General features: G+C 60.9%; 44 protein-coding genes, 1 tRNA gene and 1 pseudogene. 24 read left to right on the top strand and 22 right to left on the bottom strand.

Annotated features, from left to right (window positions below; translation table 11 throughout):
• Both tgt and queA read right to left on the bottom strand, forming a co-directional pair.
• Window positions 1-879 (bottom strand): tRNA guanosine(34) transglycosylase Tgt (gene tgt, locus ACQKP2_RS17545; protein ID WP_427578184.1); only part of this gene is annotated, 879 nt, incomplete at its 3' end.
• Window positions 880-893: 14 nt separating this feature from the next.
• Entirely contained in the window at window positions 894-1943 is a 1050-nt protein-coding gene (queA, locus tag ACQKP2_RS17540; protein WP_427578182.1) for a tRNA preQ1(34) S-adenosylmethionine ribosyltransferase-isomerase QueA, read from the bottom strand.
• 105 nt (window positions 1944-2048) lie between these two features.
• Here queA and ACQKP2_RS17535 point away from each other — a divergent pair.
• The 8 genes from ACQKP2_RS17535 (at window position 2049) to ACQKP2_RS17500 (ending at window position 10389) form a co-directional block, all read left to right on the top strand.
• Window positions 2049-2133: transfer RNA gene (locus ACQKP2_RS17535), tRNA-Leu, on the top strand.
• Between the two features lie 178 nt (window positions 2134-2311).
• Window positions 2312-2641, top strand: a complete 330-nt coding sequence (locus ACQKP2_RS17530; RefSeq protein ID WP_427578181.1) for a hypothetical protein — start codon at window positions 2312-2314, stop codon at window positions 2639-2641.
• 591 nt (window positions 2642-3232) lie between these two features.
• Window positions 3233-3715, top strand: a complete 483-nt coding sequence (locus ACQKP2_RS17525; RefSeq protein WP_427578179.1) for a hypothetical protein — start codon at window positions 3233-3235, stop codon at window positions 3713-3715.
• Window positions 3708-4919: an MFS transporter gene (locus ACQKP2_RS17520; RefSeq protein ID WP_427578178.1), complete on the top strand. Its 1212-nt coding sequence runs from the start codon at window positions 3708-3710 to the stop codon at window positions 4917-4919. The genes ACQKP2_RS17525 and ACQKP2_RS17520 overlap by 8 nt, the downstream gene beginning before the upstream one ends.
• Before the next feature lie 337 nt (window positions 4920-5256).
• Window positions 5257-5733 (top strand): formate dehydrogenase subunit gamma, encoded by a 477-nt coding sequence (locus tag ACQKP2_RS17515; protein ID WP_427578177.1) that lies wholly within the window; start codon window positions 5257-5259, stop codon window positions 5731-5733.
• Complete coding sequence (locus ACQKP2_RS17510) at window positions 5733-7292, top strand: formate dehydrogenase beta subunit (RefSeq protein ID WP_427578176.1); 1560 nt, start codon at window positions 5733-5735, stop codon at window positions 7290-7292. The genes ACQKP2_RS17515 and ACQKP2_RS17510 overlap by 1 nt, the downstream gene beginning before the upstream one ends.
• Complete coding sequence (fdhF, locus tag ACQKP2_RS17505) at window positions 7289-10171, top strand: formate dehydrogenase subunit alpha (RefSeq protein WP_427578174.1); 2883 nt, start codon at window positions 7289-7291, stop codon at window positions 10169-10171. The genes ACQKP2_RS17510 and fdhF overlap by 4 nt, the downstream gene beginning before the upstream one ends.
• Entirely contained in the window at window positions 10168-10389 is a 222-nt protein-coding gene (locus ACQKP2_RS17500) for a formate dehydrogenase subunit delta (protein ID WP_427578173.1), read from the top strand. Before fdhF ends, ACQKP2_RS17500 begins: the two co-directional genes overlap by 4 nt.
• A 390-nt stretch (window positions 10390-10779) precedes the next feature.
• On the opposite strand, the gene ACQKP2_RS17495 is transcribed toward ACQKP2_RS17500, so the two are convergent.
• Window positions 10780-11121, bottom strand: a complete 342-nt coding sequence (locus ACQKP2_RS17495; protein ID WP_427578171.1) for a potassium channel family protein — start codon at window positions 11119-11121, stop codon at window positions 10780-10782.
• Window positions 11122-11288: 167 nt separating this feature from the next.
• Here ACQKP2_RS17495 and ACQKP2_RS17490 point away from each other — a divergent pair, with 167 nt between their 5' ends.
• The 3 genes from ACQKP2_RS17490 to ACQKP2_RS17480 all read left to right on the top strand — a co-directional run bounded on the left by ACQKP2_RS17490 (window position 11289) and on the right by ACQKP2_RS17480 (window position 14140).
• Complete coding sequence (locus ACQKP2_RS17490) at window positions 11289-13208, top strand: alkaline phosphatase D family protein (protein WP_427578170.1); 1920 nt, start codon at window positions 11289-11291, stop codon at window positions 13206-13208.
• 111 nt (window positions 13209-13319) lie between these two features.
• Window positions 13320-13823, top strand: a complete 504-nt coding sequence (locus ACQKP2_RS17485; protein ID WP_427578169.1) for an adenylate kinase — start codon at window positions 13320-13322, stop codon at window positions 13821-13823.
• Window positions 13824-13936: 113 nt separating this feature from the next.
• Complete coding sequence (locus tag ACQKP2_RS17480; RefSeq protein ID WP_427578168.1) at window positions 13937-14140, top strand: hypothetical protein; 204 nt, start codon at window positions 13937-13939, stop codon at window positions 14138-14140.
• 38 nt (window positions 14141-14178) lie between these two features.
• On the opposite strand, the gene ACQKP2_RS17475 is transcribed toward ACQKP2_RS17480, so the two are convergent.
• On the bottom strand, window positions 14179-15354 hold the full coding sequence (locus ACQKP2_RS17475; RefSeq protein WP_427578167.1) for an aspartate aminotransferase family protein: 1176 nt from the start codon (window positions 15352-15354) through the stop codon (window positions 14179-14181).
• Between the two features lie 102 nt (window positions 15355-15456).
• Between ACQKP2_RS17475 and ACQKP2_RS17470 the strand changes: the two genes are divergently transcribed.
• A complete protein-coding gene (locus ACQKP2_RS17470) occupies window positions 15457-16362 on the top strand; it encodes a LysR family transcriptional regulator (RefSeq protein WP_427578166.1) in 906 nt (301 codons plus the stop codon).
• Between the two features lie 66 nt (window positions 16363-16428).
• Complete coding sequence (locus tag ACQKP2_RS17465; RefSeq protein WP_427578164.1) at window positions 16429-17442, top strand: sensor domain-containing diguanylate cyclase; 1014 nt, start codon at window positions 16429-16431, stop codon at window positions 17440-17442.
• 5 nt (window positions 17443-17447) lie between these two features.
• Here ACQKP2_RS17465 and msrA read toward each other — a convergent pair whose 3' ends face one another.
• Genes msrA through msrB form a run of 3 tightly spaced genes read right to left on the bottom strand, consistent with a single transcriptional unit; the run spans window position 17448 to window position 20508 of the window.
• Window positions 17448-18152 (bottom strand): peptide-methionine (S)-S-oxide reductase MsrA, encoded by a 705-nt coding sequence (gene msrA / locus ACQKP2_RS17460; RefSeq protein WP_427578163.1) that lies wholly within the window; start codon window positions 18150-18152, stop codon window positions 17448-17450.
• Between the two features lie 31 nt (window positions 18153-18183).
• Window positions 18184-19956, bottom strand: a complete 1773-nt coding sequence (locus ACQKP2_RS17455) for a cytochrome c biogenesis protein DipZ (RefSeq protein ID WP_427578161.1) — start codon at window positions 19954-19956, stop codon at window positions 18184-18186.
• Between the two features lie 39 nt (window positions 19957-19995).
• Window positions 19996-20508 carry a peptide-methionine (R)-S-oxide reductase MsrB gene (msrB, locus tag ACQKP2_RS17450; protein ID WP_427578160.1) on the bottom strand — a complete coding sequence of 171 codons (513 nt, stop codon included), beginning with the start codon at window positions 20506-20508 and terminating at the stop codon, window positions 19996-19998.
• A 151-nt stretch (window positions 20509-20659) separates the two neighbouring features.
• Between msrB and ACQKP2_RS17445 the strand changes: the two genes are divergently transcribed.
• Together ACQKP2_RS17445 and ACQKP2_RS17440 are read left to right on the top strand one after the other, a co-directional pair.
• Window positions 20660-21379: a response regulator transcription factor gene (locus tag ACQKP2_RS17445; protein ID WP_427578158.1), complete on the top strand. Its 720-nt coding sequence runs from the start codon at window positions 20660-20662 to the stop codon at window positions 21377-21379.
• Window positions 21376-22896 (top strand): HAMP domain-containing sensor histidine kinase, encoded by a 1521-nt coding sequence (locus ACQKP2_RS17440; protein ID WP_427578157.1) that lies wholly within the window; start codon window positions 21376-21378, stop codon window positions 22894-22896. The genes ACQKP2_RS17445 and ACQKP2_RS17440 overlap by 4 nt, the downstream gene beginning before the upstream one ends.
• Before the next feature lie 433 nt (window positions 22897-23329).
• Here the strand turns inward: ACQKP2_RS17440 and ACQKP2_RS17435 are convergent, their stop codons facing one another.
• From ACQKP2_RS17435 to ACQKP2_RS17420, 4 genes are all read right to left on the bottom strand, one after another.
• Window positions 23330-24085, bottom strand: coding sequence for a class II aldolase/adducin family protein (locus tag ACQKP2_RS17435; RefSeq protein ID WP_427578156.1), 756 nt, complete (start codon window positions 24083-24085; stop codon window positions 23330-23332).
• A complete protein-coding gene (locus ACQKP2_RS17430) occupies window positions 24082-25032 on the bottom strand; it encodes a CobW family GTP-binding protein (RefSeq protein WP_427578154.1) in 951 nt (316 codons plus the stop codon). The genes ACQKP2_RS17435 and ACQKP2_RS17430 overlap by 4 nt, the downstream gene beginning before the upstream one ends.
• Entirely contained in the window at window positions 25029-26777 is a 1749-nt protein-coding gene (locus ACQKP2_RS17425) for an amidohydrolase (RefSeq protein ID WP_427578153.1), read from the bottom strand. Before ACQKP2_RS17425 ends, ACQKP2_RS17430 begins: the two co-directional genes overlap by 4 nt.
• 81 nt (window positions 26778-26858) lie before the next feature.
• Window positions 26859-28463 carry a 5-guanidino-2-oxopentanoate decarboxylase gene (locus ACQKP2_RS17420; protein ID WP_427578152.1) on the bottom strand — a complete coding sequence of 535 codons (1605 nt, stop codon included), beginning with the start codon at window positions 28461-28463 and terminating at the stop codon, window positions 26859-26861.
• 154 nt (window positions 28464-28617) lie between these two features.
• On the opposite strand from ACQKP2_RS17420, the gene ACQKP2_RS17415 reads away from it, so the two are divergent.
• The 8 genes from ACQKP2_RS17415 to ACQKP2_RS17380 all read left to right on the top strand — a co-directional run bounded on the left by ACQKP2_RS17415 (window position 28618) and on the right by ACQKP2_RS17380 (window position 37180).
• The gene (locus tag ACQKP2_RS17415) at window positions 28618-29523 is read left to right on the top strand and encodes a LysR substrate-binding domain-containing protein (protein ID WP_427578151.1); all 906 of its coding nucleotides are present in this window, start codon (window positions 28618-28620) and stop codon (window positions 29521-29523) included.
• A 526-nt stretch (window positions 29524-30049) separates the two neighbouring features.
• Window positions 30050-31141, top strand: coding sequence for an ABC transporter ATP-binding protein (locus tag ACQKP2_RS17410; RefSeq protein ID WP_427578150.1), 1092 nt, complete (start codon window positions 30050-30052; stop codon window positions 31139-31141).
• 89 nt (window positions 31142-31230) lie between these two features.
• Window positions 31231-32343 carry an ABC transporter substrate-binding protein gene (locus ACQKP2_RS17405; protein WP_427578149.1) on the top strand — a complete coding sequence of 371 codons (1113 nt, stop codon included), beginning with the start codon at window positions 31231-31233 and terminating at the stop codon, window positions 32341-32343.
• Window positions 32344-32353: 10 nt separating this feature from the next.
• Entirely contained in the window at window positions 32354-33226 is an 873-nt protein-coding gene (locus ACQKP2_RS17400; RefSeq protein ID WP_427578148.1) for an ABC transporter permease, read from the top strand.
• 7 nt (window positions 33227-33233) lie between these two features.
• Complete coding sequence (locus tag ACQKP2_RS17395) at window positions 33234-34061, top strand: ABC transporter permease (protein ID WP_427578146.1); 828 nt, start codon at window positions 33234-33236, stop codon at window positions 34059-34061.
• Window positions 34062-34190: 129 nt separating this feature from the next.
• Window positions 34191-34745 (top strand): hypothetical protein, encoded by a 555-nt coding sequence (locus ACQKP2_RS17390; protein ID WP_427578145.1) that lies wholly within the window; start codon window positions 34191-34193, stop codon window positions 34743-34745.
• A gap of 69 nt (window positions 34746-34814) precedes the next feature.
• Window positions 34815-35519 carry a hypothetical protein gene (locus ACQKP2_RS17385; RefSeq protein WP_427578143.1) on the top strand — a complete coding sequence of 235 codons (705 nt, stop codon included), beginning with the start codon at window positions 34815-34817 and terminating at the stop codon, window positions 35517-35519.
• Between the two features lie 215 nt (window positions 35520-35734).
• Window positions 35735-37180, top strand: coding sequence for a PLP-dependent aminotransferase family protein (locus tag ACQKP2_RS17380; protein WP_427578142.1), 1446 nt, complete (start codon window positions 35735-35737; stop codon window positions 37178-37180).
• Window positions 37181-37291: 111 nt separating this feature from the next.
• Here the strand turns inward: ACQKP2_RS17380 and ACQKP2_RS17375 are convergent, their stop codons facing one another.
• The 10 genes from ACQKP2_RS17375 to ACQKP2_RS17330 form a co-directional block, all read right to left on the bottom strand.
• Window positions 37292-38092 (bottom strand): N-acyl homoserine lactonase family protein, encoded by an 801-nt coding sequence (locus ACQKP2_RS17375; RefSeq protein ID WP_427578140.1) that lies wholly within the window; start codon window positions 38090-38092, stop codon window positions 37292-37294.
• Between the two features lie 14 nt (window positions 38093-38106).
• Complete coding sequence (locus tag ACQKP2_RS17370) at window positions 38107-39066, bottom strand: diiron oxygenase (protein WP_427578139.1); 960 nt, start codon at window positions 39064-39066, stop codon at window positions 38107-38109.
• Window positions 39067-39133: 67 nt separating this feature from the next.
• Window positions 39134-39892, bottom strand: coding sequence for a TauD/TfdA family dioxygenase (locus tag ACQKP2_RS17365; RefSeq protein WP_427578138.1), 759 nt, complete (start codon window positions 39890-39892; stop codon window positions 39134-39136).
• 21 nt (window positions 39893-39913) lie between these two features.
• Window positions 39914-40786: a branched-chain amino acid aminotransferase gene (locus ACQKP2_RS17360; protein ID WP_427578136.1), complete on the bottom strand. Its 873-nt coding sequence runs from the start codon at window positions 40784-40786 to the stop codon at window positions 39914-39916.
• 31 nt (window positions 40787-40817) lie between these two features.
• Window positions 40818-42170, bottom strand: a complete 1353-nt coding sequence (locus tag ACQKP2_RS17355; RefSeq protein WP_427578134.1) for a KamA family radical SAM protein — start codon at window positions 42168-42170, stop codon at window positions 40818-40820.
• Between the two features lie 30 nt (window positions 42171-42200).
• The gene (yfcF, locus tag ACQKP2_RS17350; RefSeq protein ID WP_427578133.1) at window positions 42201-42845 is read right to left on the bottom strand and encodes a glutathione transferase; all 645 of its coding nucleotides are present in this window, start codon (window positions 42843-42845) and stop codon (window positions 42201-42203) included.
• Between the two features lie 210 nt (window positions 42846-43055).
• Complete coding sequence (locus ACQKP2_RS17345) at window positions 43056-43541, bottom strand: cupin domain-containing protein (RefSeq protein ID WP_427578131.1); 486 nt, start codon at window positions 43539-43541, stop codon at window positions 43056-43058.
• Window positions 43542-43624: 83 nt separating this feature from the next.
• Complete coding sequence (locus ACQKP2_RS17340; protein ID WP_427578130.1) at window positions 43625-44119, bottom strand: RidA family protein; 495 nt, start codon at window positions 44117-44119, stop codon at window positions 43625-43627.
• A gap of 48 nt (window positions 44120-44167) precedes the next feature.
• Window positions 44168-45448: a biotin carboxylase gene (locus ACQKP2_RS17335; protein ID WP_427578128.1), complete on the bottom strand. Its 1281-nt coding sequence runs from the start codon at window positions 45446-45448 to the stop codon at window positions 44168-44170.
• 42 nt (window positions 45449-45490) lie between these two features.
• Complete coding sequence (locus ACQKP2_RS17330; RefSeq protein WP_427578127.1) at window positions 45491-46591, bottom strand: hypothetical protein; 1101 nt, start codon at window positions 46589-46591, stop codon at window positions 45491-45493.
• 149 nt (window positions 46592-46740) lie between these two features.
• Here ACQKP2_RS17330 and ACQKP2_RS17325 point away from each other — a divergent pair, with 149 nt between their 5' ends.
• Entirely contained in the window at window positions 46741-48159 is a 1419-nt protein-coding gene (locus ACQKP2_RS17325; protein ID WP_427578126.1) for a PLP-dependent aminotransferase family protein, read from the top strand.
• A gap of 530 nt (window positions 48160-48689) precedes the next feature.
• Here ACQKP2_RS17325 and ACQKP2_RS17320 read toward each other — a convergent pair.
• Window positions 48690-48861, bottom strand: a pseudogene (locus tag ACQKP2_RS17320) (heme o synthase); the annotation flags it as partial.

Genomic DNA, 48861 nt, shown 5'->3' with positions numbered 1-48861 from the left:
CGGATTGGGGAACAGATCGAACAGGGCCCAGGCCAGCGTCAGGCCAATTGCAGTGCCGACCCCATTGCGGGCATTGCGGGTTGGCATCACGCAATCGAACATGTCCACACCGCGGCGCACACCCTCAACCAGATCTTCCGGTTTGCCAACGCCCATAAGGTAACGAGGTTTGTCAGCCGGCATCTGGCCCGGCAGATAATCCAGCACCTTGATCATTTCATGCTTGGGCTCGCCCACCGACAGGCCGCCGATGGCCAGGCCGTCGAAACCGATCTTCTCAAGGCCTTCCAGGGAGCGCATGCGCAGGTCCTGGTGCATGCCGCCCTGAACGATACCGAACAGCGCCGCGGTGTTGTCGCCATGGGCGTTTTTCGAGCGCTGGGCCCAACGCAGCGACAACTCCATGGACACGCGGGCGACGTCTTCGTCGGCCGGGTACGGCGTGCATTCGTCGAAAATCATCACGATGTCGGAGCCCAGGTCGCGCTGGACCTGCATCGACTCTTCCGGACCCATGAACACCTTGGAACCGTCGACCGGCGAGGCGAAGGTCACGCCCTCTTCCTTGATCTTGCGCATGGCGCCCAGGCTGAACACCTGGAAGCCACCAGAGTCGGTCAGGATCGGGCCTTTCCACTTCATGAAGTCATGCAGGTCGCCGTGGGCCTTGATCACTTCTGTGCCGGGACGCAGCCACAGGTGGAAGGTGTTGCCCAGAATGATTTCGGCGCCAATCGCCTCGATATCCCGTGGCAGCATGCCCTTGACCGTGCCGTAGGTGCCCACCGGCATGAAGGCCGGGGTCTCGACGGTGCCACGGGGGAAGGTCAGGCGACCACGACGAGCCTTGCCATCGGTGGCCAGCAGCTCAAAAGACATGCGACATTCGCGACTCATACAGATTCCTCGGGGCCACGTGGTGCGGGATTACGGGTAATGAACATCGCATCACCGTAGCTGAAAAAGCGGTACCCGTTATCGACCGCGGCTTTGTAGGCGGCCATGGTTTCGGGATAACCGGCGAACGCCGAAACCAGCATCAACAGCGTGGATTCGGGCAAATGGAAGTTGGTGACCAGGGCATCGACCACATGGAACGGCCGGCCCGGGTAGATGAAGATGTCCGTATCGCCGCTGAACGGCTTGAGCACGCCATCGCGGGCGGCGCTTTCCAGGGAACGCACGCTGGTGGTGCCCACTGCGATCACTCGACCGCCACGCGCACGGCACGCAGCGACCGCATCCACCACGTCCTGGCCGACTTCCAGCCATTCGCTGTGCATGTGGTGGTCTTCGATCTTCTCGACCCGCACTGGCTGGAACGTGCCGGCGCCAACGTGCAAGGTCACGAACGCAGTCTCGACGCCTTTGGCGGCAATCGCCTCCAGCAGCACCTGATCGAAATGCAGCCCCGCCGTCGGCGCCGCCACCGCGCCCAGACGCTGCGCATACACGGTCTGATAACGCTCGCGGTCGGCGCCCTCATCCGGGCGATCTATATAAGGAGGCAACGGCATATGGCCGACGCGGTCGAGCAGCGGCAACACCTCTTCGGCAAACCCCAGTTCGAACAACGCGTCGTGACGCGCCAGCATCTCGGCCTCGCCACCGCCGTCGATCAGGATCTTCGACCCAGGCTTGGGCGACTTGCTGGAACGCACATGGGCCAGCACGCGATGACTGTCGAGCACCCGCTCCACCAGGATTTCCAGCTTGCCGCCGGAAGCCTTCTGGCCAAACAGCCGCGCCGGAATCACCCGGGTATTGTTGAACACCATCAAATCGCCCGGGCGCAAATGCTCGAGCAAATCAGTGAATTGACGGTGTGCCAGGGCGCCGCTCACCCCATCCAGGGTCAACAGGCGACTGCCGCGACGCTCGGCCAAGGGATGGCGAGCGATCAGCGAATCAGGGAGTTCGAAAGTAAAGTCAGCAACGCGCATGATGGGGTTCGTCTAGCAGGGCCGGGAAGTCTAGCGGAAATATCAAAAATTCTCCATGTACCTGATTGACCAGCGGTTATCACCTCTCTATACTCCGCGGCCATTGCCCTGATGGCGGAATTGGTAGACGCGGCGGATTCAAAATCCGTTTTCGAAAGGAGTGGGAGTTCGAGTCTCCCTCGGGGCACCAAAATTGAAAAAGGTCTTGCTTAGCAAGACCTTTTTTTTCGCCCGCAGAAAAGCCCCTGACACCCCACCTCCCCCGTAGGAGCCAGGCTTGCCGGCGAACAAACCCCACGCCATCCTCCCCCCTCAAAAACGCCTCCACCAACAAACCGACACCCAAAGCGCCCCAAAGGACCCACCCCATGGAACACTCACTGGAAACCGTCGCCCTCTACTCCCTCAAACTGGCCTACGAAACGGAAGACCAAAGCCCGATCCTGCGTGACGACCTGGTGATGGGTGATTACCAGCGGGATGTGTTCGAGTTGCTGGTGCGGCGGGGGGATGTTGCGGGGATTCAGGTGAAGGTGGGTGAGTGCGTGGGGTTGGCGTTGGAGGCGGTTGGGGGTGTGGATAAGCCGTTGGGGCGGGAGTTGGGGAGGTTGGTGGGGGAGTTTGCCGGGGTTCAGGTGATGGAGCAGCTTGATGTGCCGCTCGTTGCGCTCAAGGATTATCTGAAAGATATTCAATGAATGTGGCTGCCTAAAAGGTGAAGCGCCCGACGGACAGACCGGAGTTGGTCGCCACGTCTCATCCAATAATAAATCAGTCCCCTTTTCTCCGGTCTGGCGCTATTGACAAAGAGGACAGATCTATTTCTCTTGGCCAAAAAATAAAACAGCCCCCTTTTAGTCCGTTACTTCCAAACAATTGACTGTCTGGCATAGAAACAGGAGGCGAAAGCCCCGCTTCCATTTCTATTCACTTTAAACAGTGCCTATCGACGTTACTCGTGAGACTAGAGCTTACGCCAATGAGAATATTGTCGGACAAACCTTACAGACTCACGAATACGTAGGAGCTACCCTACAAGATTTCCAGAATCACCCTACATAATATTTTATTGAATAACGCAAACCAATAGCTACTATCTAACTATCACCACGAGGTGGCGATTTTCAAATACTACAAGGAGTTCAAAAGATGAAAGCAATCACTCTGAAATCTTCCAACATCGCCAACCTGGCCTTTTTGGTTACTCCAAAAGCACGATAAGTAAATGAAGCACTGGGGAGTACCGGCAACCCTGTGCTTTCTATAGACTTATCCAGAGAATCACTCCGATGCAAGTGAATCCTAATTTATTTGTAATTCCGCGCACACCTTGTCAGATAGTCTGGAATTATAAAAATCACAAGCAATTTGAACTTAACCTAAAGTATTCGCTTCGGCTTGCCGAACCAATCGACGCCCTCGAAAAATTTGACCATTCGAACTCAATTGATTCCGATTTTTTAACGCCGGAATTCTTACAAGACCAAAAAACACTCACATTGAATGGGGTTGGGACGCTCTATCAAAAATATTTCATGTTGGCACTAAAAAGTTCCCTTCCGCCTATACCCCTCAAGATGTTCATACGCGTGGTTGGTCTGGATAAACTAACTATTGCACAAATCCTCTGTGACATGACGGATGCCAATTCGTACCTACTTCGTGCTCGTTCAGGAGCAGGCTCGACTCTACAGGCATTAAAGATGGCGGGAGTTTTTGATCTGCCCGCCCATCGAAAACTATTCTCGAAGGCAGGACTTCTCGATGAATAGTGACAAAAATTTCGTCGGCACACGCAAAAAGCGGACAGCTTTCCTCCTCCTGATAACAATGGTGTTGCTCGGTGTCTTCCCCCTCGATGTCCTCCTTCCCTCCTTCCCGGCTTTGGCCAATCACTTCCAGACCACACCATCAGACATTGCGCTTTCAATCAGCCTGTTCGCCATCGGTATCTCCCTTTCTCAACTCTTGATCGGTCCACTATCGGATGCTGTGGGGCGCAAAGTCTTGCTACTTGGAGGGATGGCGATTGCAATCATGGGCGCAACAGGTTGTGTGCTCTCGACCGAGTACAAGTGGTTCCTTATATTCCGCATGGTGCAGGCGATCGGTTGCGGCTGTTTCGTACTGTCACAGGCGCTGGTGCAGGATTTGTTTGAAGGCCATGAGCGGGATCGCCTGCGAATTCTGATGGTCACTGCCAGCGGGGTTTTCATTTCCGTTTCCCCGTTATTGGGCAGTGTGCTGCAACAGGCGCTGAACTGGCCTGGCAGCTTTTTCCTGTTCATTGCATTGGCCGCCGCTGTTTTTGTGAAGGCGTGTTTCTTTCTGGAGGACCAACGTCCCGCCGTGATGCCACGACGAGGCATTTTTCAGTCTTATCGACAGATCTGTGGCAATGCGTACTTCATGGGTTACTGGGTGATTGCGGCCATCGCTTTCAGCTGCCACTTTTCCTTCATTGTGATCTCGCCGCTGATTTTCATGGATCAACTGCAACTCTCGGCTTACGCCTTCTCCCTTACGTTGTTGCTCTATGGTGCGGCTTACATCATCGGTGGCATCGTTGCGCAAACTCTGGTCAGGCGAATCGCGGCCAATACGCAAATCATCGTCGGCCTTGGGCTGATCTTTTTCTCGGGGTTGGCGATGCTTTTGCTTTCGAGCCTGTTAGGTGTTTCGACCCTGGCAGTGTTGCTGCCGATGGTCGTCTGCACTGCTGGCACGACCATTGCCCGTCCCATCGCCACATCCCAGGCCATGGATGTGTTTCCGGACAACGCCGGTACATCGGCATCAGCCGGCAACACACTGGTTTTCATCTGTGGTGGGCTGATTAGCGCCCTGGTCAACCTGAGCGGCGCGAATCTGCAAACAACTCTGGCAATGGCCTTTTTATTACTAAGCACCGCAGGTCTTGCCATCAATCACCAGCTCTCCTGTAGGAGCGAGCGCGCTCGCGATAGTCGTCAATGATTTCGCTGACTACCTGATACCCCGTGGCGCTCTCTGGTACTTCGCGAGCAGGCTCGCTCCCACAGGTGCAGCGCTCATCTAGACTCAATAGATAGTCGTAGACAGAACCAAATACGTCGCTTTGGTGCGATTAATTCAAAAGCCGCGTGGCAATCTGCTTTTTATGCCCATAGGAGGCGCGGCGAAGACCGTGCCGGGCACGACAAGATGCCCGTTCAGGGTGCCCTGGCCAACGGCCTGATAAGCCACGATACCGTGACGTGGTGTGAGTGCCGCAGCCGACACTTTCGGACTACCGACAACCGCCTAGTGTGTCCGTGACCGTGAGGATTGCTGAATGCCTGATGAGATGTTGCACCTGCCTGTGGTCAACAGTCTGCTGGAGCGCCACAAGGGCACTCCGGGTGCGTTGTTGCCCATTCTTCATGAAGTCCAGGAACGCATCGGTTACGTCCCCGATGTCGCCGTCCCCGAGATTGCCCATGCCCTGAACCTGAGCCAGGCCGAGGTGCGTGGGGTGATCAGTTTTTACCATGACTTCCGTACCGCGCCGCCGGCCCGCCATATTTTGCGCTTGTGCCGCGCCGAGTCGTGCCAGAGCCGCGGGGCCGAGCAGTTGGCGGCGCAGTTGCGCGAGCGCTTGCAGCTGGATGATCACGGCAGCAGCGCCGATGGCAGCATCAGTTTGCGCCCCGTTTATTGCCTGGGGGCCTGCGCCTGTTCGCCGGCGCTGGAGCTGGATGGCCGGGTGCATGCGCGGCTTAGCGCCGAGCGTCTGGATGCCCTGCTCGACGCTTGCCGGGAGGACGCGTGATGCCGACGCTTTATTTGCCGACTGACTCGCTGGCCCGTGCCGTGGGTGCCGATGAGGTGTCCACAGCGCTGATCACTCAGGCCCAGGAACGCAATCTGCCGCTGGAATTGCAGCGCACCAGTTCCCGTGGTTTGTATTGGCTGGAACCGCTGCTGGAAGTGGACAGCGCGCAAGGCCGCATCGGCTTTGGTCCGCTGACTGCTGCAGATGTGCCTTCGGTGCTTGATGCGCTGCAAGGCGATCCGTCCAGCCATCCACTGGCCCTGGGGTTGGTGGAGGAATTGCCATATCTGAAGTCGCAACAACGTTTACTGTTTGCCCGCGCCGGTATCACCCGGCCGCTGTCGCTGGACGACTACCGGGCCCACGGCGGTTTCGAAGGGTTGCAACGGGCCATCGCCCTGGGCGGCGAGCAGACGGCGACCGCCGTGTTCGATTCCGGCCTGCGTGGCCGTGGCGGCGCGGCGTTCCCCGCCGGGATCAAATGGCGCACGGTGCGCGGCACTCAGGCGGCGCAAAAGTACATTGTGTGCAACGCCGACGAGGGCGACTCCGGCACCTTTGCCGACCGCATGTTGATGGAAGGCGACCCGTTCCTGCTGATCGAAGGCATGGCCATTGCCGGTCTCTGCACCGGCGCCACCTTCGGTTATATCTATGTGCGCTCGGAATATCCGGATGCCGTGGCCACGCTGCGCCACGCGCTGACGATTGCCCGGGAGGCCGGTTACCTGGGCGCCGATGTCGCTGGCAGCGGTCAGGCCTTCGATATGGAAGTGCGTGTCGGTGCCGGTGCGTACATCTGCGGTGAAGAAACCGCATTGCTCGATTCGCTGGAAGGCAAGCGCGGCGTAGTGCGTGCCAAGCCGCCGATTCCGGCGTTGCAGGGTTTGTTCGGTCAGCCGACGCTGGTGCACAACGTGCTGACCCTGGCTTCGGTGCCGCTGATTCTGGCCAAGGGTGCGCAGTTCTATCGCGATTACGGCATGGGCCGTTCGCTGGGCACCATGCCCTTCCAGTTGGCGGGCAATGTGCGTCACGGCGGTCTGGTGGAGCGGGCGTTTGGCCTGACGCTGCGCGAGCTGGTGGAAGACTACGGCGGCGGGACCGCCAGTGGTCGGCCGCTGAAAGCCGCTCAGGTGGGCGGGCCGCTGGGCGCCTGGGTGCCGCCCGCGCAATTCGATACGCCGCTGGATTACGAAGCCTTCGCCGCCATCGGTGCGATGCTCGGGCACGGCGGTGTGGTGGTGGCGGACGACAGCCTCGACATGGCCCGCATGGCGCGTTTCGCCATGCAGTTCTGCGCCGAGGAATCCTGTGGCAAATGCACCCCTTGCCGGATCGGCTCGACCCGTGGCGTGGAGGTGATCGACCGCCTGCTGGCAGCGCCGGATTCGAGCGCTCGCGATGAGCAGGTGATCATCCTCAAGGACCTGTGCGACACCCTGCAATACGGTTCGCTGTGCGCGTTGGGCGGCATGACCTCGTTTCCGGTCGTCAGCGCACTCAAGCACTTCCCTGCCGACTTCGGTCTGCCCGCCTCGGAGGCCAAGCAATGATCACTCTCTTCGACCCGAAAACCGACATTGACCTTGGCACCCCGGCCCGCGACAGCCAGGTGCAAGTGACCCTGAACATTGACGGCCGCAGCATCACCGTGCCCGAAGGCACGTCGGTGATGCGCGCTGCGGCGCTGATGGGCACCACCATTCCCAAGCTCTGTGCCACCGACAGCCTGGAAGCCTTCGGCTCCTGCCGCATGTGCCTGGTGGAGATCGACGGCATGCGCGGCTATCCGGCGTCCTGCACCACACCGGTCAGCGAAGGCATGACCGTGCACACCCAGACGCCCAAGCTCGCGACCCTGCGGCGCAACGTCATGGAGCTGTACATCTCCGATCACCCGCTCGATTGCCTGACCTGCTCGGCCAACGGCAATTGCGAGCTGCAAACCGTGGCCGGCCAGGTCGGCCTGCGGGAAGTGCGTTACGGCTATGAAGGCGACAACCATCTGGCCGACGTCAAGGACACGTCCAACCCTTATTTCGATTACGACCCGAGCAAGTGCATCGTCTGCAACCGCTGCGTGCGCGCCTGCGAGGAAACCCAGGGCACCTTTGCCCTGACCATCACCGGGCGCGGCTTCGAATCCCGCGTGGCGGCGGCCGGTGGCGAGAACTTCCTCGACTCCGAATGCGTGTCCTGCGGCGCCTGCGTGCAGGCCTGCCCCACCGCGACCCTGATGGAAAAAAACGTGGTGGAAATGGGCCAGCCCGAACGCAGCGTGATCACCACCTGTGCCTATTGCGGGGTGGGCTGCTCGTTCCGCGCCGAGATGAAAGGCAACCAGTTGGTACGCATGGTGCCGGACAAGAACGGCCAGGCCAACCACGGCCATTCCTGCGTCAAGGGGCGCTTTGCCTGGGGCTACGCCACTCACCCGGATCGCATCACCAAACCGATGATCCGCAAGCACATCAACGACCCTTGGCAGGAAGTCAGCTGGGATGAAGCGGTGACCTACGCCGCCAGCGAAATGCGCCGCATCCAGCAAAAATATGGCCGCGATTCCATCGGTGGCATCACCTCCAGCCGCTGCACCAACGAAGAAACCTACCTGGTGCAGAAACTGGTGCGCGCCGCGTTCGGCAACAACAACGTCGACACCTGTGCGCGGGTCTGCCACTCGCCGACCGGTTATGGCCTGAAGCAAACCCTGGGCGAATCCGCCGGCACCCAGAGCTTCGACTCGGTGATGCAGGCCGACGTGGTCCTGGTGATGGGCGCCAACCCCAGCGATGCCCACCCGGTGTTCGCCTCCCAGCTCAAACGGCGCCTGCGTGAAGGGGCGCGGCTGATCGTCATCGACCCACGGCGCATCGATCTGGTGGACACGGTGCATGCCCGCGCCGAACTGCACCTGGCCCTGCGGCCGGGCACCAACGTCGCCATGCTCAATGCCCTGGCCCATACGATCATCACCGAAGGCCTGCAAAACCAGGCGTTTATCGACGCCCGTTGCGAGGCCGACGATTTCGCTCGCTGGAGCGAGTTCGTCAGCCGTGCGGAAAACTCGCCGGAAGTCCTCGGCCCGATTTGCGGTGTGGCCGCTGCCGATATCCGCGCCGCTGCCCGGCTGTATGCCACCGGCGGCAACGCGGCGATCTACTACGGGCTGGGCGTCACCGAGCACAGTCAGGGCAGTACCTCGGTCATGGGCATCGCCAACCTGGCCATGGCCACCGGCAACATCGGCCGCGAAGGCGTGGGCGTAAACCCCTTGCGCGGGCAGAACAACGTGCAGGGCTCCTGCGACATGGGCTCCTTCCCCCACGAGTTGCCCGGTTACCGGCACATCTCCAACGAAGCGGTCCGCACGCAATTCGAACAGGCGTGGAACGTCACCCTGCAACCCGATCCGGGGCTGCGCATTCCCAACATGTTCGAATCGGCGCTGGCCGGCAGTTTCAAGGGCTTGTACTGCCAGGGCGAAGACATCGCCCAGAGCGACCCCAATACCCAGCACGTCACCGCCGCCCTGTCGGCGATGGAATGCGTAGTGGTGCAGGACATTTTCCTCAACGAAACCGCCAAGTTCGCCCACGTGTTCCTGCCGGGTAGTTCGTTCCTGGAAAAGGACGGCACCTTCACCAACGCCGAGCGCCGCATTTCGCGGGTGCGCAAGGTCATGGAACCGCTGGGCGGCAAGGCCGACTGGGAAAGCACCGTGGCCCTGGCCAATGCGCTGGGCTACCCGATGAACTACACGCATCCGTCGCAGATCATGGATGAAATCGCCCGCCTGACGCCGACCTTCACCAAGGTCAGCTACGCCGAACTGGATCGCCACGGCAGCCTGCAATGGCCGTGCAACGACGAAGCACCGGACGGCACGCCGACCATGCACATCGAGCAATTCGTGCGCGGCAAGGGGCGTTTCATGCTCACCGGTTATGTGCCCACCGAGGAAAAGGTCAACAACCGCTATCCACTGCTGCTGACCACCGGCCGCATCCTCAGCCAGTACAACGTCGGCGCGCAGACCCGGCGTACCGACAACGTCGCCTGGCATGACGAAGATCGTCTGGAAATCCACCCGACCGACGCCGAAAACCGTGGCATCAACGAAGGCGACTGGGTCGGCATCGGCAGCCGCGCCGGCCAGACTGTGCTACGGGCGCGGGTCACCGAGCGGGTCGCACCGGGTGTGGTGTACACCACGTTCCACTTCCCGGAATCGGGGGCCAACGTGATCACCACCGACAACTCCGACTGGGCCACCAACTGTCCGGAGTACAAGGTCACCGCCGTCGAAGTCAGCCGCGTCTACCACCCTTCGGAATGGCAGAAACGCTACCAGGCCTTCAGCGACGAACAGCAACGCTTGCTCAAGGAACGCCAAAAGGCGCGGGGCGATAAAGCGGAGGTACGCCGATGAGCACCGCCAACCTGATCAAGATGGCCAACCAGATCGGCCAGTACTTCGCCAGCGAGCCGGACCGGCAACAGGCCGTGCTCGGCGTGCGCAATCACCTGCAGATGTACTGGACACCGGACATGCGCAAGGAATTGCTGGCCTGGCAGACAGAACATCAGGGCGCGGACCTGCACCCGTTGGTGCAGGTGGCCGTCAGCGAGGCGGGCTGGGAGGCCTGAACACCCGAAAACCTGTAGGAGCGAGCACGCTCGCGAAAAACGTCCAGACAACGCGGCCACCCAGACAGCACGCGTTATCGTTGACGTCCATCGCGAGCTTGCTCGCTCCTACAGAGGGGTCGTCAGCGACGCTGGAAGCCAGAACACCCACAAACCTGTAGGAGCGAGCACGCTCGCGAAAGCCGTCCAGACAACGCGGTCACCCAGACAGCACGCGTTATCGTTGGCGTCCATCGCGAGCTTGCTCGCTCCTACAGAGGGGTCGTCAGCGACGCTGGAAGCCAGAACACCCACAAACCTGTAGGAGCGAGCATGCTCGCGAAAAACGCCCAGACAACGCGGTCACCCAGACAGCACGCGTTATCGTTGACGTCCAAATAGCAAGTTGCGTTATTTATCGCTGCCCGTTACCCGCACGGCCGTCTCGATCGCCCGCACGCTGATCGCCGCACAGATCGCTGTCAGCAGCACGCCGTTGAATCCGAGCAATATCGCCAGTACCCGCGACAGCGGCAGTTTTGGCACGAGTTCGCCATAGCCGATGGTCAGGCCCGTCACAAAGCCAAAGTAGATGCCGTCAACAGGATCCCAGCCTTCCAGGTAACTGATGATCAGCCCGACCGTGACAATGACGATCAGCATGGTGGAAAAGATCGGCCAGACAATTCGAAGGTAATAGCCAACGGCCTTGTAGAACTCTCGACGGATGTGCGACGCATGGGCGAACTTCATGTCATGGGCTTCCCGGGGTTTGCCTGAGCGGCAGGCGGATTGGCGCCCCTTCAGCTTGGCACAAGTTCCGGAGGACCCACGCAGCCTTGCTCACAAGGCTTAACAGGCAGCGGCGAATACCTGCGCTATCATCGCCCGAGTCTGCGCCCCAGGAATCTTGAACCCGGATGTCTGTCACCCTGCCCTTGCCTGAAGATCACCCTTCAATGCCACCGGTTCTGGCCGGCCCGCTGCTACGGCGCATGGAGCCTTCGCGGCTGGTGCTGTGGCTGGTGGGTTCCCGGCCGCTGCAACTGACCCTGCGCTTGCAGGGTTTGGCCGACCTGCGTCTGGATGCCGGGCAATGCACGGTGATTGCGGTGGGCACTCATGCCTTTGTGCACCTGATTGATGTGAAGCTGGACAGCGCCCTGCCCTGTGATGAGCGAATCGAATACGACCTGTTGATCGACGACGGCACAGGCATCGCCGATTGGGCGCCACACCTGCTGTATGGCGACGCGCGCCGCCCGGACTTCGTCCTGCGTTCCAGTATCGATCAATTGCTGCACGGCTCCTGTCGCAAACCCCATCACCAGGCGGCCGACGGTCTGTTGTGCGTCGATGCACAGCTGGCGCAAACACACGAGGCCAGGGATCGCCCGGCATTGCTGATGTTGAGCGGCGACCAGGTGTACGCCGACGATGTGGCCGGGCCGATGCTGCGGGCGATTCATGCCCTGATCGAGCGGCTGGGATTGTTCGGTGAACATCTGCAAGGCGCAGTGGTCAGCGACAGCGCCCGGCTCTACGAGCACCCCGCCAGTTACTACCATCGCGCGGACTTGCTGCCGCAGCTTGAAAGCAACGAAACCCTGCGCGAGCGTTTTTTCGGTGGGGCGCGCAAGCCGATTTTCACCAGCAGCAGCGCCGACAACCATCTGGTGACGTTTGCCGAAGTCATGGCCATGTACCTGCTGGTCTGGTCGCCGACGCCCTGGACCTTGATCGCGCCGCAACCGCCGACGCTGACACCGCAGCGACGCGAACTTTATGCGCGAGAGCAGACGCGTATCGATGGCTTCAAGGCAGGCCTGGGCAATGTGGCCCGGGCGCTGGCGCATCTGCCGACGCTGATGATTTTCGACGACCACGATATTACCGATGACTGGAATCTTTCCGCGCAATGGGAGGAAACGGCCTACAGCCATCCGTTCTCCAAACGCATCATCGGCAACGCACTGCTCGCCTACCTGCTGTGCCAGGGCTGGGGCAATAACCCCGATGCCTTCAGCGGGATGCTGGAAAAAGCCCGCTCATTGAGCGCCACCGGGCAGGACCATTACCTGGACAGTGATGTGCAGGATGCGTTGATCGACCAATTGCTGCGTTTCCAGCAATGGCACTACGTGCTGCCCACCACCCCGGCCATGGTGGTGCTCGACACCCGCACCCGGCGCTGGCGCAGCGAAATGAACCTCAGGCAACCTTCCGGCCTGCTGGACTGGGAAGCCCTGAGCGAACTGCAGCAGGAACTGCTCGATCACCCCTCGGCGATCATCGTCTCCCCCGCGCCGATCTTCGGCGTGAAGCTGATCGAAACGGTGCAGAAAGTATTCAGCTGGTGCGGTTATCCCCTGCTGGTGGACGCGGAAAACTGGATGGCCCATCGCGGCGCGGCGCAGGTGATCCTGAACATTTTCCGACACTCGCGTACACCGGGCAGTTACGTGGTGCTGTCAGGCGACGTGCACTATTCCTTCGTCTACGAGGTACTGATCCGCCATCGCAAGGCCGGGCCACGAATCTGGCAGATCACCAGCAGCGGCATCAAGAACGAATTCCCACCTGCTCTGCTGGAATGGTTCGACCGCCTCAACCGCTGGCTGTACTCGCCACGCTCGCCGCTCAACTGGCTGACCAAACGCCGCCGCATGCGCATCGTGCCGCACATCCCCGAACACGCCGAGGCAGGCGAACGGCTGTGGAATTCTGCAGGAATCGGGCAGGTGTTCTTCAATGAACAGGGACAACCTCGGGAAATCTTCCAGCACAACGCCAATGGCGCGCCGAAGACCCGGATGATCCCGCCCGAAAACAATGATTAAAACCTGTGGGAGCGAGCCTGCTCGCGATGAAGGTATTACAGTCGCACCTCAAGCGACTGACAGACCGCAATCGCGAGCAGGCTCGCTCCCACAAATTGATGGGTGTCGCCCATGGATTTCACCCGAACCCTGATCATCGGCAACTCCGGCTCGGGCAAGAGCTTGCTGGCGCAACGACTGGCCGCACAATGGCAGGCGCCCTGGACCGATCTGGACCGAATTCACTGGCTATCCGACGAGCACAGCATTGCCCGGCCCCGAGGTGAAGCGCTGGGGATGGCGCGGGTGGCGGCCAGCGAAGAACGCTGGTTGATCGAAGGCGTTTATGGCTGGATCATCAGCGAACTACTGCCACAGGCGACGGCGTTGATCTGGCTGAGTGTTGAAGATGATGTGTGCGTCGCCAACATTCGCCAGCGCGAAGCCGGACGCGACAAACAAGACCCGTTGCTGATTGCCCTGCTGGAGTGGGCGGGCAGCTATCGCACGCGGGACGGGTCCTGTGGGTTTGCGGAGCATCAGCGATTGTTTGAAGGGTTTGGCGGGACGAAAGTCAGATTGAGGGACCAAGTCGAAACCACGAACTTCGCAAAGGCCAAGTGGGAAACCTATTAAATGTCGTCAGATGCACGGATGGCTTCAAATCGGATCAGGACTACACCACTCGCAGAAAAATCTCTTGGTGAGTAGTTAGATACTGAGCATCGATCAACACGAGGATAAAAACGATGCGAACAATCCCGCACATGCCGACTGACCCGAGCAAGAATGAAAATCTTGCGGCAGCTCAATCGGTAACCGACGAAACTTCTTATCTTTTAAGTTCAAAAGCTAACGCCCAACGATTACTCAAATCGATTGAAGCGTTGCGACAGCAAAAATCAAATCCGACATCAAATACCCGCTCGATACCTTTTCAGGAACTGACGTAGCTTCGAGCAGCCTACGGCAGTCCCTGGAAAGGTATATATCAAGCGATTCTCAGCGCCCTGCTCACCCCTCTGACAATCATCCCCACCTCCCGCTCATCAATCGTCAACGGTGGCAGCAGGCGAATGGTCTGGCCTCGAGTGACATTGATCAGTAAGCCGTGATCACGTGCCGCGAGCAGGGTCAGGTCGCGGACCGGTTGCTTGAGTTCGATGCCGATCATCAGGCCCTGGCCGCGGATGGCCAGGACGTTCGGGTTGTCCGCCAGTTCCATGCGCAATCCTTCGAGCAAGCGTTCGCCTTGCCGCCGGGCGTTTTCCAGCAGCCCTTGTTCTTCGACAATGTCCAGCACCGTGCAGGCGACGCGGCAGGCCAGCGGGTTGCCGCCGAAGGTGCTGCCGTGGCTGCCGGGGGTAAAGAGTTCGGCGGCCCGCCCCCGTGCCAGGCAGGCGCCGATGGGAATGCCGTTGCCCAAGCCTTTGGCCAGGGTCATGACATCCGGGACGATGCCTTCGTGCTGGAAGGCAAACCACTGGCCGGTGCGGCCGATGCCGGTCTGGATTTCGTCGAGCATCAGCAGCCAGCCACGCCGGTTGCACAAGTCCCGTACGGCCTTGAGATAACCCGGTGGCGCCAGTTGAATGCCGCTTTCACCCTGGATCGGCTCCATCAGCACTGCCACGACGCGCGAACCATAGGCCCGCTGCACGTGTTCCAGCGCCTTGAGATCGCCAAAGGGCACTTTGACGAAATCCCCCGGCAGCTTGTTGAAGCCCAGGCGCACCGCCGGACCATCGCTGGCAGACAAGGTGCCGAGGGTCCGACCGTGGAAGGCGTTTTCCATGACCACCACCAGCGGTTGTTCGACGCCCTTGTGCCAGCCGTACAGCCGCGCAAGCTTCAACGCGGTTTCGTTGGCTTCGGCACCGGAGTTATTGAAAAACGCCCGGTCCATGCCGGCCAGCTCGGTCAGCCTGTGCGCCAGCCGCTGTTGCCAGTCGATGCTGTAAAGGTTGGAGGTGTGCAGCAGCAAACCGGCCTGTTCACTGATGGCCGCGACGATTTTCGGATGGCTATGGCCAACGTTGGTCACTGCCACGCCGGCCACCGCATCCAGGTATTCACGACCGGCCCTATCCCACAGACGCGTGCCAAGGCCCTTGTCGAAACTCAAGGCCAGGGGTTGATAGGTGCTCATCAGGCAGGCGGCGGTCATGACATCGGGCTCCAGCAATTGTCGGTGTTTTTGCAGTATGGTTAGCCACCTGAGCTGGATAAACGCGACATAACTTCAATCATTTTAAATCTGGGCTTGATAATGGATTTGTTCCAGGCGATGACCGTTTACGTCAGGGTGGTGGAAGCGGGCAGCATGACCGCCGCTGCGCTGCAGTGCGAAATGTCCACGACCATGGTCGGCAATCACCTCAAGGCATTGGAGCAACGCCTGGGCGTGCGCCTGCTCAATCGCACCACCCGGCGCCAGCGCCTGACAGAGTTCGGCAGTGCGTATTACCAGCGCTGCCTGGAGGTGCTGGGGCTGGTCGCGGACTCAGAGCGCCTGGCCGAGCAGACCCACGACGAACCGAGCGGCACCCTGCGCATCACCGCGCCACTGACGTTCGGCACCGAACGCCTGGCACCGGCGCTGAGCGAGTTCAGTCTGCACAATCCACGGGTGAAACTGGATGTGGTGCTGACCAATCGACGCCCGGACCTGATGGACCATGGCTTTGACGTGGCATTTCGCCTGGGTGCGCTGGAACCCTCCAGCCTGATCGCCCGCCCGCTGATCGATTACACCCTGACCATGTGCGCCTCCAAAGAATACCTGGCGCGACGCGGCACCCCGGAAGAACCCGAAGACCTGCAACACCACGATTGCCTGGCGTTTGCCTATCCGGCCGGCGATGACTGGCAATCGGTGGCCAGGCAATGGCGCCTGAATGGCCCCGAAGGTGAAGTCGCCGTCGCCGTCAGCGGCCCGATGCTGATCAACAGTTCGGCCGGCCTGCACCAGGCCGCGCGAACCGGAATGGGCATTGTGATGGTGCCCGATGCTCTGGTAGAGCAGGACCTCAAGGACGGCACACTGGTACCCCTGCTGCAGCGTTATCAGTTGCCGTGTCGGCCGATGCACCTGGTATACGCCCAGGATCGCTACCGCCTGCCAAAACTGCGTCGCTTCGTCGATTTCGCCATGGGGATGTGGGGCAAACACTAGCCGGGTCAATGCGCCATGCTCTAATCTGCGCAGCGCTAGTGTCATTTAGGTATCAGGGAGGCAGCGATGGGTGAGGCATCGAATATCGAGCCGTTGAAGTTCAACATGTCGGACATGAATGACGACATGCTGCACACCCTCCTCGAGCTGGTCAGCGACGGTATCTGGGACTGGAATGCCAACACCGGGTTTGTCTATCGCAACCCCGGCTGGTACGAAATGCTCGGCTACCCTGCTCACTCACTGGACAACAACGTGTTGACCTGGGAAAGCGTGATCCATCCTGATGATTACCCGCACGTGATGGCCCGCTTCGATGACCACCTCGCAAAACGCGCACCGGTGTATCAGGCCGAATATCGTTGCCGCATGCACGATGGCAGCTACATCTGGATCGAAGATCGCGGTCATGTCCTGGCGCGCAATGCCGACGGCTCGGTGGCCCGCATGATCGGGGCGCACCGCAGTATCGACGACAAAAAACGCCTGCTCGAAACCCTCGAACAACGCAATCACTCCCTTGAAGCCATCGTTGAGGAACACACCCGCGAGCTCAACCGGGTCAATCAACAACTGCAGATTCAACTCGAGGAAAACCGCAAACTGGCAGAAACGGATGTACTGACGTCCATCGCCAATCGCTACCGCCTCGAGAATGCCCTGCCTCTGGCTTGCGAGCGCGCGCAACGCTTTCGCCGACCCTTGTCATTGATCGCCATGGACCTCGATGACTTCAAGAACATCAACGATCACTACGGCCACGCGCTGGGCGATGCCGCGCTGGTGCAGGCGATCGAGAGCGTCAAGCGCTTCGTGCGCGAGGGTGACTTGCTGGCGCGCTGGGGCGGCGACGAGTTCATCATGATCCTGCCCGATACGCCGCTGGCCGATGCCAAGGCCCTGGCAGAAACCATCCGCCATGGCGTCGCCGACCTGCCGCCTGTGGGGGACTTCAAGGTGAGCATGAGTTTCGGTGTGGTCCAGCGTTTTGATGAGGAACAACAGACCGGCCTGATGGCCCGTGCCGACCAGGCGCTGTACCGCTCGAAAATCGCCGGCAAGAATGTGATCTCCGGCTGACCGCCCTACATCCCCGCCTTCACCAGCACCGGTTTCTCCTGATAACGATCCGGATACAGTTGCTTGAGCTGCGCAACCTTCGGCAGGTCATTGATCACGATATAGGGATAGGTCGGGTGCTCGGTCAGAAAGTCCTGATGCTCCTCCTCCGCCGGATAGAAACCGTTGTAGGTTTCCAGTTTGGTCACAATGGGCTGGCTGAACGACCGGGCACTGTCCAGCTGGGCAATGTAGGCCTTGGCCACGCGTTGTTGCTCGGCGTTTTCCGGAAAGATCGCCGAGCGATACTGCGTCCCGTGGTCGGGCCCCTGCCGATTGAGTTCGGTCGGGTTATGGGCCACTGAAAAGTAGATTTGCAGCAAGGTGCCGTAGCTGACCTGGCTCGGATCGTAGGTCACTTCGACGGATTCGGCATGCCCGGTATCGCCGTTGCTGACACGCTCATATTGCGCCGTATCGGCTGCACCGCCCGCGTAGCCGGAGACGGCATTTTTCACGCCTTTGACATGTTGGAACACACCCTGGACGCCCCAGAAGCATCCACCGGCGAACACCGCTTTTTCGCTGTGCGCCTGAGTGCTTTCATCGATAGCCGGCGGCGGAAGGAGCACCGCCTCTTCGGCACCGAACGAGAAGGCCGTGCACTGGCCGATGGCGCCGGCTGCGACCAACGCCAGCAGGGTACGACGCCAGGTAAACAGGTTTTTCATGGGACTGACTCCTGAATGAACCAAATGATCTTCAGCCGAAGGTGAAGGCGTAGGCCGACGCTCCCGGATCGAGGAATTCAATGCTGAAGGTGCGGTCGGTCACCTCGCCGGGTTGGCGCACCAATTGATACAAACGCTGTTCCGTCACGCTGCCGCTGCCATCGGGGGCCACGTCCATGCCGTGGGCATTGCCGGGCGCCTTGCCATCGATCAACACTTTGAAACGCACCGGTTTGCCGTCAGCACCGGGGCCCAACACCAGGTGCAGGTCACGGGCATGGAAGCGGTAGACGATGCGGCTGTCCGGGGCACTGGCGGTGGCCCGCTCCGCGCCGACATGCCACTGTCCACCGAGGCTCCAATCGTTGAGCGCCAGTTGTGCGGGCGGGTTGTAGAGCGCGACCTTGTCAGGCACCAGCGCGGTTTCCGGCACGAAGTGCTCCGCACGCTGGTAGCCGACATAGGTTTCCGGCGATTGCACGGCGCTTTGGTCCGGCGCCATCTGCACGCCATCGGCCTTGGCGTTGATCAGGCCGTCCTGCACCTTGGCACCGGCCTCACGCAGCAGTTGCTGGATCACTTGCTCCGACTCGGCGTACTCGCCCTCACCGAAGTGGTGATAACGGATGCGTCCCTGGGCATCGGCGAAGTAGTGCGCCGGCCAGTATTCATTGTTGAAGGCGCGCCAGATCTTGAATTCATTATCGATGGCCACCGGGTAATGGATGCCCAGGTCTTTCATGGCCTTGGTGACGTTGTCGACATTGCGCTCGAAGGCAAACTCGGGGGCGTGCACACCAATCACCACCAGCCCCTGGTCGCGGTACTTGTCGGCCCAGGCTTTCACGTAGGGCAGCGAGCGCAGGCAGTTGATGCAGGAGTAGGTCCAGAAATCCACCAGCACGACCTTGCCCTTCAACGCCTGGGCATCCAGGGGTGGCGAATTGAGCCATTGCACGGCGCCATCCAGCGGCGGCAGGTTACCCTCGACCGGCAAGGTGCCCGGAGCCTTGTCGGCCACCGCAATCGCACCTTCGGACTTCGGGTTGCGCGCCATCATGGCCTCGCTGTTACGCGGTGATTGGCCACCAAGCTTTTCCACCAGGGCCTGCTCGATTCCACCCGTAGATGCCGTCGAGAATTGCGCCAGGATGCCGGTGTCCAGGCCCAGGGCAATCGCCCCGACACCGGCCAGCATCGCGGCACCGAGACCACGACGTACCCATTCGCCGGCGCCGATCGAGCGCTTCATCGCTGTGAAAACCTTGCCGCCCAACAGTAACGCCAGAGCCAGTGAAGTCGCGGCACCCGCGGCATAGGCCAGCAGCAAAAAGGTGGTCTGGATACTGGCGCCTTGCAGCGCCGCCCCCGTCAGCAACAACCCCAGGATCGGCCCGGCACAGGGTGCCCACAACAGGCCGGTGGCCACGCCGATCAGGAAAGAAGCGCCGGGACGTGGCCGCGCGTCGGCGCCCGCCGCCTCCGACAGACGACTGCCCGCCGCGACCAGCGGCCGGGTCAGGCGCTCGGCCAGTTGCGGCAGTAACAGCGTCAGGCCGAACAGGGCGACGAACACCAGGGCGAGCCAACGGCCGTACTGGTTGAGTTGCACTACCCAACCGCCGCCCACCGCGGCCAACGTGGCCACGAATGCGAAGGTCAGCGCCATGCCCACCAACAACGGAAAACCGCTTTTCATGAAGGGTTGCCCGGTGCGGGCAAAGACAAACGGCAGCACCGGCAGGATGCAGGGGCTGACTATCGTCAGCACACCGCCAAGATAAGCGAGGACCAGAAGCCACATAGCGTCTACCTGCTGTAGAGGGTGAAAGAGTGTCCGGGGTCAGACCGGTTTGAACGTCATCGCCAGGCCGTTCATGCAGTAGCGCAAGCCGGTGGGTTTGGGCCCGTCGTCAAACACATGGCCCAGATGGCCGCCGCAGCGCCGGCAATGGACTTCTTCGCGCACCATGCCAAAGGTGCGGTCCTGACGCGTGGCCACCGCCTTGTCCAGCGGGGCCCAGAAGCTCGGCCAACCGGTGCGGCTGTCGAACTTGGTCGCCGAGGAAAACAGCGGCAGGTCGCAACCGGCGCAGGCGAACGTGCCGTTGCGGTGCTCGTTGTTCAGCGGGCTGCTGTAGGCCCGTTCGGTACCCTCTTCACGCAGGATGTCGTATTGCTCGTCGCTCAGGATCGTGTGCCATTCACTGTCGCTGTGGGTCACTTCGAAAACCTCCGCGGCGTCGGCCTCGTCGATCAATACAGGTCGGGTGGCAAATTTTGGCAATACACCGATCGCCAGGGCTGCAACCCCCAGCCCGCCGCCCGCCCACAGAAATTGCCGTCTTGAAAACATGGTCGCCTCCGAAAAATCCAGCTGCCTGGCATGGAACACAGCCTAGGCTTGGGTTGATCGCCAAATCCTCACGGGAAGTTAAATAATTCGTGATAACTCGCGCCGAGGAAAACCCGCACAATGTCCCCATTGAGTCGAAGGATTGAACCGGATGGAACAGACCAAACGTGTCCTCGTGGTCGAAGACGACCTGCATATTGCCGACCTGATTTGCCTGCACCTGAGAGATGAGCAGTTCGAGGTCGTGCACAGCGCCGATGGCGATGAAGGCATGCGCCTGCTGCAGCAAGGCAACTGGGATGCACTGATCCTCGACCTGATGCTACCTGGCGTCGACGGCCTGGAAATTTGCCGGCGCGCCCGCGCCATGGCGCGCTACACCCCCATCATCATCACCAGCGCGCGCTCCAGCGAAGTGCACCGCATTCTCGGCCTCGAACTCGGTGCCGACGACTACCTGGCCAAGCCGTTCTCCATGCTCGAACTGGTAGCACGGGTCAAGGCGCTGTTGCGCCGGGTCGATGCCATGGCCCGCAACCTCAAGATGGATGCCGGCAGCCTGATCGTCGACGGCCTGGCCATTGATCCGATCACCCGCGAAGTCACCCTCGACGGGCGTCGCCTGGACCTCACGCCACGGGAATTCGACTTGCTGTATTTCTTCGCCCGCCAGCCCGGCAAGGTGTTTTCCCGCATGGACCTGCTCAACGCCGTGTGGGGCTACAGCCACGAAGGCTACGAGCACACCGTCAACACCCACATCAACCGGTTGCGCGCCAAGATCGAGAACGACCCGGCGCAACCGGTGCGCATTCTCACGGTGTGGGGTCGCGGTTATAAATTCGCCACCACTGAGGAACAGCAGCCATGAGGCTGACCCTGACGCAACGCCTGTCCCTGGTGTTCGCCGTGCTGCTGCTGGTGTGCTGTGGCACTTCGGCGTGGATGCAGGTGCGCTCCAACCAGATGCACGAACAGGAAGTGGTGCAGGGCTTGTCCCGTGACCTGGCGCAACACATCGCCCGCGACACGGTGTTGATGGACACCCAGGGCCTGATGCCCAACGCCGTGCGCGATCTGTTCAGCCAGCTGATGCTGGTCAATCCCAGCGTCGAGGTTTACCTGCTCGACACCGAGGGCAGGATTGTCGGCAGCGCGGCACCGGAGGGTCGCATTCACCGGGACCGCGTCGACCTGGCCCCCATCCATCGCCTGCTCAAGGGCGACGCCTTGCCGATTCTCGGCGATGACCCGCGCAGCGCCGATGCGCGCAAGGTGTTCAGCGCCGCACCGCTGAAGGTCGATGGCAAACCGGCGGGTTATCTCTACGTGGTCTTGCTGGGCGAAGATCACGACCGCATTTCCGAACTGGGCGCGACCAGCGAAGCGCTCAGAACCGCCCTGATGTCCATCGGACTGGTCGCGCTGCTGTGCCTGATTGCCGGTCTCACGGCGTTTGCCCTGATCACCCGTCCGCTGCGTCGCCTGACCGAAACCGTCAGTCGCTTCGACATCGATGACGTGCCGGTGCCCCCTGCCCTGCCCGGTACGACGGAAAAGGCCGCCAGCCACGATGAAATTGCCATTCTCGACACCACCTTCCGGCAGATGCAGGTACGCCTGAGTGAACAGTGGCAAACCTTGACCCGCCAGGACCAGGAGCGCCGCGAACTGGTGGCCAATATCTCCCACGATCTGCGCACACCGCTGGCGTCCCTGCATGGCTACCTGGAAACCCTTTCGCTCAAGGACGCCACGCTTGCCCCCAACGAACGCCGCCGTTATCTGGGCATCGCCCTGGATCAAAGCCGCAAGGTCGGCGGGCTCGCCCAGTCGTTGCTGGAACTGGTACGACTGGAACACGGCTTCGTGCAACCGATCCTGGAGCGCTTCTCGTTGACCGACCTGGCCCAGGACATCTTCCAGAAGTTCGAGCTGACGGCCGAGGCACGCCGGGTCGAACTGAAGGCCACCTTCGCCGCCAATGTGTCGGCCGTCTGCGCCGATCTGGGGTTGATCGAACGGGTGCTGACCAACCTGTTCGACAATGCGCTGCGCCATACCCCGGCCGGTGGAGAAATCGAACTCACGCTGCGCCCACAGGGCGAATTCATCGAGGTCACCGTCAGCGACAGCGGCCCCGGCATTGCCCCGCAACTGCGCGAAGGGTTGTTCCTGCGCCCCTTCAACCTGGGCGGCGCACGTCGCGATGGCGGGCTGGGGTTGCGCATCGTGCATCGCATCCTGCAATTGCATGGGCGCGACATTCAGTTGATCGATGTGCCCGGACGGGGCGCGACGTTTCGTTTCTCGCTGGCCATGGATGAAGCCACCGCATCGACCCTGGCAACCCGCTCGATGAACCTGAACACACCGGGGCATGCCTGACAGACCGTGGTACCGCCTTCACCTGTAGGAGCGAGGCTTGCCCGCGAACCAGGCGCTGAGGTGTACCTGATGCACCGCGCCATCGTTTTTCGCCGGCAAGCCTGGCTCCTACAGGCGAACCAGACGCTGTGGTGCACCTGCTGCACCGCGTTATCGCTCTTCGCCTGTAGGAGCGAGGCTTGCCCGCGAACCAGACGCTGAGGTGTACCTGATGCACCGCGTTATCGTTCTTCGCCGGCAAGCCTGGCTCCTACAGGCGAACCAGACGCTGTGGTGTACCTGCTGCACCGCGTCATCGTTCTTCGCCTGTAGGAGCGAGGCTTGCCCGCGAAGCAGGCGCTGAGGTGTACCCGATGCACCGCGTCATCGTTCTTCGCCGGCAAGCCTGGCTCCTACAGGCGAAGAGGCCGTCCCATTCAACGCAAACCTGGGATCAGTCCCGATACCCCGGCGCCACCCGCGCCAGCAACCGCAACAACGCCGCCCAGGCCAGTTGCATGGCATCCGGGTCGGCCAGTTCGCCTTCTTCCAGCGGCCGTCCGGGGTCGTTGAACTGGCGTTCGGTGTGTTCACAGACTTCGGCAGGCGGCAACACCAGTTCACCGGCAGCCTGGGCGGCCAGTTGAATGTCGCAGGCCTTTTCCAGGTAGTACATGCGCATGAACGCCTGGCCGACGGTTTCGCCGACGGTCAGCAAACCATGGTTGCGCAGCATCAGCACCGGTTTGTCGCCCATGTCCTGCACCAGCCGCTGCTGCTCGCCGAGGTCCAGCGCCACGCCTTCGTAGTCGTGGTAGGCGACCCGGCCATAAAACTCCATGGAAATCTGGTTCACCGGCAACAAACCGCACTTCAAGGCCGCGACTGCGCACCCGGATTTTGTGTGGGTGTGCAGCACGCATTGCGCGTCTTCGCGGGCGCCGTGAATCGCACTGTGAATCACGAAGCCGGCCGGGTTGACCGGGTAGGCAGACGGCTCCACGGCATGGCCATCGAGGTCGATTTTCACCAGGTTGGACGCCGTGATCTCATCGAACATCAGCCCATAAGGGTTGATCAGAAAATGATGCTCCGGCCCCGGCAGACGCACCGAGATATGGGTGAAGATCAAATCGGTCATGCGAAAGTGCGCAATCAGGCGATAACAGGCCGCCAGCTCCTCGCGCAGCCTTTGTTCCGTCGGGTTCATGTCCGCGCCTCCCCCGTCACTTGGCAAGCCTCCAGCCCCTGCCCCAGTGCCTCCCAGCCATTGAAATCGCGGCGAGCGATGAACACCAACCGGGTGGTGCCGGCCAGCCCGCCTTCGGTTACCGGCGAAAACTGACTGCGTGTGCCCACATGTTGCAGCCAATGGGCCTTGCGGTCCGGCGCCAGCACCACCTGTCCCTTGACCCGGAACACATCGCCGGGCAGTGCGCGCAACCAGCCACGCAGCCCCTCGACATCGAGTGCCGCATCGCTCTGCCAGAGCCAGCTGCTGAACATCTCGCCATGATCGCCGGTGGAAACCCGTGTCAGTGGCTTCACTGCGCGGGGCTCCAGCTCCAGATCGGTCTCCAGCCACAGCGCGTCGGGCAATTGCGCCTGTACGCTTTCATGCACGCGGGTCCGCTCGCCAAGGGCTTCACGCAATGCCTGCAATTGCGCCTCGTCGACCAGATCGGTCTTGTTCAACAGCAGCAAGTCGGCCGCAGCCACCTGGGCCCTGGCCAGGCGTGCGTACTCACCCTCCAGTTGCAGGTGACGGGTGGCGTCGACCACAGTAATGACCATGTCCAGTTGCATCTGGCTGCGCAATTGCGGATAGGCCAGGGTCTGGACGATGCGCTGCGGATCGGACACACCGCTGCACTCGATGACGATGCGCTCAAGGCGCGGCTCCAGTTGCGCCAGGCTGCCCAGTTGCGCCAGCAGGTCTTCTTGCACCGTGCAGCAGATACAGCCGTTTTGCAGGCTGTATACCGCATCGGTGACCTCCGAAACGATGGCTGCATCGATGTTCAGCTCACCGAAATCGTTGACGATCACCGCCAGCCGACTGCCCTCGGCGCGGCGCACCATACGGTTGAGCAAGGTGGTTTTGCCGGCGCCGAGGAATCCCGAAACGACGGTCACGGCGATACGTGGGGAAGTCATTCTGCCTTGCCCTCCAGCACCGGTGGTTCGCCTTGCCAGACGGCCTTCAGGCCGAGCGCTTGCAGTGTCGAGTGGCGGTCGTAGACCAGTTGCCCTTCAACGAAGGTCAGCAACACCTGAGTCTTGTGGATGTAGTTGCGGGCAGGCGCAGCGAACAGGTCACGGTCGATCACGATCAGGTCCGCCGACTTGCCCACTTGCAGGCTGCCGGTGCTGTGCTCCAGCCCCATGGCCACCGCCCCGTTGCTGGTGATCACGCTCAGCGCCTGTTCGAGGCTGATCGGGTCGCCGAAGCATGCTGGGTCGTCGTTCCACGGGTTCTGCCGAGTGATCATGGTTTCCAGCGCCAGCCATGGGTCGATGGACGCCACCGGCCAGTCGGTGCCCATCACCGCAGTACCGCCAGCGGCGAGCACGCCCTTGAAATCATAGATGCGCTTGAGGCGTTCCTGGCCATAACCGGAACGCGCGCCGCTGGCGAACGGTGTCGGATACCAGGCCGCCGGGGAGAACTCGGCAATCACGTTCAACTCCTTGAAGCGCGGCAGGTTGCCCGGATGCAGCAAGGTGCTGTGGGCACACTGGTGGCGTACACCGCTGAAACCGTTGCGACGGCGGGCTTCGGCCACCGCATCGAGGAACACGTCGGACGCGCCGTCACCGGTGCAATGGGCGATCACGCGGATGCCCTTGCGGTCCATGTCCACCACCATGTCGGTGATGTGCTCGGGGGTCAGGTTGAGCTTGCCGCGCCAGCTCTTTTCCTGCGGCCACGGGGTCAGCAGGTACGAGGATTTCGGCTCGACCGTGCCGTCGAAGTGGAACTTCACGGCGTTGGCGCTCAGGCGTGCGCTGCGGTAGTAGTGACGTTCGCCGGCTAGCAATTCCCAGCGACGGCGCACCGGGAAGATATCGTCCTGCCAACTGATGGCGGCTTCGATACGAACGGTCAGCTCGCCGCTGTCGTCCAGTTCTTTCAAGGCTTGCAGGCGCTGTTCGCAGACATGCACGTACTTGCTTGCGGTCACGCCGCGCGAACTCTGGAAATGCACGCCATCGCGATAGGCACGACGCAGTACGCTCACCGGCGTCGGCGGCATCGCGGCGTGGATCATCGCGTAAGCGCCATCGATCATCAGGCCGGTGGGTTCGCCGGTCAGTTCGTCACGCTCGAAATAACCGTTGCGCGGGTCCGATGTGTGACGGTCGATTCCGGCCAGCTCCAGCGCCTTGGAGTTGACCATCATGGTGCCCCACATGCGATCGAGCAGTGCCACGGGGCGGTCCGGCATGACGCTGTCCAGCCACTCGCGGCCCGGCGTCAGACCCGCCTCGCGGAAGGTGTAGCGCACCCAGTATTGGCCATAGATCCAACCGTCGCCGGGATGACTGTCGGCGTAGGCAAGGATGCTTTGGCGCAACTGTTCGGGGGTCGGGTCTTCGATGCCGACATCCAGGTCGTCGGCGTAGCGCGGCGCCAGCGCGAGGTCCGGATGCGTGTGCATGTCGTGCAGGCCAGGCATGCAGAACGCGCCTTGCAGGTCATGCACCCGCGTGTTCGGGCCCTTGAACATCTCAAGTTCGCTGCTGCTGGCGACCCCGATCAACTTGCCATCGCGAATCGCCACGGCCTCGGCCCACGGCCTGGCCGGGTCCTGTGTGTAGATACGACCGTTGGCCAGGATCAGGTCGGCGTAGGTCCCCTGCACGGAATGGGTAGAGGAAAAGTTATCGGACTCGGCCATGTAAGCCACCTTTGAGTTCAGGGAGATTGAAAGGTCCACCGCACGCTGGGCGAATCGGCGACCTGAAAAATTGTTGTTGTTTTAGTCCGCCAGAAACGTTGTGGCGTCGACCTCGATCATTACCGGTTCATGGCTATTGCCGAGCTGCCCCAGCAACTGGCGCAAACCTTCCGGATCGCGTGCCCGGTGATGGGCCACATGGCAGCTCTGCGCCAGGGTGGCGAAGTCCGGCGTGAGGATGTCCACGCCCAGCAAGGGCACGGCCTTGGCATTCATGTAGTCGCGGATTTCGGCGTAACTGGTGTTGTTCCACACCAGCAGGATCACCCCGATGCCCGCCTCTTTGGCGGCGATCAGTTCAGCACTGGAAAACTGCAAGCCGCCGTCGCCGACCAACGCCACCACCGGACGCAGGGGCTGCGCCAGTTTCGCGCCGATGGCGGCGGGCAGACCGTAGCCAAGGGTTCCGTAGCCACTGCCGGCGTTGAACCAACTGTTGGGCGCCGGTGCGCGGTAACCCAGGGCACCCTGGTACACCGGCTGCGTGGAGTCGCCGACGATCAGCGGCTGCGGCAAGTGATCACGCAAGGTGTCGAGCAAGGTCTGCAGCCGGCTCTGTTTCGCCGTCCAGCCCGCCCGCTCGATGCCGTTGACTCGAGCCACCCGCTCAGCTGCCCAGCCTTGGACGGCCTGGCGTTGCGCCAGTCGCACCAACAGCGCACGCAAGCCCTGTTCGGCGTCACCGAGCAGGCCGACGGTAGCCGCCTGCACGCCGAGCACTTGCATCGGGTCGATGTCCAGGCGAATCAACGGGGCCTTGAACGTCAATGGACCCAGGCCAAAAAAATCGTAATCGGTTTCACCCAGTTCGGTGCCGACGGCCAGTACGACATCAGCCTCGGCGAACAGCTCGCGACCATGGGCCGACGATTGCACACCGTCGAGCAGCAATGGATGTTCCGGCGCCAGCAGTCCTCGGGCGTTGGTCGTCAACGCCACCGGTGCCTGCAAGCGCTCGGCGAGCAGGGTCAGGGCTTCACCGGCACGGCGAGCACCGCCACCGGCGAGAATCAATGGCCGTTGTGCGCTGTTGATCAGGGCGACCGCAGCCTCGATGCCCTCGGATGCCGGGGCCGGCGCGGCCGGCAATGGACGCGGGCGCAGATCCAGGCCATCGGCAGGCATTTCCAGCACATCCAGCGGAATCTCGATGTGCACCGGCCGTGGGCGGGTACAGCCGAACAAGGCAAAGGCCCGCGCCAGCACTTCCGGCAACTGGTCGGGGTGCTGCAGTGTATGACTGAAGGCGCAGACGCCGGCCACCATGGCACGTTGGTCCGGCAGCTCATGCAGGTGGCCATGGCCCAGGCGCAGGTGTTCGCGGCGATTGCAGGTGGAGATGACCAGCATCGGCACCGAGTCGGCATAGGCCTGCCCCATGGCGGTGAGGATGTTGGTCATGCCCGGGCCGGTAATGATGAAGCACACTCCCGGCTTGCCACTGGCGCGGGCGTACCCGTCGGCCATGAAACCGGCGCCCTGTTCATGACGCGGGCTGATGTGCTTGAGGCGGCTGCCGTGCAAGCCGCGATACAGCTCGACGGTGTGCACACCGGGAATGCCGAAGACATTTTCAACGCCGTAGCCTTCCAGCAACTGAACGAGCGCCTGGGCACAACTGGTCATGCAGCACCTCTTGGATGATGAGTCGACGGCCGTGCTGGCCGACATGCGTTGAGCTAGTATTGTTGAATCAAGCGATACAACAATCGATTTTTTTTGGCCTAACTGTTCGAATTCATTCACCATAGGCAGCACTTCCAACCACAAGGGATGATTTATGCGTTTTCCTTCGATGACAGCCCTTCGCGCGCTGGATGCAATCGCCCGCCTGGGCAGCGTGTCGGTGGCGGCTCGCGAGTTGAACCTGACCCGCAGTGCCATCAGCCACCAGATCAGCAAGCTCGAGGAGTGTGTCGGCTTCGCCCTGACCGAGCGGATTGGCCGAGGCATCGGCCTGACGTATCAAGGTGAGCGCTATGCCCGGGAAGTGCACGGAATTCTGATGAACCTGCTCGATGCCGGTCAGCCCGTCGATGCCCAGGAAATATCCGGGCGGTTGTGCGTCAGTTGCGCACCGGGCTTTGCCACTTACTGGTTGTGCCATCACATCGGCGCCTTCCTGCGTCAGTACCCGCAGGTGCAATTGCAGTTGATCTCACCCCGCACGCCGGACGACATCAATAACCCCAACGTCGATCTTTTCATCGCCTATGGCATTGGCGACTGGCCGGAAATGGTGGTTGAGGAAATTGTGGCACTGCGTTTCTTCCCGGTGTGCAGTCCGCGCCTGATCAATGCTCTGAGCGGTTTGAAATCCCCGCAGGAGCTCAGCAACTATCCCTTGCTGCACATGACCGATTACTCGGACTGGCGTGTCTGGCTGACCGCCGCTGGCGCCTCGGCAGTGAATGCAACCAGCGGCATCCTGTTTTCCGATGCACACTGTGCGCAGTCCGCCTGCATCGCCGGCCAGGGCATCGCCATCGGTGACAACCTGATCAGCGGCGATGCCCTGGCCAAAGGGCTGCTGGTGCGTCCGTTCGACATCACCATCGACCTGCACCGTGGCTATTACCTAGCCACCGACCCGCAAAAGGCCGACCGCGCGGCAGTCCAGGCCTTCAGCAACTGGGTCAAGACGCAACTGCAGTCGTCTCATCAGAGCTGGCACGACCACCTCTGATCCCCGCATTTCCTGTAGGAGCCAGCACGCTGGCGATGAACTCAAGAACACCGCGGGGCATCAGGTTCCCCGCGTTATCGTTGACGACCATCGCGAGCATGCTCGCTCCTACAGCTGGGCCCTCCCTGTAGGAGCCAGCATGCTGGCGAAAAACCAGAGAGCACCGTTGGGCATCTGAATTCCCGTGTTATCGTTCTCGACCATCGCGAGCGTGCTCGCTCCTACAGGTGGGCCCTCCCTGTAGGAGCCAGCATGCTGGCGAAAAACCAGAGAGCACCGTTGGGCATCTGAATTCCCGCGTTATCGTTCACGTCCATCGCGAGCGTGCTCGCTCCTACAGGCAGCAGAATTTGCGCGTTTTCATTGGTGATCATCCACCGGGATATTGAGTAAAAAAACTAACCAATACGGGCAAAATAATTCCATTGATGTAGCGATATTTTTAACAATAATAAGCCTCAAAGCCCGTTTCGGATTCGCTTCCGTCCTCGTACGTCATCCGGGCAATAAAAAGAGGAATTCCATAGTGTCCAGCCGTTCAGCGATTCAGCTCAGCGCACAAGGTATCAGCCAGTATTACGGTCGTTTCGCTGCGCTGGATAACGTCGATCTCGATGTTCGCCAAGGCGAATTCCTTACCCTGCTGGGGCCTTCCGGCTCAGGCAAAACCACGTTGCTGATGATCCTGGCCGGTTTTCTCAGCCCGACGTCGGGCAAGCTGATGGAGCACGGCGTCGACATCATCCGGCGCCCTGCGGAGAAGCGTAACTACGGCATGGTGTTCCAGGGCTACGCGCTGTTTCCGCACATGAGCGTGGCGGACAACGTGGCCTACCCGCTGCGCATCCGCAAAGTCGCAGCCGAGGAGCGCCAGCGTCGGGTCAAGCACATTCTTGAAGTGGTCGGCCTCGGTGCTCACATGCACAAGAAACCCGCCGAGTTGTCCGGTGGCCAGCAACAACGGGTCGCCATCGCCCGTGCGCTGGTGTTCGAGCCTGAACTGCTGCTGCTCGACGAGCCGCTGTCGGCCCTGGACAAGAACATGCGTGAACAGCTGCAAACCGAACTGCAACGCATCCATCGCCAGGTCGGCACCAGTTTTGTCTTCGTGACCCACGATCAGAGTGAAGCGCTGGCACTGTCGTCGCGCATCGCGATCTTCAACCACGGCAAGCTGACGCAGGTCGATACGCCGGAAAACATTTACAACCGTCCCGAGAGCCGTTTCGTCGCCGAGTTCCTGGGCAAGATGAACCTGTTCCCGCTGGACAACCTCACGCGCAACGGTCACACCGCCAGCGGCCGCTGCGGCAGCAGCGTGCTGCATGCGCTTGCGCCGACAGCACTCGGCCTGGCGCCCACCGTACTGGCCGTGCGCCCCGAGCATATGGAACTGCACAGCGAGTGCCCGACCCGCGAGGGTTACAACGTGATGCCCGCGCAGCTCACCGACCGGGTCTATCAAGGTTCCAGCACCCATCTGGCACTCAAGGTCAACGGCGAGAAAACGCCGATCAACCTCTCCGTCCCCGGCAACCACCCTGGCGCGCTGATGCCCAGCGGTGCCCCGGTGTGGCTGAGCTGGCCCGTGCAGCAAAGCTTCCTGCTGCCGGCCTGAACCTGCAAAGAAAACCGCACAAAGCACGCTTCCAACGACAACAACAAAGGCCGGTGTCCCCGTGACATCCGCCAAACGAGGACATGCCCATGAGCCAGGAACATCAACAAGACTGTATTGAAGTACTCATCGAAAAGGCCCGTGACGGTCAGATCAACCGTCGTACTTTCATACAGGCCATGGGCCTGCTGGCGGCCGTCCCCCTGGCAATGCGCAGCGGCATCAGTTGGTCGGCCGACAAGCCGCTGGTGGTGGTCAACTGGGGCGGCGATGCCCTCAATGCCTTTCGCTCGGCCTGGACCGACACCTTCACCAAAAACACCGGCATCCAGGTGCGCATCGACGGCGCCGGCCCGACCGAGGGCGCGATCCGCTCGCAACTGGCCAGCGGCCAACCGAGCTGGGACGTGGTCGATGTCGAGAGCTACAGCGCCATCGTGCTGGGCCGCGAAAAGATCCTGCAGCCGCTGGACTACAACCTGATCAAGCGCGATGAGGTGGCCCCGGCGCTCTCCTCCGATTTCGGCATCGCCAGCTATCAGTTCAGCTATGTCATGGCCTGGGACAGCGCGAAATTCGGCGACAACGGCCCCAAGACCTGGGCCGATTTCTGGGATGTGAAGAAATTCCCTGGCAAGCGCACGTTGTACAAGTGGATGAACGGCATGCTCGAAGCGGCATTGCTTGCCGACGGCGTACCCGCCGATCAGCTCTACCCGCTGGATGTGCCGCGAGCGTTGAAGAAGATCGACGAGATCAAACCCCACGTCCTGTCGTTCTGGAGCTCGGGCGCCGAGAGCCAGCAACTGATGGTCGATGGCGAAGTGTCGGTGGGCGCCATCTGGCACACCCGCGCCAAGCTGCTCAGCGAAGACACCGACAACCGCGTGCGCTGGAGCTTTGACAACGGGTTCATCAACTCCAGCAGCTGGGCGGTGTTGAACGGCAACCCGGGCGGCACCCAGCCGGCCATGCAGTTCATCCAGCAAGCGTTGCACCCCGAAGGGCAGCTCAAGCTGTTCGAACTGCTGGGCAACGGGCCGTCCAACAGCGCCACGGAAAAACTGATGTCGGCCAAGCAACTGGAAGCCAACTGCGCCTCGCAAGAGAACCTGAAAAAGCAGATCGCCCTCAACGCCCAGTGGTACGCCGACAACTACTCCAAGGCCCTGGAAGAGTATCTGACGCGGCTGTCCAAGTGAGCCATCGACCATGACTACGACACTGACCTCAACCCTGTCCGCCCCCAAGCCCCGTTTCAGTTCGCCGGGGCTGGAACGCGGTTTGTTGCTGTTTCCGCTGCCGGTGCTGCTGCTGGTCTTCTATGTGCTGCCGTTTCTCGGCGTGGTCGGCTGGAGTTTCTCGCTACCTGTGCCTGGCATCGAGCAGTACCAGCGCATCGCCACGGACCCAGCGATCCAGGAAATGCTCTGGCGCACCCTGCGCCTGTGCCTGACGGTCAGTGGTCTGGCCTTGCTGATCGGTTACCTGCTGGCGTACTGCTGGGTGTTCAGCCCGCCCTTCTGGCAACGGGTGGTGGAGATCTGCATCTTCATCCCGTTCTGGATTTCCGTACTGGTACGGGCTTTCGGCTGGCTGATTGCCCTGCGCAGCAACGGCGTGCTCAACAACGGCCTGATGGACATGGGGCTGATCGACCAACCCTTGCAACTGAGCCGCAATGAAATCGGCGTGGTCATCGGCATGCTCCACGTGATGATTCCGTATGCCGTGTTCCCGCTGCTGTCGACCATGCGCCAACTGGACTCGCGCGTGCTCATGGCCTCCCGCGGCCTGGGTGCCGGTGCCCTGCGCACGTTCTGGCAAGTGCTGCTGCCGCAGACCCTGCCGGGCATCCTGGGCGCCTTTATCATGGTCTTCGTGTTCTGCCTGGGCTTTTTCATCACGCCGGTGCTGTTGGGTGGCGGGCAAACCGTGATGATCGCCGAGTACGTGTTCCTGCAAATGTTCCAGACCAGTAACTGGGGCCTGGGTGCCGCGCTCAGCGTCGTGTTGCTGCTCCTGGTCAGCGCCTTGATCTGGGTGCTGCTGAAAATGACCCGCGTGAATCGACTGGTAGGCTGAGACCACTATGAATACCCATCGCACAAGCCTGAGTACCCGGATGCTGGCCGTGGTCGCCATGGCCTTCATGCTGTTCCCGCTGCTGACGGTCATTCCGGTGTCGTTCACCAGCAAACGCTTCCTGTCCATGCCTGAAGGCAACTGGTCGTTGCGTCACTATGAGGCGCTGGTCAGCAACCCTGACTGGTTCCACGCGATCAGCCAGAGCCTGACCATCGCCTTGGCCACCAGCGTCATTGCCACGCTGCTGGCAGCCAGTTTCAGCCTCGGCATCTGGTACATGCGCTCGAAGCTGGCCACGGCGCTGATCGGCCTGGTGCTGTTGCCGATGGCCATTCCGCCGGTGATTTCGGCGCTGGTGCTGTACTTCATGGAAACCAAACTCGGCCGCCTGGCACCAGGGATGGGTTATGACACCTTGCCCGGCGTGGTGATCGCCCACGTGATCATGGTCGTGCCCTATGGCGTGGTGACCATGCTGGTCGCCCTGAGCCAGATCGACCGGCGCATCGAACTGGCCTCGCGCAACCTCGGTGCCAGCCTGATGCAGACCACGTTCATGGTGATTTTGCCGAACCTGAAACTGGGCCTGGCGTCCACCGCCCTGCTGGGCTTCGCCCTGTCGTGGGAGGAGGTGGCGGTGACGCTGTTCATCACCAGCGTCGACGTCGACACCTTGCCCAAACGCATCTGGAGCGGCCTGCGCGATAACGTCGATCCAAGCGTGGCAGCCATTTCGGTGCTGTTGATCAGCCTGACCCTGCTGGTGCTGATCGGCCGGCTGGTGGTTCAGCACCTGGCGGATAAACGCGCACAGAAGCTGCTGCACTCATAACCTTCAGCTCACACCTCCAAACAGGAAAAGCCCCGCGTTTGTCATGAACACGGGGCTTTTTTCTGCCGCTTTTTTTCCGCATAACGGCTAACATCCGGGCACAAAAAAAACGGCAAAGGACCCTGCCTGATGCTCACCCTCCTGCAAGCCACGCCCCTTTGGGTTTATGCAGTTTTTCTGCTGTTGTGTTACCTGGGCATCAAAGCCCTCTTCCCGACCCGTGAGAGCAAAATCACGCTGCTGATCACCCCGGTGTTCCTGCTGTGCTGGTCGCTGTATTCCCTCGACCTGACGTCCAATGCCCTGCTATCGCTGGGCTACTGGTCAGTCGCCGTGGTGGTGGCCAGTGTCGCCGCGCTGGTGATTTTTTCGCGCAAGGGCATTCAGCTCGATGAATCGGCAAGCGGATTGCTCCTGCCGGGCACGACCACGACGCTGGCGCTGTACCTGCTGTTTTTTACCGTCAGCGCTTACTTCGGTTATCAGGCCCAGGTGCATCCGCACCAATCGGCGCGCCTGACGATGGTGTTGCTCAAGGCGGTGACCTCGGGCCTGGTTGCCGGATTGTTCTGCGGACGCTCGATCAGGTTTTATCAGGTGTTCCTGGCCCTCAGGGCCGTTCCGGTCACGAGGATTACGTCCACTCGCCCGCTCGGCCGTGACAATGCCGCCCCGGTCCAATAGGCTAGTCGGCCTGAAAAGGCCCCCGGGCTTTCTCGTCATTACTCAAGATATAGAAACAGTGAATTTTCAATGTCCGATTTCAACACCGCTGAATCCGTAGTCACCCTGTCGTCCAAAGCGGAATACGAAAACTCCATCAATCTTTCACAACACCTGCCCCAGGCCAAAACCATCAGCGAGATGGTGCTGGACGCGTTTCAGTCCAGCCGCGAGAGCGACCAGATCCGCGAACTGCGCGCGGCGATACGCCAGGCTCACGATAGCTTCGATGACGACAAGGCCTATGAACTGATGGGCCAGCTCAAGCAGCTCAAGGATGCCGAGGCCGCCGACATCGCCGCCCTGGAAGACCTGAGCAGCAAGTTCTCCATCGGCCGCATCCTGTCCAGCTTCAAGGACGACCCGGCGTTCCAGGAAATCGTCTACGGCCTGGCACTGAAGGTGCTGAACCAGACTCACCTGGCCATCAGCAACCCCGGCGGCGGCAAAAGCAAAGCCGCGCGGGTAAAGAAAGAAGCCGAAATCTTCACCATCAGCAAGGACGGCATCAGCGTCACCCTGCCCTTGCGCACCCCGCGCTCGCGCCTGAACATCGACCGCGAGGCCCTGGAATTCCTCGGTTTCACCTTCGTTGGCGAGGGCGAGGAAGCCGAGCTGCAAAGCGAGACATTCCTGGACAACAGCGGCGTCGAGCAGGCCGCCAACCGCAAGAACATCATCACCGCCCTGCAACAACAAACCGCGTTCGCCGGCTACAGCATCGCCGCACAATAACGGCCATCTTCGCTGTCCTCGGAGCCCCGCCAACACGCGGGGCTTTTTATTGCCCGTGTTTCCCTGCAAACCGCGATTACTCTTCCTGTATCGACGCCAGCAACACCGTCTCTCAACCGTTCAGCACCACGGGTCCGCCCGCCCTGATCAAGGCCGTGGAGCGTCGATTCATTTTCCAGCCAAAGACCTCAGTGGTGCCGATTGCCGAGGTCAACATGAACACCCCGCCTCTCTACCGTCAGCTAGCCCACCATTACCTGGACGCCATCCGCAGCGGCACCCTCAAAGCCGGTGAACGGTTTCCCTCGATCCGGCTGATGATGGAAAAACATGCCGTCAGCCTGTCGACCGCGGTACAGGTCTGCCGGGAGCTTGAAGACTATGGCGTACTGGAAGCGCGACCGCGCTCGGGCAATTACATCCGCCAACCCGACACGCCGGCCAAACCCGTTGCGACGGCAACGCCCGCGCCACCCGATAGCGGGGCCTACGTCGGTATCCACGAGCAGGTGTCTTCGGTGCTCAAGGCCAGCCAGCAAGCGACGATCAAGGTCAATTTCGCCAGTGCCTACTGCGCACCGCAGCTTTATCCGCTCAAGACCCTGCAGGACAACATGATCAAGACCCTGCGCCAGAACCCGCATCTGCTTGACGTGGTGGGGCCCACCAGTGGCAACCTTGCGCTGCGCAATATCCTTGCCCGCCGGGCACTGACCAGCAGAACCCACCTGAGCGCCGAACGCATCGTGATCACCAACGGGGCGACCGAAGCGATCAATCTGGCCTTGCGTGCGGTCACCCGTCCCGGCGATACCGTGGCGGTGGAATCGCCGACCTTCTACGGCTTGCTGCAGATTCTCGAAAGCCTGAACCTGCGGGTGCTGGAAGTCCCGGCCTCATCCCGCTGCGGGATCAATCTGCAAGCCCTGGAGCAGCTGCTGCAAGGTCCCGAGCCAATCAAGGCCCTGATCGTCATTCCCAACCTGCACAACCCGCTGGGCAGCATCATGCCCGACACCCACAAGGCACGCCTGGTGCAGCTATGTGCCGAGTACAACACCGTGCTGATTGAAGATGACACCTATGGCGACCTGGTGGACACCGAGCAGCCGCTGTCCACGCTCAAGCACTGGGATCGCACCGACAACCTGATCTATTGCGCTTCACTGAACAAGACCCTGGCACCGGGCATACGTCTGGGCTGGATCAGTGCCGGCAAATGGCACGACCGCGTGGAAATGCTCAAGCACGCCCAGACCCGTGGCTGCGAAGCCCTGTCGCAACTGGCGGTCAGCGCCTTCATGGGCACGCCCTCCTACGAGCGCTACCTGCGGCGTTTGAGAAAGACCCTGACCCTGCAACGCCAGCAAATGAACGCCGCCATCCTGCGCTACTTTCCGCCAGGCACCGTCGTGACCAACCCTCAAGGGGGGACGTTGCTGTGGGTGGAACTGCCTCGTCGATATTCGTCGATGGCGTTGTTTCATGAAGCGTTGAAGCACGGCATCCTGATTTCCCCTGGGGATATCTTTTCCAATGCCCAGCGTTTCAAGAATTTTGTGCGTATGGGTTGTGGCACGCCGTATTCGCCGCGGATTGACGAGGCTTTGCAAACCTTGGGGCAGATCCTCAACACCCAATGCCAAGCCACCATCCTGTAGGAGCGAGCACGCTCGCGAGAAACCTGAGAACACCACGGGGTGTCAGGTATCCAGCGTTATCGTTGACGACCATCGCGAGCGTGCTCGCTCCTACAGGGGTTAGGGTGTTTTTCAGGTTGGGGGTTGGTGCAGGCAGATGATATGGGGGTCGTCATTCCAGTGCGGGAAGCGTTCAGCGATCAGCGGGTCATGGCCGGGGATGACATGGTCTTCGCTGTCGGCCAGACGATCGATCTCGCTGAAGGCTTCGAGGGTTTGGGCCAGGTCGTCGAGAATCGGAAACGGGCTGCGCTGACGGATGTTGATCCAAAGATGCGCAGCATCCGACGCCAATACAATCCAGCCCCGCGCGGTGTTCACCCGCACCACCTGGCTGCCGGGCGTATGACCGCCCACCGCATGCAAGGTGACACCCGGCAGCACCTGGGCCGTGCCGTTGTGCAGGCGCATGCGCCCTTCGAACAACGGCGGCAACGCCGACATCACGTCCTCGACTTCGTAGGTTTTGTTCACCGTGCGATGGGTCATTTTCGGCCCCGTACAAAAGCGCAGTTCCGCCTCTTGCAGATGCACCGTCGCCTTGGGAAACAGCCCCAGGTTGCCGGCATGATCCCAGTGCAAATGGGTGAGGATCAGGTGTTCGACCCTGGCCGGATCGATGTCCAGCTGGCGCAGTGAATCTTCCGGCAGGCGATACATCTGGCGGTTGCGCCGATCCGCCGTGGCGGGTTGGAAACAGGTGTCGACCACGATCACCTGCTGCTCGTTGCGAATGACCCAGAAGTAGTAGTCCAGCGGCATCGGCGCATTCGGATCACCGCAACAGGCATCGTAAAGAAAGTTCTCCCGGGCGGTGCGCTGGGCGTTGGCACCGACACGGATGGCGAATACTTCGTACACGGGAACGGACATGGACACCTCGGTCTTCAGGCGGCTGCGGTGGTTTTGAGGGTCGGGCGAAAATCGAAATCGATCTGCTCGCCGATGCCCAGATCCTGCGCCAGCTTATGCAGGCCGCTGTAGTCACGCATGATCGTCGCGTTCTTGTTGCTCTCGCGGGTCTCGGCAATGATCAGCGCGGCATCGGGCACACCCAGTTGCGTCAGGATCGCCTCCCACATCGAGTAGTCCTGGGCAACAAAAGCACTCAGTGCAACCGACAAGGTACGTGCGAAAAATGCCTGTTTCTCTGCTGACATGTTGGCGTACATGACCTTGGCCACTTCAGCGAGCACTTTGCTGTGGGCGTACTCGTCACGGTTATGCAGCTCGGCGACACGACGGTTTTGCGGCTGGATGCTCTGATCGTCCGCCAGCAGATCCAGATAGGCGTTGACGCTGATCTCGGCCACCACCGCAAAGGTGATCGCCGCCAGATCCTTTTGCCACTGCTCGGCAAGCGTTTCTCGAAGAGCCTGAAGCCGCAGGTAAGTGACGGAAGGCGGCAGGTCCAGAAGCTGATCGAGCCCACGCTCGAGCCGGGTTCGCTCGATGGCCCGCAGGTGCATCAAGGTGTGGTAGTGCTCATCGATCAAGGTCTGCTGCATCGCTTCGCGGAAATGCCAGTCGTCCTTGCCCAGGTACTGATTGGCGATGACGCTCAGCGCCGGGTTGACCACATGTTCCTCGGCCGTCACGGTGCGCAGGTTGTAGCCGATCCAGCCCCAGGTCACCACGCTGCTTTTGAGTTCTTCGCTAAGGGCCTGGAACCTGGGGTGGTGGAAAAACGGCACCATGCGCTCCGGGTAGTCCGGGCGCGAGGGATCGAACACTTCCTCGACCGACGCCTTTTCCGGCGAGCAGACCGTGGCCCGACGGGTCCAGGCCTGATTGAGCCGCACGACCAGTTGATGATCGACCTTGGCGATCTCGATTGCTGTTTGCATGACGCGATACTCACAGGACGCGTACCCGCTGACGGGTACGCCGATGAATAGAAAGGTGACGGAGCTTTCAGGCCAGCCAGTAGCGGGTCAGGTGACGTGCCGGGTCGGCGTAGCGACTGCGGGCGTGGATCATTCGCCAGTTGTCCCAGATCAGCATGCAGCCATCGGGAATCAGTACCGGGATGTTGTGTTCGATGAAGTACGCCTCACCGAGCATCGCGAACCTGGCCAGCGGCGACGTGCTGTCGGTCACCCGGGAATGCTGCAAGGCTTCTTTGGACGGGTTCACATCGCCAAAGTGAAACTGGTTGTAGCTGAAGCGGAAAATATCGCCCTGCTCGGTCGGGGTCAGGATGTACGCCTTGACCCGGCTCTGGTCCGGCTCGCCGGGTTTGGCGGTGGCAACGAATTCCACCGGTGTGTCGTGCAGCCATTCGCGCAGTTCGGGCTCGGTGCGCTCCAGCGATTTCAGAAACTCGTAGCCGTCCACCAGCCCGGTGTGGCCACCGCCGCAGGTGGCCTGTCGATGACAATGCAGCGCCAGGTAACGTGGCGGCGGGCCATACACCGGGGCTTCAGTGTGTGGACCGATGCCGTTCATGCTCTGGGAATACGGCAGGTCTTCATAGCCCGGCTTGCGGGTAATGGGGAACGCGATCTGGCCGTTGAACTGCGGAATGACTGTGCCGAACTCGTTCAGGACGCCGGTCACGTCGTAGTCGAATTCGTTCGGGGTCAGGACCGTCCAGCCGCGGGTCGACAATTCGTCCTGGCGGTGGCCCAGGGAAACATAAGGTTTGGACGCAACAATCCCTTGATCTGACATGGTGAGATTCCTGGCGGTTGTTCAGGCGTTTACGGTGGAGGTGTAAGCAGCGATCAGGTCGCGACAGGCGTTCCCCGGTCGATAGTGCTGTTCATCGATGCTCTGCACGGGTGTGATTTCGGCAGCGGTGCCGGTCAGGAAACACTCGTCGAAGTCGCCCAGTTGCGCAGGCAAAATCGTGGTCTCGATGACCTGGTAATCCAGCGCCCTGGCCAGCTCGATGACGGTCTGGCGAGTAATGCCGTCGAGGAAACAATCGGGCACCGGTGTGAACAGTGTCCGTCCCCTGGCGAAGAACACATTGGCGCTCGTGGCTTCGGCGACATGACCGCGCCAGTCGAGCATCAAGGCGTCGTGGTAGCCGTTGTTTTCCGCATCGTGCTTGCTCAGCGTGGCGATCTGGTAATGCCCGGAGGCCTTGGCTTCAAAGGGGCTGCTGCTCGGCGGTGGACGCCGCCAGGTCGCGGTTTTCAATCGAATGCCGGCCATGCGCGCCGCCGGGTCGAAGTAGCTAGGCCATTGCCAGCAGGCGATCGCCACATGCACACGATTGAAACGCGCCGAAGTGGAAATCATCTCACTGCCGCGCCAGGCCACCGGGCGCAAATACCCGTCGACCACGCCATTGCGTTGCAAAAGCTCATGGCTGGCCGCTTCCAGCTCGGCGGGTTCGAACGGGATGGCAAAATCCATCAAGCTCGCCGAGCGATACAACCGCTCGGTGTGCTCGCGCAACTTGAAGACCTTGCCGTTGTACACGCGCTCCCCTTCATAGACCGTGCTCGCATAATGCAAGCCATGGGTCAGCACATGCAGGCGCGCCTCTGACCACTCGACGAACTCACCGTCGAGCCAGATCAATCCTTCGCGCTGATCAAACGGGATACCGCTCATGTCTTTGTCTCCCCGGTGTTAAAGAATCGCCCTACGCCGTTTGCAGCAGGACCGGTATCAATTCCGGTGCCGGTGCGAGCAAAAGCTCTGGCTCGGTCTGAAAGAAAAACGCTCGCTCGCCAAAGGCCGGGCGCAACTGGTCGAACCAGGTCGCCTGGGGATCGAAGCGCGCATGGAAGGTGCGCAACACCCACTGCGGGTCCCGGGCCTGGAGGAACTGCAGCACGAAGACTTTTTCCCCGGCGATGGTCTCGATGCCGTTGATCAGCACCTTGCCGTAGAAGGTGCTCATGGATGGCCCGCGCACGGTGCGCGCCAACCCGGACACCGTGCGGTAAGCCGCCTGGAATATCTCGAAGGCCCGTGCCAGCGGCATCGCGAAGTAATGGCTGGGGCCGGTGTCGCGTTCGACGAACATGTAGTACGGCACCGCCCCAAGCCGCACGCCTTCGGTCCAGAGCGCCGCCCAATCGGCGGGATTTTCATTGATGTGGCGGATCACCGGCGCCTGCAGGCGCAGGGTGGCGCCGGTTGCCCGAATGCGCTCGACGGCTTGCCGGGCGATGTCCTGGCGCAGCTCCACCGGGTGGTTGTAGTGACCCATGATCGAAAGGTTCTTGCCCGCCGCGACGATGCGCTCGAACAGCGCCAGCAGCTCTGGCGCGTCCTTGTCGCTGACAAATCGCTGCGGCCAGTACGCCACGGACTTGGTGCCCAGACGGATACTCTTGAGGTGCGGCAGTGCCAACAGCGGCTCGATGTAACCGACCAGCGAGCGGGTGTTCATGATCAGCGGATCGCCACCGGTGATCAGCACATCAGTCACTTCGCTGTGCACACGCAGGTAGTTCACCAGCTCCTGGGACTCCCGTGCGTTGAACTTGAGTTCTTCTTCTCCGATGAACTGCGCCCAGCGGAAACAGAAGGTGCAGTACGCATGACAGGTCTGACCGGCACCGGGGAAAAACAGCACGGTTTCGCGGTATTTATGCTGAATGCCCGGCAGGACTTTTCCGTCGAGTTTGGCGATGTTATGCGTCAATTGCCCGGCCGGATGCGGGTTCATGCGCAGCCAGATCGCTTCGATGCATTGCTTGATCGCAGCGGCGTCATCGCGCTCGATCAGTTGCTTGAGCGACGCATACTCCTCCGGCAGCAGCATGTCCCGGTGTGGAAACGTCATGCGGAAAATCGGATCGTCCGGAATGTTGTCCCAGTCGATCAAGGTTCCCAGTACATATTCGTTGGTGCGAAACGGCATGACCCGGGCCACGACCGTCATGGCCTCCTGCAATGCAGGTGTCAGACGCTGCCAGTACGGCGTGTCGCGGATGGTACGTGCGTTATAGGGTTTGTATCTTTCCTGCTCCGACATTCCCTGCATGGCAGCGCTCCTGGTGTGTGCTGGCAGTGGTCACTGGTTGGCCGGCGCTACGCGCTCTATGTCCATCCACGCCCGAACGCTGTCGCGGTCCCATTGACGGCGGACATACGCTGCCAGTCGCGCCGGGACCGGATCACCATTGGCGACCAGTCGGTTGAGCATGATTGCCAGGTCGGTGTCGGCGATGCTCCAGTCTCCGAACAGGTGTTCGGCGCCCTCTTCCAGCAAACGGTCCGCCACGAAGAACAAGCGATTGACCGCCGCCTTGGCTTCGTCGCTCAGGGGCGTGTCTTTTTTGCCGAAGTACACCAGATCAAACGGGCGCTCCTTGCGCACCACCAGCAGATCGCTGCGCAACCAGGCTTGAAGTTGGCGAGCGCGGGCGCGCTGCCTGGGGTCTTGGGGAAAGAGTCGTGGATGCCCCGGAGTGAGCTCTTCCAGGTACTCGGCAATGGCGGACGATTCCGACAGTGCAAAACCTTGATGAACCAATGTCGGAACTTTGCACGTCAGGGAAAGATCGCGATAACTTTCCTGATAATTAACTTTCGCCTTCAAATCCACCGTTACGAATTTGAATGAAAGTTGCTTTTCCTTGAGCGCCACAAAGGCCGACATCGCAAAGGCGCTAATAAAATCCGCGCCAACATACAGTTCAAGTTTGCTGTTTTCCATAAGCCCCACCTTTGCATTAAACACATTAATCCATTGCATTTGGAGGGATCGTAGTTAGTTGGTCGAATGCTGAACAGATACAGAAATTATCTGTTTGCATCGATACAGAAACCCGAAATCGGCCATTTTCGGCAGCATTCGAATAAACCACCGAAAAAGAAAAAGGGAGTGCGCCGAAGCGGACTCCCAAGGGGGGCAACGAAAGGAAAACTACGCTTGGCGGTTGATCAACCCGATACTGTCGCAAGCATTGGTTAGCAGTTCCATCTGCGGCATGTTACTGACGTTCAGCATGGCCAGCGGCTCGGTTTCACTGGTGTTTACAAAGCCGTGGCGGGTCCATGCAGGCACCAGCAACAAATCGCCGGAACTGATGCTTGCAGGCTCGGCGTCGCCCAGGGTCAGCGTGCCGCTGCCGCACTGGATGATGAACAGATGCCACCAGGCATGCACATGGCCTTCGAGCACCGAACCCGGTTTCAGCCATTGCATGGACATCGCCACCCCCGGTATCAACTGGCAGCCTTCAAGGCTGTTGTCGTGGGCCAGCGCTACTATATCGACTTCACTGTCTTCCAGGCGCTTGCGCATATCCACAAGTTCGGCGCCCTTCCATACTCGCGCAGTATTCGGCTGCTGCTGCAAACTCTGACGAAAGTCTTTATATGAAAAAAATGCACCTTGAACGCTGCTCATTTTCTGCTACCAACTTTTCTTTCGGCTTGAATCCACAGACACTAGTCAAGGTTCTTGCGACTGTAAAGAAGAACAACTAACACTTACAACACCGAAGGTCGCAACGCGACAACCATATCAACTTCCACCGCCGCATTTTTTGGCAACTGATAAACACCGACGGTTGTACGTGTGTGTTTTCCGGCATCACCAAGCACGTGACTGAACACATCCGACGCACCATTGGCGACCTCGCTGAGGTCGACGAAGTCCGCCGTGGACTTGACGTAAACCGTCACGCGAATCAGCGACTTGATCTTGTCCAGTGAACCAACGGCATCGACGATCAACGCCAGACCGCGCATCGCGCTGATGCTGGCCGCGGCTTGCGCATCGGCCATGTCGAGGTCCAGCCCGACTCTGCCCGGATAGTGGATCTTGCCGTTCATGCGCGGCACCAGGCCGCTGATGTAGAGCTCGTCGTGATGGCGAATCAGCGGGGCGTAATGGCCGCCTGCGGTGTTTTCGCCATAGATGTCGTAGTCGAACTCCTTGGCCAGTGCGATGAAGCGCTCATCACAGGTCATGTGTTCAGTCATGGGTAAATCCTCTTGATCAATACTGCAAAAAACATCGATCGCTTCCATTCAACCGGCCGCCATTGCTGGCGTCGCCAGACTGGTGATGCCGATACGCGACTCGACAGCCTCGGCCAGTCGCAACAAATCACTGCTGAGTTGTCCGTAGTCCTCGTTGAACAGCACGATGTGGCCAATAAAGGAGAAGTTGTCTTTCACCAGGGCGCTGACCGAATCGCCGATGCGCTTGGCGTACCGGCCCTCGACCAGTTCCATGTTCAACGTCCGGGCAAGGGCTTCGATATCGGGGGTCGACCGCAAGATGCCGCCGGCCGGGGCTCTGAGCAGGCGAATGCCGCAATAGCCGCGGGCGACCGGTTCCTGGTGTTCGATCGTGCCTTCCACCGCCCAGCGCACCCAGCGCTCCCACGGATCGAAATCGACGAAGGCACGTTTGGCCAGATCCCAGATGTGCATGCCGCCGGGGCGCATGTTGGTTTCCACTGCCGACGTGAGCCGGTTGGCCCTGTGGAACACTTCGTTGTGCCAGGCGCCGTTATCCTGCGACACCAGATTGGCCATGTGTCGGCCTGCCGCCATCAACCGGGCATGCGTATCCGCCTCCAGGGGGGCGGGCACCACTTGCTGGATCTCGGCGCGATAGGCGCCTTCGGTGGTGGTCTTTTCAGTCAACCAGGTGCTGCCGGCTACACAGTCCCAGCTGTATTCCCGGGCATTCTGAATCAACTCTTCGAGCACGATGCCCCCCTCACGGTAGGGTTTGAGCGCCTGCCAGGCCTCATCGCAATCGGAAGGATGCTGGATCACCCGGCAGCCACGACTGGCACCTTCGCAGGCCGGTTTGATGAAGGCCTTGCCGCCCAGTTCGACCACACGCTGGCGCAGTTCCGGCAGGCTCTCGACGCGCGTTGAAAACACCGGACGATAGGTCGCGGGCGAAGCATCGGCAGCCGCTTCCAGTGTGCGGAAAATCTGTTTGTCCAAACCTGCCCGCGCCTCGGCCGGCGTAATGCCGGGCAGCCCGAAATGGCTGGCCAGGGCAGCACCGAGCAACACCCCGCGATCGGAGAACGGCAACACGCCGAGCAGCTTCCAACGGTCGGCTTTCAGGCAACCGACCACCAGTTCGAGTGACGCCGCCACGTCCTTTTCCGCCAGCGACGTGCTGCACACGTGATCGGCCACTTGATCGTCATAGGGCTGGATCTTTTCGACCAGCAGGATCAGCCGCGCGTTGTACAGCGACTTGCACAGGTCGCGCAGCTTCTGGATATCGTGCACCCGACTGCCGTTGTACCCCACCACTACTACGCAAGAAGTCGTATTCATAATGCCCCCGACCTGCAAAGTGAAAACCGAAACGGCGATGACTCAGTCATGCAACGACGCAATGGATTGGCGGTTGAGCCAGTACCAGAGCAGGATCCCGCCGGCTCCGATGGCGGCCAGCACCAGCGCATTCCAGGGCGCCGGGACGACCCGCATGATCAATACGGTCAAGCCGGCACCCACGCCGAGGGACACTTCCTTGACGAACATGTTGTTCTGCTTGACCGAAAAGTAATCGAGGTGGCTGAACGCGCATTCGGCGATGGACAGCAGCGCCACCCAGACCAGTGCGCCGACCAGGGTTTCGACATGGAACGCGGCGGGCGAAGAGAGCACGGCAAAACCGCCGGCAATGATCCCGATCACCGTCAACACCTTGAAGCACCCGGTGCCCTCGATGAACTTCATCACCGGTACTTGTGCGAACACCACCACGGCGCTGTTGAGGATCAGCATCAGGCCGTACCAGGCCGGCAGCTCGCCGGTCTTGAGCAGGATCGCCTGCGGCAGGATCGAGAACACGCCGAACAGCTTGATGCCCATGATGATCCCGGCGATCACCCACGGCAGTTTGTTGCGCCAGCCGCTGCCGTCCTGACTGGCGGGACGGGCGACGACGGCTTCGCAGGTGAAGGTTGCGCCCATGGCGATGGGCAGGCACAGCAGGACAAAACTTGCCGCGCCGAGGAAAAACATCGTCGGGGTGAGCAGCGGCGACAACAGAATCAACCCGGCCAGCAGGCTGCCCATGTTCATTGCCACCCGGTTGTACGCCGCCCCTTCCTTGGTCTGCGCCGCTTCGCTCTTGATCAGGTAACCGGCAATCGCGATGCCGTAGGCGAACAGCGCCGCGGCGAACATCACTACCCCCTGGTTGCGGGTGACGGCCAGCAGGACCAGGCCGATGCCCGCACACAGCAGCGTGGAGCCCAGGGACCGACGCCCCAGGACCAGCAACGTCAATGGCAACAGCAGCAGGAACGCCCGATAACCCAGTGCCAGGATGCTGTTGGTGGCGGTGTCGAGCCAGACGTTGGCCTTGCCCAGCACCGCGAAAAGAGACACGGCGGTGATGATCCGGATGGTGAACAACCGCAGGTTGATCACCGGTTTGGCTGCGACGGCCGTTGTTTCGATACTCATGCACCACCTCGAGAAACCGGGGACTGATCGACCGGAAAAGGCCGATCATCCGAAAAGTCCGTAAGGCGATGGTAAAAAGAGATGCTTGTCTTGATCAGAGCAAGTTCGTATAGAATCCAACGAACTTTACTGCCTGAGAGACCAGTAAAATGCAGGTTCAACGCGCAGTCATCGCCGCCATCGAATTCCAGCCCGGCGTACCGCTGGTCCAGCAGATCGTCGATCAGCTGTCGGTAGCGATCAGCCAGGGCGGCCTGCCCCACGGCTCCAGACTGCCGCCGATCCGCGAACTCTCCGACTTGATGCACGTGGGCAAATCCACGGTGGTCGACGCGCTGGACCGCCTGCGCGCCAAGGGCCTGGTGGTGTCGCGCCAGGGCTCGGGGCACTACGTGCACCGCTCCAGCACCGCCATTCAGACCCATGCCGGCCCGGACCTGCTGCCCCAGGACACGCTCAGCGTGGTACGCCGCGCGGTGCTGCAGGACAATGGCGCGCTGCGCCCGGGAGCCGGTTTTCTGCCCTCCTCGTGGCTGCCTGCCGAGGAATTGCTCAAAGCCCTGCGCGGTACGCTTCGCGCGACAACGCTACGCATGGGCGAGTACGGCAATGCCAGCGGTTATCTGCCACTGCGCCAGGCCTTGCGGGTGAAGATGTCGACCCTGGGCATCGACGTGCCGGTTGACCAGATCATCACCACCGCCAATACCGTACAAGCCATCGACATGCTGATGCGCCTGCTGGTCAAGCCCGGCGACACCGTCCTGCTTGACGACCCCTGCTACGTCACCATGCATACCAATCTGGTCTGGCACGGGGCCAAGGTCATCACGATCCCTCGCGATTGCGACGGCATGGATCTGGAAGCTTTCGAGCAATTGCTGATCGCCCATCGTCCCGTGCTCTACATGACCAACAATGCCCTGCACAACCCGACCGGGCATTCGTTCACCTCGGCGCAGGTGTATCGACTGCTGGAGTTGAGCCATCGCTACAACTTCCACATCCTCGAAGACGACTTGTACTGCGACATGCAGCAACGCAGAACGCCGCGCCTGGCGGCGGGCGGACTGGACAACGTTTCCTACGTCTCCGGTTTCTCCAAGACCCTGACCGCCAACAGTCGTGTCAGCTTCGCGGTGCTCTCACCGCAACTGGCGGCGCGAATGGTGACGTTGAAAATGGCCTGCGGCGGCATGACCTCGGAACTGGCCGAGCAGATTATCTGCACGATGCTGGACGATGGCAGTTACGCCAAACACATGCGCCGTACCGTGGATCGGCTGTATGAATCGAGCAGCCGGGTGGCGGCGTGGCTGGGAGAAGCCGGTTGCTCCGTGTCCTCGCTGCCGGGGGAAGGCTTGTATATCTGGACGCGGTTGCCGGAGGGTTTCGATGCCGAAATCCTTGCCAGAAAGGGTCTGGAAATAGACCTGGTCCTGACACCGGGAGCCTTGCTCAGCAAGGCGGCCGATGCCAACCGCTTCCTGCGCTTCAACGTGGCGCACAGTGATCACGTGCAGGTGCGGGAGCGGTTTTTCCGGTTGCTGGATAAGCCACACAAGTAGCCGACCACCGACTATCCCCTGTGGGAGCGAGCCTGCTCGCGATGAGGTCGTTACATCCAGCGTCAATGTCACCTGACACACCGCCATCGCGAGCTGGCTCGCTCCCACAAGGTTTTGCGTTGGTCACGCGGTTTGTGAACAGCTCGGAACACTGTGGGAGCTGGCTTGCCAGCGATGAGGCAGGCACATCCAGCATCAATGTCGCCTGACACACCGCCATCGCGAGCAGGCTCGCTCCCACAAAGTTTTGTGGCGGTCACGCGGTTTGTGAACGGCTCGGAACGCTGTGGGAGCTGGCTTGCCAGCGATGGGGCAGTCACATCCAGAGTCAATGTCGCCTGACACACCGCCATCGCGAGCAGGCTCGCTCCCACAGGAGATCGAGGCTGCATTCAACATTGGAGGCAACACACATCCGTTGTGGGAGCGAGCCTGCTCGCGATGGCGGCAACGCGGTCCCACAGAAAACACCCAACAAAAAGCCCCGCTCTTCTCTCGAAGGCGGGGCTTTTCGTTACAGCGTCTGAACCTTACGGCGCGTACGTCAGCAGCAGCTCGGTCGGTACCTTGAAGTCCAGGGACATCGCCACGCTCAACGCGGTGATGGTGAAGATCGAGAACACGAACAGCTTGCGTGCCCAGACCGTGTCATCCACAGCCTTGTAGCCGGTCCAGGCCATGTACAGCCAGTACATGCCCATG

Source organism: Pseudomonas sp. NPDC089569 (assembly GCF_050280625.1).
Classification (GTDB): Bacteria; Pseudomonadota; Gammaproteobacteria; order Pseudomonadales; family Pseudomonadaceae; genus Aquipseudomonas.
This window is presented reverse-complemented; position numbering and strand designations above follow the sequence as displayed.

Bases quoted from the DNA above. Each gene is read 5' to 3' on its own strand.
- ACQKP2_RS17530 (WP_427578181.1), top strand. From the start codon at position 2,312: ATGGAACACTCACTGGAAACCGTCGCCCTCTACTCCCTCAAACTGGCC.
- ACQKP2_RS17345 (WP_427578131.1), bottom strand. From the start codon at position 43,541: ATGAGCAGCGTTCAAGGTGCATTTTTTTCATATAAAGACTTTCGTCAG.
- ACQKP2_RS17440 (WP_427578157.1), top strand. From the start codon at position 21,376: ATGAGGCTGACCCTGACGCAACGCCTGTCCCTGGTGTTCGCCGTGCTG.
- yfcF (WP_427578133.1), bottom strand. From the start codon at position 42,845: ATGGAAAACAGCAAACTTGAACTGTATGTTGGCGCGGATTTTATTAGC.
- ACQKP2_RS17380 (WP_427578142.1), top strand. From the start codon at position 35,735: ATGAACACCCCGCCTCTCTACCGTCAGCTAGCCCACCATTACCTGGAC.
- ACQKP2_RS17430 (WP_427578154.1), bottom strand. From the start codon at position 25,032: ATGACTTCCCCACGTATCGCCGTGACCGTCGTTTCGGGATTCCTCGGC.
- ACQKP2_RS17420 (WP_427578152.1), bottom strand. From the start codon at position 28,463: ATGACCAGTTGTGCCCAGGCGCTCGTTCAGTTGCTGGAAGGCTACGGC.
- ACQKP2_RS17455 (WP_427578161.1), bottom strand. From the start codon at position 19,956: ATGTGGCTTCTGGTCCTCGCTTATCTTGGCGGTGTGCTGACGATAGTC.
- ACQKP2_RS17405 (WP_427578149.1), top strand. From the start codon at position 31,231: ATGAGCCAGGAACATCAACAAGACTGTATTGAAGTACTCATCGAAAAG.
- msrA (WP_427578163.1), bottom strand. From the start codon at position 18,152: ATGAAAAACCTGTTTACCTGGCGTCGTACCCTGCTGGCGTTGGTCGCA.
- ACQKP2_RS17525 (WP_427578179.1), top strand. From the start codon at position 3,233: ATGCAAGTGAATCCTAATTTATTTGTAATTCCGCGCACACCTTGTCAG.
- ACQKP2_RS17390 (WP_427578145.1), top strand. From the start codon at position 34,191: ATGCTCACCCTCCTGCAAGCCACGCCCCTTTGGGTTTATGCAGTTTTT.
- ACQKP2_RS17385 (WP_427578143.1), top strand. From the start codon at position 34,815: ATGTCCGATTTCAACACCGCTGAATCCGTAGTCACCCTGTCGTCCAAA.
- queA (WP_427578182.1), bottom strand. From the start codon at position 1,943: ATGCGCGTTGCTGACTTTACTTTCGAACTCCCTGATTCGCTGATCGCT.
- ACQKP2_RS17480 (WP_427578168.1), top strand. From the start codon at position 13,937: ATGCGAACAATCCCGCACATGCCGACTGACCCGAGCAAGAATGAAAAT.
- ACQKP2_RS17400 (WP_427578148.1), top strand. From the start codon at position 32,354: ATGACTACGACACTGACCTCAACCCTGTCCGCCCCCAAGCCCCGTTTC.
- fdhF (WP_427578174.1), top strand. From the start codon at position 7,289: ATGATCACTCTCTTCGACCCGAAAACCGACATTGACCTTGGCACCCCG.
- ACQKP2_RS17470 (WP_427578166.1), top strand. From the start codon at position 15,457: ATGGATTTGTTCCAGGCGATGACCGTTTACGTCAGGGTGGTGGAAGCG.
- ACQKP2_RS17425 (WP_427578153.1), bottom strand. From the start codon at position 26,777: ATGGCCGAGTCCGATAACTTTTCCTCTACCCATTCCGTGCAGGGGACC.
- ACQKP2_RS17515 (WP_427578177.1), top strand. From the start codon at position 5,257: ATGCCTGATGAGATGTTGCACCTGCCTGTGGTCAACAGTCTGCTGGAG.
- ACQKP2_RS17360 (WP_427578136.1), bottom strand. From the start codon at position 40,786: ATGAGCGGTATCCCGTTTGATCAGCGCGAAGGATTGATCTGGCTCGAC.
- ACQKP2_RS17375 (WP_427578140.1), bottom strand. From the start codon at position 38,092: ATGTCCGTTCCCGTGTACGAAGTATTCGCCATCCGTGTCGGTGCCAAC.
- msrB (WP_427578160.1), bottom strand. From the start codon at position 20,508: ATGTTTTCAAGACGGCAATTTCTGTGGGCGGGCGGCGGGCTGGGGGTT.
- ACQKP2_RS17355 (WP_427578134.1), bottom strand. From the start codon at position 42,170: ATGCAGGGAATGTCGGAGCAGGAAAGATACAAACCCTATAACGCACGT.
- ACQKP2_RS17495 (WP_427578171.1), bottom strand. From the start codon at position 11,121: ATGAAGTTCGCCCATGCGTCGCACATCCGTCGAGAGTTCTACAAGGCC.
- ACQKP2_RS17500 (WP_427578173.1), top strand. From the start codon at position 10,168: ATGAGCACCGCCAACCTGATCAAGATGGCCAACCAGATCGGCCAGTAC.
- ACQKP2_RS17510 (WP_427578176.1), top strand. From the start codon at position 5,733: ATGCCGACGCTTTATTTGCCGACTGACTCGCTGGCCCGTGCCGTGGGT.
- ACQKP2_RS17445 (WP_427578158.1), top strand. From the start codon at position 20,660: ATGGAACAGACCAAACGTGTCCTCGTGGTCGAAGACGACCTGCATATT.
- ACQKP2_RS17330 (WP_427578127.1), bottom strand. From the start codon at position 46,591: ATGAGTATCGAAACAACGGCCGTCGCAGCCAAACCGGTGATCAACCTG.
- ACQKP2_RS17415 (WP_427578151.1), top strand. From the start codon at position 28,618: ATGCGTTTTCCTTCGATGACAGCCCTTCGCGCGCTGGATGCAATCGCC.
- ACQKP2_RS17485 (WP_427578169.1), top strand. From the start codon at position 13,320: ATGGATTTCACCCGAACCCTGATCATCGGCAACTCCGGCTCGGGCAAG.
- ACQKP2_RS17340 (WP_427578130.1), bottom strand. From the start codon at position 44,119: ATGACTGAACACATGACCTGTGATGAGCGCTTCATCGCACTGGCCAAG.
- ACQKP2_RS17475 (WP_427578167.1), bottom strand. From the start codon at position 15,354: ATGACCGCCGCCTGCCTGATGAGCACCTATCAACCCCTGGCCTTGAGT.
- ACQKP2_RS17465 (WP_427578164.1), top strand. From the start codon at position 16,429: ATGGGTGAGGCATCGAATATCGAGCCGTTGAAGTTCAACATGTCGGAC.
- ACQKP2_RS17365 (WP_427578138.1), bottom strand. From the start codon at position 39,892: ATGTCAGATCAAGGGATTGTTGCGTCCAAACCTTATGTTTCCCTGGGC.
- ACQKP2_RS17370 (WP_427578139.1), bottom strand. From the start codon at position 39,066: ATGCAAACAGCAATCGAGATCGCCAAGGTCGATCATCAACTGGTCGTG.
- ACQKP2_RS17395 (WP_427578146.1), top strand. From the start codon at position 33,234: ATGAATACCCATCGCACAAGCCTGAGTACCCGGATGCTGGCCGTGGTC.
- ACQKP2_RS17435 (WP_427578156.1), bottom strand. From the start codon at position 24,085: ATGAACCCGACGGAACAAAGGCTGCGCGAGGAGCTGGCGGCCTGTTAT.
- ACQKP2_RS17335 (WP_427578128.1), bottom strand. From the start codon at position 45,448: ATGAATACGACTTCTTGCGTAGTAGTGGTGGGGTACAACGGCAGTCGG.
- ACQKP2_RS17490 (WP_427578170.1), top strand. From the start codon at position 11,289: ATGTCTGTCACCCTGCCCTTGCCTGAAGATCACCCTTCAATGCCACCG.
- ACQKP2_RS17520 (WP_427578178.1), top strand. From the start codon at position 3,708: ATGAATAGTGACAAAAATTTCGTCGGCACACGCAAAAAGCGGACAGCT.
- ACQKP2_RS17325 (WP_427578126.1), top strand. From the start codon at position 46,741: ATGCAGGTTCAACGCGCAGTCATCGCCGCCATCGAATTCCAGCCCGGC.